Source organism: Pseudomonas sp. RL_105y_Pfl2_101 (assembly GCF_963970585.1).
GTDB lineage: Bacteria > Pseudomonadota > Gammaproteobacteria > Pseudomonadales > Pseudomonadaceae > Aquipseudomonas.
The window spans coordinates 1-56858 of sequence record NZ_CAXAPG010000036.1; the positions used below are offsets into that span (position 1 = coordinate 1).

Sequence of the window (56858 nt, forward strand, 5' to 3'; positions counted from 1 at the left end):
CCTTGCTGCGCCCGGAAGGGCTGAAAAATGAAGAAAATGGATCAAATTTCGACGCGGGTCGTTTTTTGAAAAGTACTGACGGCTCGATAGCCGGAAAACATCCGGCTATTTCAGACCATCCCTAGGGAAGACTTGGGTCAGCCCGTTGCCCGATGCCTGAATCGTCCATAGTTTCCCAGATACCAGCGACTGGCACCTATTGGCCGAACGCGTGCGCTTGTGAGGGGCCTCTTCGGGAATGGGGCCGCTTCCCGGCTGGTCGTCCGCTTTTGGCCGAGGCCGCGTAAAGACGTTTTTGAGCACGTCTGATGCTCAAAACCGGACTGAGAATCGCGTTTCTACGCGAAATCCACATCTGCTGACGTGCCGATAAATTTAAGATTTAACGCGGATGCCCACACTGCAATTTTGGCGAAGCGTTTTACACACTCTGGGCCGATTGCTGCCTTCCACAGCAATAATCACGGTCAGCAATCAATAAACCAGTTGTAAAATTGGTATCCCGCGCTAACCGACACCGCACATGTGCCCAGCGTCAATAGAGGCCACTGTCCTTCGACACCAAGCCACCACTGCACCTTGAACAGAAGAGCTCCCACCAACACGCAAGCCAGAACACCAAGAGCCAGGCCAACCAAAGCGAACAGCCGAGCCCCTAACCCTGGGTTTCCGCCGTGCCAGTTCTCACTCAGGCAAAAGGGGCAATGATTGGACGAAGGCGAATACCCCCAGAAACCACGGCTATATGACGCCCTCGGAACCATCGCGTTGCCACAGTTGTGGCAGGTAACCTTCGAGTGTCTCATATCGCACCTCAGCTCAAATCGTCCTAGATGAGCCCATGGTGCGCTACCGCGGAAAAAACCCAACCGCGTGACCTGACATGTACCCAGCACCCGGTCTGAGCTGGACATCAAAACCTCCTGGCCAGGCAACCGAGGTTATGCTGCACACGAACGAGTCTATTGAATGCTCGCCGGTGGCTGACTGGCCTCGCCCGGTCGCATAACGATAACTCAGGACGCCAGTTCAACTCCTCAAATAGCCGCTCATCGGAAATACGTGCACGGGGGCATTTATGGGGGCACTTACTAATAAACCTATAAAAAAATCTAATTAAAACAATAGTTTATTTAAATATTTTAAATCCCCCCGGCTCCACCACTTCATCATCTAAAGACGTCCACGGACGTCTTTTTTTGTGCCTGAAATCCAGTGAAATCAAGGATTTAAGCGCTACTGGGCGCTGGAGAGGTTTTTTGAGTTCCAGCCGTTTGGGTATTCCAAATGGTATTCCAAGCCATCCGGTGCTATTTTTTGGAATACCAAAACGGTGTCAGAGGTAGCTCTCATGCCTGCTCCAGCCCTTCGCCTTTCCGACCGCCAGCTCAAGGCAGTCAAGGCAAAAGACAAGGATTACGTCCTCAGCGATGGTGACGGCCTTCAGCTCCGAGTCAGGAGCAATGGCTCGATGCTGTGGAACTTCAACTACCGCGAGCCGGTAACCAAAAATCGTATCAATATGGGGCTGGGCACATACCCAGAGCTCTCGCTAGCGAGCGCCAGGAAAAAAGTGGTGGAAGCACGCGAGCTGCTTGCACAAGGCATTGATCCCAAGGTGCAACGCAATGCACAGGACGAAGCCAAACGAGCGGAGACGGAACATACGTTCGAGAACGTGGCCACCGCCTGGTTCGAGCTGAAGAAGGACTCCGTCACGCCGGCGTACGCCGAAGACATTTGGCGATCGCTCACGCTGCATGTATTTCCAGACCTGAAAACAACGCCGCTCTCGAAAATTACCGCACCGATTGTCATCGAACTGCTTCGCCCAATCGAGGCCAAAGGCAGCCTCGAGACAGTTAAGCGATTGAGCCAACGGCTCAACGAGATCATGACCTACGGGGTGAACTCCGGGTTGATTTTCGCTAACCCCCTCAGTGGCATTCGGGCGGTATTCAAGAAACCCAAGAAACAGAACATGGCCGCGCTACGACCCGATGAGCTTTCCGAGCTCATGATCGAAATCGCAAACGCCAGCATCAAGCGGATCACCCGCTGCCTGATCGAATGGCAACTGCACACCATGACCCGCCCTGCCGAAGCGGCTACCACCCGATGGGCAGACATCGACTTCGACAAACGCATCTGGACCATCCCGCCGGAGCGCATGAAAAAGCGTCGTCCGCACACCATCCCGCTGACCGAACAGGCACTCGCGTTACTGGAGACGCTCAAGCCCCACAGCGGCCACAGGGAATACGTGTTCCCGGCAGATAGAAATCCGCGCACCCACGCCAACAGCCAGACCGCCAACATGGCGTTGAAACGCATGGGCTTCCAGGACCGCTTGGTCAGCCACGGCATGCGCTCCATGGCCAGCACCATCCTGAACGAGCATGGATGGGATCCGGAGCTGATCGAAGTCGCGCTGGCGCATGTCGACAAGGACGAAGTCCGAAGTGCCTACAACCGAGCGGACTACATCGAACGCCGGAGACCGATGATGGCTTGGTGGAGTGACCACATCCAGAAAGCAGCCACTGGCAACCTGTCGGCATCTGCGATCAATCAAACCAGGGACCACAACGTCGTGCCCATACGGTGAGCGCTCACCGGACGCCACAGGTAACCGGAAATGACTCCCCAGATAGAGTGATAGTTGATTTGGCGACAGCGGCGACACCAGCGACAACCCGCGTCGTACTCGGCCTGCAGCATGGCGACAAAAGTGGCGACTGTCGCCGTTGCAAGTTTCGCTCTTGGGGCTTTCTCGGCTAAGCCCACGCGAGCGGGAAGGCTCCGCATTCCCACTCGCATGGGCTCTACGTAATTGCGTCTCACTGGACCACCTAATTGCATTGCCACTGACCAGTCGTTTGCGTTCGCGCTGACCAGCCGCTTGCTGTTGATGGGTGTCAGCGGGTGCCACTCAGCGCAAGTACGTCAGCCAAGCACTGAAGGCCTGCAACAGACCATAGCAGCCGGGCCGTCCGCAGGTAGGAGACATAAGAGTGAAGGCTGAAGGAAGTTTGCTGGCATAAAGATATCAGCTACAGTTTCAAGCGTGTTCGTGATTAGGGTGCTGGGCGGCCATCTACATGTCGATGTTTTGCCAAGAGATGTACATACCAATTGAAGGAGATAGCCATATGGGCCTCAAACCTGGACCAAAACCAATAGCTCAATCGACCGGAAAAGAAGACCAGCGTCGTCGTGTTACCCCCGAGAACAAGCCTAAACATCCTGATTTAGATGTGCATAAGCACAAAAAAGGTGAGTGACCAATCAAAGCCCCGTCTTCCATGACGGGGCTTTTTCATAAACATGAGAGCCGTGAATCAACGCTTAAGTACTTGCTTTTGACATTTGGGAAGCGTCACAACCAGTCGTGTATAAATATAATATCTGGTCCAGATGGGGTCTGTAGGTTGGGCGGTTCTGATGGCGCTTGGGGTTCATGATGGGTGGGGCAAGCAACCTGCCCATGGAACAGGACACTGTTGGGGAACAGGTATGTTTAGACTGATTACGGGCGCAACTTGCTCGGCCAGCGGCGACGCCACCAATTGGGGCGCCTATCGATATATACCTGATTCCACTTGCCGCGTATCAGTAGCATAGCCGAGTAATAGGAACTTCGAGATGAGCAAACAGGAAAAGGACATCCAATGGCTAGGCGAAGAGGACGCACACCTCGGCCCGGCAGCCCGTGCGGCATTGGGAATTCTTCTGGAGACAAGGGATTGGTCATGGTGGCATGACCAATCCAAGACATTCGACTGTCTTGATGACGCAGTGCCTCAGTACAGGCCTGCTGCGTGGGGCGGCGATGCCAGTCTGTTGGATGCCGATCAGTGGGTTGATCCGCTGAGGGCTCTGGCGCTGGCCCAAGCTTTTGAGAAACTGAAAAGCGGGCGCCGTGTAACCATCAAAGTGTCCAGATCCGTGTGGAGTTGGCCAGGGGGAAGCGGCACTGTTCACGCCTCCGTTCTGGAACTGTCCGACTTGCTTGGCCCATTGCGGGTGATTCCAGAATGGGAGGTTAACGCGAGACCGCGTTTTCCTATGCGTCCGGCATTGTCGAGCGGTCACTGCGTGATAACCAGCCCTACTCTTGGCCGTGATGCCCTCGGTATCAAAGCGCTTGAGGATGTTGAGTGGCGCGACGACGGCGAGGTAGTAGACATTGCCATCGCCGGTTCCGTCGAGGCAGTTCAGCAGATCAGGGCGGCGAAGTTGATCGTTATCTACGGTCAGCTCGCCAAGGATGCGTTCGCCAATGTAAGTGTGCTGCGCCGGGATCTATACGCGCAAAGTGTCGTTCACGTGCAGGCGGATGGGGAACGTGCAGCGGCTTGGTTGCAAGAAGTCGTCGGACTGTGGGTCTCGAACGGATGGCCTTTGTTGGACGCTATGCAGTTCGCTAACAAAGGTTTGGGCCTGGAGACGCTGATTCTGTCCTCTACCCAGTCATTCATTGTAGGCGCCAACGCATCCTACACTCGCTTCAAAACCGAGACCGAATCCATCACCTATTCAGGCGATCGTATTTATCTCAGGGACTATGAAGTAACTACTCCGCCTGAAGTGATTTCGCGGTCTGCGCCACCTACCGAGCGGGTCTTGACCGCCACCGTTGTCCAAGGCGCCAAGCAGTTACAGGCATGGCCGACAAGCGGCCAAGTAGATATCAACGTGGGCATTGAGCCGAAAACTCCTTTGCATGCAGCCATCCCGGCATTTCCCGAAGACAGAATTGAGTGGCAGGGAGACAGTAAGCTTCTTCAAGTCCACATGTTCGAACTGGGGCAGAAGCCGGTGAGTCAAACGCTGCTGCTGTCCAGAACAGGGAATTCTTCAGTTGTAACCTTCAACCATAACGCCGACGTTAATGAGATAGATCTGCGCTTTATCATCAGCGACGGCGCACAGCTTCTTCAAACCGCCCGCCTTCAGGCGGAGCGGGGCGGGGCAATCCGCTTCTTTATTGAAACTATTGTTACCCCGCTGGACCGGGCAAAAGCAGGGTTCGATGTCGCACTGCTGGTGAATGACAGCCTCGGGAAGCAGCCAAGCGTGACCGCCATTACCGCGGATGGAAGCGCTATGCATGTCGCGCTCAAAGAATACGATCTGACAACAGCGAGGCAGCAGTTGCTGAACGTGCTCGATGAAGCCGTCGCCAACCCGAACGCGCCGTTGGCACCTTTGATGGTCCGGTTGGCCAACCGCGGCAAGATCATAATGGATGGGTTGCGGGAAGTGATTCCCCAATGGCCGAGCAAGCTTGACAGAGTGCAGTTGGTCACTCAGAGCGATGCTTTCTTTCCCATTGAATACCTATTCGAGGGCACGTTGCCGGATTCTTCCCAGGCCCCGCTATGTGCAGAACGCGCAGGGTGCTTGAAAGCGGGCCGAGCAATTGCCGACTGTAGCATCCGCGCATCTGGCGACGCGTTATGCCCCATGGGTTTTTTGGGCGTGTCGGCGGTAATCGAGCGCCATACCTGGCAGACAGGACGGGCTGCGCAAGTGTGGGGGGCATCAGGCGAACAGCAACTCGAGCGGCACCGGATCAAGGATTTGTCGAGCATTGCATTCGCTGCCAGCAATAGGGCGGACGATTTCGAAGACGAAGACGTGTTGCCCCACGAGGTAGTAAGAATCGCAGGCATCGAGGCGGCTTTGGGGGTCAACAGCATTACGGACTGGAAGGCCTGGAAAGCCAGCCTCGAGGATTCCACGCCCTCACCTGCGCTGTTGCTGCTACTGATCCACTTAGAAGATAACGTCCTGTATGTGGGGGCGAACTCCGACCTCAATCAGGGCGCTATCGATCAGAAGCATATCCGCGATGCCCAGGTGGTCATTGCCATTGGTTGTTCAACCGGCTTAGGAGACGCGCGTGGCGGAAGCTTGCCGGCGATCCTTCAAAGAAACGGTGCTCGTGTGGTGATAGCGGCAATGACCACCGTGCTTGGCCGCCACGCCAACCGCGTCGCACGAGACTTGGCGACCACCTTGCGCGATGCGGCCCAGGCACCTAATTCGGCTTATGTAGGCACGATCATGAGCAATATCCGCAGAAAACTCCTAGCCGACGGGCTAGCCCTTGGCTTGGCGGTAGTGGCGTTCGGTGACGCAGATGTGGTGCTCGGCAACGCATGATCAATAGAGGCTGATATGTTTCGAGTACGGGCAGTTCAAGTTCAACAGGGTGACGCGCTGTTAGTGAGCTATGGCATGGCTGAGCGTCCACGCCACCTGCTCGTCGATGGCGGTCCATCCCAATCGATCGCCACGCTGTTGTCCGTGCTTGAGCGCGCACGGGTGGACGAAGTGCTGAAGCTCGAGGCATTGGTGGTCACTCATTATGATCTTGACCATATTCAGGGCGTAATTGAATTGCTCGAAGCGCTACCACCGTGGCTGGAAATCGAAGACGTCTGGTTCAACGGTTACCACCATCTGGGCGCCGCCGACGCCTTGGGTGCGAAGGAGGCTGACGCGCTGTCCGCCCTTATCCGCAAGCTTGGGTTGCCTTGGAACAAGTATTTTCAAAAAAACGGGGACGACAACGTGGGTCGAGCCGTCTTGCAGGCTTCGAAGCCAGTCTTTCTGCCAGACGGGCTCGAAATCCGAGTGCTTTCGCCTGATCAGCGCGGGCTGTCTGCACTGGCCAGGGTTTGGAAAAATCCGGCCGTACCGCCCGCCGAGCCACACCAGGTACCAGGGGATGCCCTCGGCCGTGCCGACACATGGCCACCGAAGGAGTTTTCTGCCACGCGCGTCCACTCGTATACGCCGGATCGCTCAATACCAAACCAAAGCAGCATTGCCTTGCTTCTAACCTTTGATAACAAGCGTGCGTTACTCGCCGGGGACGCATTTGCAGAGGTGGTGAAGGCAGGGCTTGAGCTGAATGGCCCGGGCGTAGATACCGTCGACCTTTTGAAAGTGTCTCATCACGGCAGTAAAGGAAACACTCACATGCCCCTGTTGAAGCTGATGGGGTGCAAACGTTTTCTGATCAGCACCAGCGGCAAAACGCACAGCCACCCCGACCATGGGTTGATAGAACGTCTGGTTGCAGATGGCCGGAGCCCAGAAATTATATTCAACTACAACACGGGGTGGTCTGGAAAATGGAAGCAACGCCCTCAAGGTTGGCCTTTCTATAGCGCTCGTTATCCCGAATACGGCGACCGATTTGTGGATGTTCTGCTTTAGGTTGGGCCCACTGTTAGAGCGTTGACTCTTCAAGCCCACTAGGGCGGGGCTTGGTCATACACCGCCGGATGGCCGACTCCCTGTCAGTTCTGGCATGGCCGACTGAACGGTTTGTGAGAGAGAAACCGCAGACACTCCGAACCACAGGAATCGCCCCAATACCGATCTGCTCAGCCTGGTGGAACTTCTCGGCAATAGATTCGGCTGCGGGATCCTGCCCTATTAGATCTACTGGGTCCATGGTTCAACTTTTCGGTTGAGAATGATGATATCCGTGAGCCTTTTGATCGGGTTTAAAGCAACATCACCCGCAGCCTGAGCACGCCCGAGCAGACAGCGCGTCTGCGGTTTTCCCAACTGATCCAGTGCTGGCGCGGCTGATCGTGACATTGCATTCTTCAGTACTGTGGAAGTGTCGTGCGCCAGCCGCTGAACTGGCCGCTTCTGGCCGCTGTCCGCTGGTCGTCACCACAGCGTGTGCTGATCAAGTCGAATGAAAACGGCTGATCCGCACGACTGCAATTGACTAGTCAGTAACAATGCAAACGGTCAAGTCCATGCAATTACGCAGGTTCACATTAAAAACCGACAAACGACCACCCGGCCATGGAAAGCCACCGGCCTCCAAGGTCTTCCAGCGCTATCGATTGGCGCAACAGCCGCCCCCAAAATACGGTTGACCTCGAGCAGAACGAGCGCTAAACCAGAACTGTACAAGCGCTGTCCTCGATAGCACCCAGGTAGCTAGAACCTTTGAGGCTACGCCACATCGTGGTGGTTCACCCCAAGTGCGATTAGTGTCCGGCGGCTCGCACGGTCACAGCGATGTGATGGATGCCTACTTCTCAGCTTTGCCCATTGCGGCAACTCAGGCCTTCTCCTGGCTGCTCCGCAGCAATTTATTCGCTTGGCCATTTCTTGCGCCAACCTGTTGCCCGTCTCTTTGCCCCCTAAAGAGACGGGCGCATATCACACTGCTGCAGCCCTGCTCGCACGGGCCTTTGCGGCTTCCCTCCTCGTGACAATCGGCGTGACAAACACCGAAGTCACCATCAACAGCGATGCCGATGATGGTGCCGCAGCCCAAGGAATGGACTGCACCTGACTGACAGTCAGGCACGCCCCGGTCATCGCCTCATTGCCTTCACCCGACTCAGGATCTCGCGGCACCGGTCTCGTCAGCCAGTGCAGCCTCCACCCGCCCACTTCTTCGGAAGTGCTCAGGAGGCCAGATCATGAGATGCCCAAGCTCCCGGTCGTAAGGAGCCGTCAGTCCCGCGTAAGTGGACAAACCTCACAGGTCGCAGGGGCCTTGAACCCTGATAACACTCAACAACCGTGGCGGGATGAGTGAGGACGAAGTCGATAATCTCAGGAGAATAGCGATGCAACTGTGCGAAGCGTTCGAGCCACCACAACCATTGCTGGAATACCAACAGGCGCCCTATCCGGTCGAAGCACTCGGGGGTCTGTTGGGCCCCGCGGTCGAGCGACTGGCCGAGGTGATCGGCGTGCCCTGCGCCATGGCTGCACAATCGGTGCTGGCCAGCGCTGCTCTGGTGAGTCAGGGCCATGCCAATGTCCAACTCGACGGTCGAACCTATCCGCTGTCCCTCTACCTACTGACGGTGGCGTCCTCGGGTGATCGTAAAAGCGCGGTGGATCAGCTGGCACTGAAGGCGGCGCGCGACTGGGAACGACAGCAGTGGACCCTCTATGCGGAAAAGCTAAAAACCTATCGCGCCGCTACCAACATCATGGCCAAACCCAAAACCTCAAATAAACACGCGGAGGCGGAAGGCGGTGAGCTATCCGAGCCGGTACCGCCGAGACTGATCATTGCCGAACCCACCATTGAGGCCCTGGTCAAAAGCCTGTGCCATGGCTTGCCCAGCATGGGCTTGTTTAATGATGAAGGTGGTCAGTTCTTGGGCAGCAGCACCATGAGTAAAGAGAACCTACTCAAGGCGATCACCACCTTGTCGACACTGTGGGATGGCAGCCCGATCGATCGGGCGCGCTCCATGGCGGGGGAAAGTCTGCGGGCCTATGACCGTCGCCTCAGTCTGCATCTGATGCTACAGCCCTACCTGGCCAACCAACTGTTCAAAGACCCGGTGATCACTGGCCAAGGCGTCCTCGGCCGTTGCCTGATCAGTTGGCCCGAGCGCCTGGCCGGCCAACGACTCTACAAGGCGATCGACCTGACCCGAGATGCCAAGGTTCAGCGCTACCAACAGCGGATCACCGCCCTGCTGCAAAAGCCCTGGTCACTTCACCAGGATGGATCACTCAATCCCGCCACACTGGAGCTGACGGCCCGTGCCCGCCGGGTCTGGATCGATATTCACGACACCATCGAATGTCAGTCTGGCGAGTTCGGCGAGCTAGCCGGCGTCCAGCCTGTCGCGGGCAAGGCCGCGGCGAATGTACTGCGCATCGCAGGTGTGCTGGCCATGGTTGAAGAGGCCGGTGCGTTGGACGAAGCACACATCCAGCGCGCCTCCACCCTGATGGATTACTACCTGGCCGAGATCCAGCGCCTGACCGAACAGGAGCCGGTCAATAGCCGATGCGAAGAGGCGGATCGACTACTGCGCTGGTTGGTGCAGAAAGGCTGGACTCACTTCACCATTCGCGACGTCAATCGCAACGGCCCTCGCTTTGCCCGCAAGAGCGCTGACCATACCGCCTCTCTATTGGTCGTGCTGATCACTCATCGCTGGCTGAGCAGCCGCGACGGAAAAACGTTCGAGGTCCGCCATGTTTCGCCTCAATGACGCGGTGCGCCGCTACCAGGCGCAACTTCAACCGCAACCAGAATCGCGGCGTGTCGCCGCCGCTGTCGCCACCCTGTCGCCACGCGCCAGGCCAGAAACGACGCGGGTTGTCGCCACTGTCGCCGCTGTCGCCACACCCCCCTTTGAGCCTGCCAACCTCGCCCGGCTGATCAAGCAACTGCGCGAGGAAGGGGCACTGCTGCAACACCAGGAGAACGCCCTCCTGATCCGCCCGACACACTGGCAGCAGCTGGAGAGGCTCAGCCCCTACTGGAAAGCCTTGCTGCTCTTTCTGCAAACAAACGAAAACGGTGAAGATGATGACTCTGGTCGGTCGGCGTGAGGGTCGCAACTTTGGCTACGGACGCCAGCTAAGCTACGCCGGCCCACAAGCGCTCAAGGATCTGTTTGCCGGCGGCCACTTTGCCACGGTCAAAGCGCATAGCGATCGCTGGCAAGCGTTCGTACGTTGGTGTCGGTCAGAGGACGGCCCCGGTTACAACGATGCGCGTCAGATCGATCGACAGACGCTGCAAGATTACGCCGCGTACCTGCGCCAGCAGATTCAGCAAGGTGAACTCTGCATCGCAACCGCGCAGAACCGCCTGAGCAGCGTCAACCGTACCCTCGCGGCGCTGCGCGCTGATCAGGACGTGAGGATCGCCAGTCCGAGCCAGGCGTTGGGACAGCAGCGCTCGAGCGTACGCACCCGCGCGCCCGATGGCCAAGACCACCAACAGGTGCGGCGAGTACTCGAGGCGCTGGGCGAACTGCAACACGTGCGGGTGGCCGCGATTGTCCTGTTGGCCCGAACAACCGGTATGCGCCTGCGCGAAGCGATCCTGGCTGACCTGCCACGCTTGCACCGCGAAGCCAAACACTTAGGCCGCATCAACATTCAGGACGGCACCAAAGGTGGCCGCTCGGGGGCTTCAGCGCCGCGATGGGTCGTGGCAAATGAAGAGGTGAGAGCGGCCCTGCAGTTGGCTCGTCATGCATCGCCGCCCCGCAGCCGCAACTTGTTGGCCCGAGACGAAAGCTACTCCGTGTTCCTACAAAAGACCGTGCTCCCTGCCCGCGAAACGCTACATGACCAAGGGTTGAAAGGTTTTCATGAACTGCGCGCGGCCTACGCCTGCGAGCGTTACGAACAGCTCACTGGCCACGCCGCACCAGTCAATGGTGGCCACTGCTATCGCATTGACCGCGAACTGGATCGACAGACGCGGCAACAGATCAGCGCTGAGCTCGGGCATAACCGGATCGATGTGGTTTCGGCCTACATTGGAGGTCGAGCGTGACCAAGCCGTTCAATATGGCGCTGTTCCTGAGCGGCGTACTGACCGGCTCGAAGGTCACGCAGCAACGACACCTACGCCAAGCCCGAGTCATGCAAGCGGCCATTCAACAACGATGGCAGCGAGACAATCCCTGGACCTGGCAGCTCAAGCATGTGCGCTGGTTTTTCACTCAGCACCTGAAAGACCATTCCGACGCTACCCGGTATTACTATCGACTCACCGCTCTATTGATCTGGAAGCGATTAGGGAACAACCGAGAATTGCTGATCTGACGCTCGAATCGTGAGTAGGCAGCCTTCCAAGATCGCTTGTCCGCCTTTATCTATCTCAGCGTGGATATTCTCTTGCTGATGAACCTGCTCGAAGAACACTGCCGCAATTGCAAAAAACGCCTGTGATTTCAACCGGTCGATGCAACAGATTGGCTAAATCGTTCAGCGGGCGTTTCGTGTTTTCGTGTTTTTGAGGGCGACTATTTAGCTGCCTTACAAAGTCCTCGCCTGTAGCAGGCTTACCGTTATTGGCTTTTCGCAAGCCACCAAGGCGTTTTGTCGTTGCGGCCTCCGACAAAATGGTTGCTCTCTATGTGGCGTCACGTCAGACTCCAAAATCGACGAATAGGCGGGGAGAAGTGCTGTTTAACTCCCAAGAATAAAGCAGCGATGCCTCTCTTTTGACCCGTCGGATTCTGAAGCCTCAATAGGTCTGTAGTTATCGACCCCGGGCGGACACGGAATATGGATAATCTGAGCGGGTTGATTGCCTTTGTGCGGGCAGCGGAAAATCAAAGTTTTACCCTGGCGGGCAGAGCGCTGGGCATCTCGTCTTCTGCAGTAGGAAAAAGTGTCAGCCGTCTTGAAGAGCGGATTGGCGTGCGCTTGTTCCACCGTAGTACCCGGCAAATCAGCCTGACCAGCGAAGGCCTGGATTTTTTTGGTCGTTGCCGGACCTTGCTCCAGCAATTGCAGGATGCCGAGGCCGCGCTTTCCCACTCCAAGACCCGCCCCAGAGGGCGTCTGCGAATCAGTTTGCCGGCCGTGGGCTATCGTCTGATCTCAGGAATGTTGCGCGAGTTTTACCAGCGCTATCCGGAAATCGAACTGGACCTGGACTTCAGCGACCGACTGGTCGATGTGGTCGATGAAGCCTTTGATGCCGTGATCCGAAGCGGCGAACTGCCCGATTCCAGCCTTGCAGCGAAAAGAATCTGCACGTTCAGGTTCGTCTTGTGCGCAGCGCCCGACTACCTGCAGCGCTATGGTACGGCAAAGAGCGTCGAGGATCTCCAGCACTATAAAGGCATCGCCTATAAATTCCCCTCGAATGGCAAACTCCAGCCCTGGTGGCTGAAGGTCAATGGCGATACCGTCAAGATCAGCCTGGAAACCACGGTGGTCATGAACAGCGTGGAAGCGGTCCTGGCAGCGTGTCGTAATGGCCTGGGCCTGGCCTACCTGCCTGACTTCGTCATTCAGGAATACCTGGCCAGCCACGAATTGATCAGGGTGTTACCCGAATTGAGCCTAGAGGGGGATTTCTGGATTGTCTGGTCGCCAAGCCGCTTGCTGTCACCCAAGACCCGCGCATTCATTGATTTTCTCGGTGAAGCGCAACTGATGAGCAGCCCTGAAGGCGGCTGATTGCTCCTTCAGGGCACGCCACACACTCAGTCGATCAGCAGTTTTTTGAAACGCGCCGAATACTGGATAGCCTCCACCGACTTCAAGCGCACCGGCACCTTATAGGCGTCCATCAGCCGCCGGGCAAAGTGCCGGATATCGCGTAGCACCGTCGCCGTCGAGTCCCCGTAGTCGCTATCCAGGACGATATGCGCAGCGACGAATTGCCCGGTCAAGCCATTGGCCTCGCCGTACGCCTTGCAATCACGCACCTGCGGATGGCGAAGCAGCACGGATTCAACTTCCGCGGGGTAGACCTTCTCGCCACCGACATTAATGATCTCTTTGCTGCGACCGAGGATTTTCAGGTAACCATCGGCATTGACCTCCACCAGGTCGCCGGTCTTGAACCAGCCATCGTCAGTGAAGCTGTCCATTGAGTGGTTCAGGTAGCCCATGACTTGAGTCGCACTGCGCAGCCAAAGCTCACCATCGACGACTTTGTGTTCACTCGAGCCTTCCTGAAAGCGCATATACAGACTATCGGATGACAACGAACTGGTGTTGATAATGCCCGTCTCGCTGGTGCCGAAGGTCTGCAGAAATTTTACCCGTGGCAGGTGCTCGCGCAGTTTGAGCAACAAACTCTCCGGCATCGGCTCCGTGCCGTAGGTAATCATGCGCAAGCTGCTGAGGTTGCAGGTGTCGAACACCTGGTTGATCAACATCAGGTTCAAGAATGTCGGCGAGGTCGGCAGCACGGTAATGCGGTGTTTCTCAATCAGGCTGGCAACGGTGTCCGGGGTTTTGCTGGCCGCGATCGTTGCCGTTCCGCCAATGGAAAGTATGTTCAATAGCGTATTGATGCCGCCGATATGATCGAACAGCAGAAACAGAAAGATATCGAGGCGTCGAGATCGTTTTTCGGAAAATTCGCCCACCAGTCGGTCAAGGTCATGCAACATCGCCTTGGGTGTGCCGGTGGTGCCACTGCTGAATAGAATGAGGCCGGCATGCCCCTGTTTTCTAAGCTCGCCGATCATCGGGTTTTCCGGAGCTTGAGTAAGGACGCATGGCCGGATCTGTCGGGTATCGATATCGATCACAAACTCAGGGTTTGCCGCCGCCTGCTTATTTTGAATTTCCGCCTGGTTTTCAGCGGTGTTGAGGGCAATGATGTGGCCGTTCTGGTACAGCGCTAGGAATAGCGCGATGCCCGCGAACGAAAAGTCGCCGCTCATGAAAACTACCGCTTGCCTGGCCACGCCATTGGCGGCCAACCATTCCAGTTGAACACCGATCTCGTCGCTCAACTGGGCGTAGGTGTAGGACTGTTCAGGGTCATTCAGAAAGATCTGGTTCGAAAACTGCGCAAAGCCGTTTATCAGCGGTTTAAAGATCATGGCTTATTCCTTTGATTGAAATGGCATCAGAAACGCACGGGCAGTTCGTCGGGGCGGCGCAGTACCGTGCCGTTGATCCAGCGGATCGACGCCGGGTCACATGCCAGTTCGAGGTCGGGCAATGCCTGTACCAGGGTCGACAGCACGGTGGCTATTTCCAGGCGTGCCAGCGCCGGGCCCATGCAGCTGTGGATGCCATGGCCGAATTGCATGTGCGCGGCCTTGTCCTGGCGGTCGGGATTGATCAGCAGCGGTGCGTGGAACACGCTGGGGTCGCGATTGGCGAGGAACACGTTGGCGTACACCGTGGTGTTCGCCGCAATCACGCCGCGGCTGGTTTGCAGGGCCTGGGTGGTCATCCGGGGAAACGCCGATAACTTGCCGATGGGAATCAGCCGAATGAGCTCTTCGATCAATTGCGGCGCTCGATCGGGGTTTTCCCGGACGTGCTGCCAGAGCGATGGCGCGCACAGCAAGGTATAGAGACTTTTAGTCATCACGCTCAGGGCGTTATGGTCGCCCCCCAGCAGAATACCCAGCAGCACGCCGACAAACTCCCGGTCGCTCAGCGGGTCTTCCAGGGTGTGACGCTGGTCGACATATTGGCGAATAAAGCCGTCCGGATGCGCACCCCTGCGGCCCTGCACGAAGTCCATCATGTAATCGAAACTGGCGTTGACCGCCGCTTCGATGCCGACGATATCGTCCGGCGGCGCCGATTGAATGATTTGGCTCCAGGGCCGGAACAGCAGCCGGTCCTCTTCGGGGATGCCGAGGATGTGACACACCGTCGATGAAGTCAGGCGCTCCAGCACCGAGGCAAATAGGTCCGGCGGCGTCACACCTTTGCGCATCTGCTCGATGCTGTCGACGGTCACAGTGGTCACGTGTTGGCGCACGCTTTCCAGGCCACGCTTGCTGAAAGCACGCGCGACGGTCGCGCGGGAACGCATGTGAGCCGGGTTGTCCAGATTGAGCAACAGTTCCGGTTGAGTCGGGCCGGGGAGAAAGGTCGGGCCGTTTTCGATGTTACACAGGGTTCGACTGATGCTCGGGTCGGCCAGAAACGCCTTGCAGTCGGCGTATCCGGTCAGGTGAGTGGCGACGTGGCCGCTGGGCAACCTGATTTGCGGCAGTTGACCTTGCCAGCCCACGGTTTGGTAATAGGGCGCTGCGTCGAGGTTGGGGATATCCAGCACGCTGGGATGGACGCGCATGTTCATCGGGCACCTGCCTGTGCGCGGGGTTGTGCCGCGCCAATGAGTGCACGCACGGCATGCTGAGTCTCGAGGCTGTCGACAAATAAAATGGCGTGCCAACCGGCGGCTCGCGCGGCTTCGCAGTTTTCTTCGACATCGTCGATCAGCACGCAGGCGGCGGCAGGTACGCCGATCTGGTCGGCCGCCAGCGCAAAGATTTTCGGGTCCGGTTTGCGCAGCTTTACCTTGCAGGAATCGACGATGCTGTCAGCGACATCATCCAGGCCCACCATACGCCGCCACGGCGCTTCCCACTCCACTACGTTGTTGGTAAGGATGCACGCCTTCAGGCCGGCCGCTTTCACTTCATGGAAAAGCTCGAACATGTGTTCGTTGACGTTGTGCGGGGAAAACCACTGCTCGCCATGATTATCGAAATCGCAACGGCTCAAATCAATGCCCGGATACAGCTCGGACAATGCCTTGCTCATGCCCTGCCCCCATTCGACCTGAGTCATCATTGCCAGCTCGATGGGCGCCTGGAATTGCACATTCAGCGGCTTGGCCACGGCATGCATGGCGGCTTCCATCTGGCTGCGGCTGATGCCGGTATTTTCCTGGTAGACGCGGTACAGCTCGTCGATGGAAGGCGACAGCACGCCGCCGAAGTCGAACCAAATTGCTTGGATAGTCATGGTCATCTTTCCTTGATTGTCAGGTCAGTTAGGGAGGGCAGGTACTTCTACGGGAGCAATGATGTGAGCATCGCGCAGCGATAAATGGGCAATGCCGATCGACAGCCCGACGCCAAAACCACAGGCAATCAGGTTGTCCTGCCGCAAGTCTTCGCGGCCGTGCCGCTTGCAGATCATCAGCGGGATCGACGAGGGGCCGGTGTTGCCCACGTCAGCCACTTCGATGGGGACCTTGGCCGGCGCAACACCGAGCTTTTTGGCCAGGTAATCGAGCATGAATTTGTTGGCCTGGTGCAGCAGGAAGAACGGCACACGCTCAGGGTCGATGCCTTGGTCGCGAATGAAGGCGTTGATCGCCGACGGCACTTTCTCCAGGGCAAAGTTCATCACTTGGCCGCCGTCCATATGCAGCCCGGCGGCCTGTACCCGGCTGGTGGCGCTGGGCGTGTAATCCAGCGCAGTGTTGAGGTATTGCGCGCCGGCGCCATCGGTATTGAACGCAAACCCGAGTGCCTGATCGCCGCCTTCCAGCAGTGTGCAGGTCGCGGCATCGCCGAAGACCAGCCGCACGTGCCGGTCTTCAGGATTGAGCAATTTGCTGATCACATCGCCGGTACACACTAGTACTCTGCGGCAGCCGCCGGCCTTGATCAGCATGGCCGCCTGAAACAGGCCATAGATGTAGCCGGAACAGCCAAAATTGAGGTCGAAGGCTGCAAGCGCTTTCTTCAACCCCAGGCGATCAGCCAGCATTGCACTGCTGGCAGGCATCAGGCTGTCGGGCGTTTGCGTGACGACCACCAGGCCATCGATGCTGGCGGGATCGATGTCCGCCGCATCGAACAACGCCAGGGCAGCAGCGGCGCATAGATCCACCGTCGACAGCCGATTGGCCACCCGCACTTGATGGATGCCGGTGCTCTTGGCGATCCGCTGCACTTCTTTTTCACCAAACAACGTGGCGAAATCGGCCAGGGTCATTACGTCTTTGGGGATGGCGGCCGACAGCGCGCGGATCGACACCCCATCGATAAACGCGTTCATGAGGGTTCACTGACACGAGCGTCAGCCGCATCGGCCTGGATGGCATCGAACAGCTCACCCATGGTTTCAACTTCATCGAGCACGGCAGGGCTCAAGGCAAAACCGAACTGGTCATTCAACACACCCAGCAGCGTGACCTTGGTCAATGAATCCCAATTGCTCAGGGGGTGCAGCAATACATCAACTTGAAGTTCCGATTCGCGCAGTTCCAGAAGTTCTGCCAGTTCTTTCTTGATGGCGTCCAGGTTCATGGTGAAGTCCTTTTGCAAGAGAACGTGAGTTAGAGGCCGCCGAGATACACGACTTGGCCGGTAATGAAATTGCTGCGCGGTGAAAGGAAAAAATCCGTCACATTGGTCACATCGTCGAAGGTGCCAAAGCGCTTCAGCGATTGTTGCGCCAGCAGGTCTTTCATTTTTTGTGCAGGGATGACCCGCGTCAGATCGGTATCGATCGGTGTAGGGCCCACGGCATTGACGGTGATGCCAAAGCTGGCCAGCTCCTTGGCCATCACACAGGTCAGGGTTTCCACGGCGGCTTTGGACGCGGCATACAGTGCTTCGCCTTCCAGCTTCAACGGTTTGGCCACTGTGGAAAAATTCACAATGCGTCCCTGGCGCCCGACTCGCATGAGCTTTGCCGCCTCCCGGCTGAGCAGGAAAGTGCCCAGCACATTGGTTTGCATGATGTTTTTCGCGGTCTTGTAGGGCGTCAGCAGCGAGTGGTTCATGCTGGCGATCCCGGCATTGTTGATCAGGTAATCAAGCCGATCGCAGGTGCCGCGCACGTGCCTCATCAGTTCGCTGATGGCCTGTTCATCGGCCACATCGGCGATAAAGTGGTCATAGCCCGGATGGCTCAGATCACTGGACGAACGGCTACAGCCGATCACACGATGACCCTGGGCAAGGTAGTACTCGGCAAGATGCCTGCCGATGCCCTTGCGCGTCCCTGTAATAAGCGTGACAGGCGTGTTATCGGCCATGAGACACCTGTGCATTCAGCTCGAGAATGTAGTTGGCGAAGGTCTTTACCGACTGGAACGGGCTGCGCTTGGGGGACATGGCGCTGTCGTTGACCAGCGTCATCTTGACCCCCAGTTGCTCCTCGATCATCTGCTCGACGTCAATCACGATGGACACCAGGCTCATTGAATCGAGGACGCCGCCGACACCATAGAGGGCGGTGTTTTCGCCTTTTTCCAGGCTGATGGGCTGGGCGAGACTGTGGTTTTCATTTTCAATCGCGTTATAAATGATGCCGAGAATTTGCTCTTTCATAGGGATTCCTCTCAAAGTGGATCAGGCGAGACGTTTGACGAATTGGTGAAGAAGTTGCGCTTCCTTGAGTTGAAAGTAGCGCGAGTCGATCACCGATAGTTCAAAGCCGAGTACCACCAGGCACTGGCCTTGTTGCTTAAACTCAAGGCGGCAGCTAAAACGAAAATTCGAGGCACCAGAGCGGCGTAATTCAATGGGAACACACAGAATTTCCGTGTGTATCGGCAACAGGAAGTCCATATAAGTAACGTCCATCTTGTTTGTGACAAAGTTGACTTTTCCTTTGGCTGCCGGTGTCACGTAATAGGCTTCTGCAACGGCGATGGTCATTTGGCGGGCGGCCTCGATGACCATCATTCCGGAAACGTGCTGGCCGGTCAGATGATCGCTTAGTTCGGCATTGGCATCATCTATCATCAGCAAGGCAGAGTAAGTACCGTTGCCGTTTTCGCAGGGCGCGGAGATGGCAATGTTATGGTTCTTCAACTTGTGAGTGGCTGTTGAAGAAGCACGAGGGTGGCGATCCACTGGAAGGATACTCAATGTCGGCGACAGGGCCGCCTTGAATCCATACAGGGTATTGAGTTGCTCGTCGGTAATGCCTTGGCCGACATGCAAGGTCAACTTTTCGCCCCTATCAAGTTGGGTCACCATTTCTTCTGCGGCAGTCACCGAAATAAACATATTGTCACTGCACTGACTTTTGATTCGATCCCCCACCACTATGTAATGCCTGGGCGATTCCTGCTGTTCTGCATTGAGCGAGGAAAATCCAGAAAACGGGCACAAAGAAACGCCATTTGAAACACTGAGCTCTTCCATTTTTTTCACCTTTATATGCGTGCTGATGTATCCAGGTATCGGGATGAAACAGGCAGGAGTACTGCCGGGTTGACAGGCTCGGTAATAATTTTTGTGATGGCAGGAATATGCTGGGTGAGGAAAAAATGGTTTCCCTCAAAAAACTCCAGACGGACAAAATTGTGGCTATGCTCCTTCCAGGCAATAACATCCTGGACCGGTGCAAATGGGTCTTCACAGCCGCCCAGAACCATCATGGGAACGTCCAGCGGGTCACCGGGAACGTGGCGATACAAGGCGGCGGCCTGGAAATCTTTGATAAGGGAAGGCAACATGCGGTTCTTCGCCGCCGAGTGCTTGAACATGAAATCCGGAATGGCACCAAACTTGGAAACCGTTTGAATAAACACTTCTTCAGAATCGTCGAGTGTTACCTGCGCGCAATTAAAAATGTGCGGAGCACGACAGGCTGCAACCACCAGATTGATCAGTCGCGGGCCAAACTCATGTTGGCGACGAGCAACTTCGTAGGCAACGATGGCACCAAGGCTATAGCCAAAAATAATGACCTCGCGCGCCGCCAGGTTGTCGATAAGTGCAATGACTTCGTTCGCCATTGCGTCGACAGTACCTGGTGCCTGCGTCACATTTTTTTGATAGCGGCCTTTGTAAGTGACGCCCATCACGGGCATGTAAGTGCCTACGGCACGCCGCAGTGTTTCAAAGGACAAACCGCTGCCCCCGGCGAAGGGTATGAAAATACACACTTTTTCAGAGTCGATGACAGTCATCGAAGACTCCTTGTTTGAGAGATTAAAAGAAGCCCAGGGAACTAACGAACGCCCTGACTTTTCTGCCAAGTTAGAGTCTGCCTGATTTTTCCGAAAAATCTGTTTGCTGCGGGCAATTGTATTTCAGAGTATTTCAAAGCAGTTGAGCGTTTTAGGCTAAACTGTCTGAACTATAAGTCCAAGGTCCGGTCATGCTAAATACGCCATTGCGCAAAAGGCCAATGAGTTGATAGAGACACGAGTGGGTGACTTGAACGAAGGGAGGAATCAGGAAGGGCGAGGATAGTTGTATTGGTGTGGCTAACCAATACAACTAGTCAGTGCAGGAAGGGAATAACAAGTTACGAATGTGGACGCTCAGTCATTCAATGGTTAAATGGCGGGAAGTTGTTTGGGCCGCGGTCTAAGAATCGCCAACAAGGCAACCATCGCCAATACGGCGCACAGCAATCCCAATAAGGCGCATCCGGTCCATCCGAAACGCTGCCAGAGATACCCTCCCATGGCACTACCGAACGCTCCACCACAAAAATTGCAGACCATATACACCGTGTTCAAACGGCTGCGACTTTCCGGCCTCAGGGAAAAAATACGCGTCTGGTTGGCCACCTGACCCAGTTGCAAGGCGAAGCTGAGCAGGTTGGCGCACGCCAGCAACACCATAAAGGTGTTGGCCCACGCAATCGACAAGGCGAAGCTCAGGCCACAGAGCAAGATAGAGGCGAGGCTGATAGCGACTGTGCCGAAACGTTCACACAGTTTACCGGCCGCAGGAGTCAGCAGGGTGGCGAGGGCGCCCCACAAGCTGAACAACCCTACATCTGCGGCGTTCATGCTGTAGGGCGGCGCCATCAGTTTAAAAGCGATTACCGACCAGAACGCACTGAACGCGGCAAAGATTGCTGCGCCCAGGGCGCAGGACAGGCGCAGCAGCGGCTCATGCCAGAACAGATGCAACATCGAGCTCAATAATCTGCCGTAGGCAACGGACACCCCAGGCGTATGGCGCCGGGGCAGAATGCTCGGCAGCGCCAGTGCACACAGGACCATGGCAGAAGCCGCCACCCAATAGACCGACTGCCAGCCGAGGTGATCGGCCAACCATCCGGCAATGGCCCGGGACAGCAGGATTCCGGTGACCAACCCCGTTTGTACCCAGGCAATGACTCGACTGCGTTCGCCGGCAGTGGCCAGCCCGGCCAGGTAGGGGAGTAGCACCTGCGGGATACATGTGCCCATGCAGAGCAGGAAGCTGGCGCCTGCCAGGAATGAGAGCTGGGTGGCCTGGCTTGCCAGCAATAACAGGATGGAGGTCCACACCAGCAGTACGCGACAGAGTCGCAAGGGTGCCACTCTGTCGCCCAACGGGACGATCAGCAACATCCCCAAGGCATAGCCCATCTGCGATGCAGTGGCGATCCAGCTGGTTTGCCCGGCATCGGCGTGCAGGGCATCGGCGTGCAGGGCATCGGCGAAGACCGGCAGCAGTGCCTGGTTGAAGTAGACATTGGCCACCGACAAGCCGCACAGTAAGGCAATGCCCGCCAGAATCAGCGGCGTAAAGTGTGTGTTGGGCGACATCAGGCATGGCTCCAAAGCGGCTTTCAGGTATCCGATGAGAGACGGGCGACATCGGGCGTGGATTCGGCACCGACGCAGACTTCGCTTTGGCGTCCCAGGAATAGAAAGACCACGGCGGCAGTGAACAGCGTGAACATCGCTAGCAGTTGCAACAAGGTGTTGAACCCGGCGGTATAGGCCGAGCGCAGTATCGTCAGTGGGATTTGGCTGGCGTCGGTGCTCGCGTGCTGGATATCGCCCATCACCAGACGTTGCGCGATAGTTGAATAGTCAACGGCGGACAGTTTGACCAAGGTACTGATGCTCAGATGGTGTGCGACCAGAGCCGTCAGCACCGCAACAGTGATCGCCAGGGCGACACCCTCGCTGGCCACCCGCGTCGTGTTGAAAATACCGGCGGCCATCCCCGCCCGTTCCTTGGGGATCACACTGATCGACAAACCATCCATCAAGCCCCAGGGCAGGCCTGTACCGATACCGGTCAGCAGCATGGCCGCGAGGATCTGCCCGTGCGCGCCGACCGGGATCACACTCAGCCAGTAGAGCCCGGCCGCTGCGATCACGAAGCCGATTGCGCAGAGTACGCCCGCCGACAACCAGCGAGTTAGCGACGCGGCAATGATAGGGACAATCAGCATCGGGGCAGAGAGTGCCAACATCATCAGCCCCGCTTCAAAGGCACTGGCCCCTTCTACGCCGATAAACCTAAACGGCAGCAATACGATCAAGACGATGTAGCAATAGCAGGTGCCGATCGGCAGGATCTGTACACCGACAAAGCGCGGAAACAAAAATAGCCCCAGTTCCAGCATCGGATGTTTTGCCCGATTCTCAACAATGATAAACAGCAGCAAAAAGACCGCCGACGTTCCAAGCAGTACATGAATGACCGGCGAGCCCCAGCCTTGCTCAGGTGCCAGGATCACCGCCGTGGTGAACGTAACCAACAGACCGGAAAACGTCAGCACACCAGACGTATCCAGCCGCTGTGCTTGCGGGTCGCGGCTTTCGCGCATTTTCGGCAGGGCAAATATCAAGGAAAGGATGGCGAGCAGGGCCGTGAAAAGGAAAATTGCGCGCCAGCCCAAGTACTCGATGAGCAACCCCGATAACAACGGACCGAAGGCCAGGCCAACCCCGAAAGTGGTGCCCAGAAGGCTGAAAGCACGAGTTCTGGCATGCCCATCAAATTCCTGCGCCAGTGCCGCCGAACCGCTGGCTAGGGCTGCCGCCGCGGCAATGCCTTGCACGCCACGCAACAGGTCCAGCCAGAAAATATCGGGGACCGCCGCCAACAGGATCGACACCAGTGCAAACAACGCCATGCCGCACATGAACAGTCGCTTGCGTCCGTAGAGGTCAGCGAGGGTGCCGGCGGCCATCAGCAGGCTGCCGAAGCTAAGCATGAAGGCATTGGTGATCCAGGCCAGTTCCGTGGGATGGGCATCAAAGGTTTGCCCAATGAACGGCGTGGCTACTGCCCCGCCGGTAAAGCTCATGGGCAATACCAAGGCAGCGAGGCAAATTGCAGCCAATATGGAATGTCGGCCAGGGGCCGGCAGCGGTTCGGTAGCTGAGTTCATCAGATGATTCCCTGCATATCTATGAAGTGTCCGTACTGTCCAGGTCGAGGCGCGCGAGCGTTCTTACACTCTAGGTAGGATACAATCGAAGATAAATAGGCTTTTATTCCACTTATAATGAACCAAAAGGATGCAATCGAGTTTTGGACAGTCTCAGTGGTGTGATCTCATTCGTAAAAACCGCCGAAGCGCTCAGCTTCATCAGCGCCGCCAGGACGTTGGGGATTTCCGCCTCGGCCGTGGGCAAAAACGTCGCCAAACTTGAGGCTTCGCTGAATGTGCGGTTATTACATCGCAGCACCCGCAAAGTCAGCCTGACTGCGGAGGGACAGTTGTTCTATGAACGCTGCCGCAAGATCCTCGACGATCTTCAAGATGCCCGGTCGATGCTTTCCCATGCCACACAGGAACCCCGTGGGAAGTTACGCGTCAGCTTGCCCACCATCGGTTATCGCTTTCTCTTGCCCCATATGGCGCGGTTCCGCAAAACCTATCCGGAGATTGAGCTGGAACTGGACTTCAACGACCAGTTGGTGGATGTGATCGATGAAGGCTTTGACGTAGTGATTCGCAGCGGCGGCCAGGCCGACTCCAAGCTGATGGCCCGAAAATTGGGGCCTTTTAAGTTTGTCCTGTGCGCATCGCCTGACTATCTGCGGCGTAAGGGACGGCCCGTCACTATCAGTGACCTCGAGCATCACGAGTGCTTGCGTTACCGATTTGTCACGACGGGTAAAATAATGGACTGGAGTATGTCTTCGGCCCCCCAGTTCACGCAGTTGCGCCTGCCAACCGCTCTGACATTGAACAATATGGAAGCCATGCTGATGGCCGTGGTGGATGGGCACGGTATCGCATTTGTCCCGGACTTCCTGGCGCGCGAAGCTATCGCCCAGGGGCGCCTGGAAACGGTGCTCGACGGTCACAGCGAAGATCAAGGGCAGTTCTGGGCATTGTGGCCGTCCAGTCGCCATCTTTCACCGAAAATCCGCGTATTCGTGGACTTTGCCGCCGAGCATCTATTTGCCATTCCTTCCGTAGACAGCCCAGATGCAACGCGCTCATGAAGCACTGTCGCGACCGCGCCGTCCTTATAGGTTGCGGCGGCTGTGCCGGTAATCGCTGACCGTCCGCTGTGTCCAGTTCACTGCCAATCATAGTTACGAAGCGTGCTGGTCAGATCGAATGCAAACGGGTGGTCAAGTGGAGTGCAGTATTCCAATTGGTATTCCAACGAAAAATTAAAATCATCACTAATGTTATAAATCAATAACTTACCTAGCCAATTCAAATTACCCCGGCCCAAACAAGCTAAACAAATCAGGCACTTAGCGATTATCGCAAGTGCCTTTTTTGTACCCGAAAAAATGAGTCGCCCCGCCCCTCTCAAACACCAGAAGCAGGTTTCACCGCTACAACCATGATCTCCACCAGCACCTCAGGCCGCGCCAGACGTGCCTGAACAGTGGCCCGTGCCGGAGCACTGTCCGCTGGCAGCCAGGCGTCCCACACCGAATTCATCAGCGCGAAATCACGATCAATATCCTTGAGCCAGATCTGTGCGCTCAAAAGCTGGCCCTTGTCGCTGCCCGCCAGCGACAACAAGGCTTCGATCTTGGCCAGCACCTGCTGCGTCTGTTCTTCAATGCCAACCTGCAGATCAGTGGGCACTTGGCCGGAGAGGTAAAGCAGGTCGCCGTGACTGACCACACCGGACATCCGCGCGCTGCTCTGAAAACGTTGAATCGTTGCCATCGGGTTTACTCCCTGAATTAAGAACGTTAAGACGCTGCGCTGCCGATCAGTCGGACCAAACGCTGGGCACTACCGAATGCCAAGGTCATGCCCAGCGCACCCTGGCCGCAATTGACGTACAGGTTGTCACAACCACTGACCGCCAGAATCGGCCGCCCGGTGGGGGTCGCCGGACGCCAACCGGTCCAGGGCTGACAATCATCGGCGTTCCATCCCAAACCGAACAATGCCTGCGTCGAGGTTTTCAGTTGTTCGATACGCTTAACGGGAATCGACGTGTCCAGCCCACACAACTCGACCATCCCCGCGACGCGTAAGCGATCGCCGATCCGGGCGAACACCGTTTTACGCCGCATGTCAGTGACGCTGACCGTCGGCGCATTCATCGAATCAGTGATCGGCAACGTAATGCTGTATCCCTTGAGCGGGTAGACCGGCATGCGCACACCGAACGCTGATAATAGCCCCGCACTGTAAGCACCAGCCGCCAGCACGACCGCCTGCGTTCCTAAAAGCGCTGGGCCTTCGATGGCGTGGTGGATCTCCAACGCGGTGATACGCCCGCGTTCACGTCGGAAAGCGGCAACCTCACTGTCGAACAGAAAACGCACACCCTGCTTGCTCAATAATCTCGCAAGCTCCTGACAAAGCTTGCGCCCATCGACCGCGCATTCGCTGTCGGTATGGATCGCGCCGTGAAACGCCTTCTTATAGCCCTCAAGTGCAGGCTCGATCGACAAGGCTTCGGCGGGGCTGAGGATTTTTTGTTGTTTGGCGCCTTGGGCGGCCTGGAACTTCACCTGATCGCCGGCCTTGCGCAGGCTTTCAGCATCGGGGTAGAGAACCAGTTTTCCGGTACGGGCGAAATCGCATTGCACCTTTTCCTGACTGATGAAGGCGTCCAGCGCCAGCCGACTTTCCTGCGCCAGTTCCAGTAACTCGACAGTGGTCTGGCGCGAAATGGACGTACGGCAGGCCGCGAGAAATGCCAAACACCAGCGCCATTGTTCCAGGCTCCATTGCGGCGAAAACTTCAGCGGTCCGTTGCGCTCCAACAGCATTTTTGCAATGCCCGGCAACAGAGAGGGATCAGCCAGCGGTTGCACATAGCTGTAACTCAATTGCGCTCCATTGGCAGCGCTGGCGCCCATGCCTGCCTCCCCCGCACGATCGATAACGGTAACGTTATGACCGGCCTTGTGTAAAAACCAGGCACTGCTCAAGCCAACGATTCCAGCGCCGACGACACAGATTTCCATTACGCCACCACCCTGTCCGAGAGGTCCCAACCCACAGGCCTCCGTTGGTGCCAATCACTGACTTGCTGGTAAGCGTGGGCGATCCGCAGGGCCAATGGTTCGGCGAAAGCACGCCCGACGATCTGCATCGAGACCGGCATACGGTGTTCGTCGAAGCCCACCGGCAGCGCCACTGAACAGAGATTGAGCAGGTTGGCGAAACGGCCGAGCAAGGCCAGCGGCGTACCGTACTCATCGACCTGACTCAACGGCACACTGCCAATGGCGTTGGTCGGGAATGCACAAGCATCGACATTGGACATGGCCTCGTCCATGGCTTGACGGGCAACACGTCGCTGGTTGTGCAAATCGATATAAGCCGCCGCGTCGATGGCGCGCCCGCTCAGTACCCGACGCTGCACATGAGGATCGAAGCGCAGATCATCGCGTTCGAACAGGCTACCAAGGCTGGCGTAGCCTTCGGCACTCATGAGGCCACCGGCGACGCGCATGCACTGCTCCAGCGAAGTCGGCAGCGGTTGTTCGACCAGATGCATGCCCAGCGCGGCCAATTGGTCAAGCCCCCGGTCATAGGCTGCCAATACGCCAGGGGCAATGTGCACGCGTTCGGTCTGTGGCAGCACCCAGATGCGCAGACCGGCCACCGGAAGGTTCAAACCTGCCGCGGCGCTGAACACTGGTGACTTGGCCGAGACCGGATCCAGCGGGTCCGGCCCCAGCAGCGCGTCAAGCATCCACGCGGCGTCTTCGACGGTGTGGGTAATCGGCCCCACCGAATCCAGCGATGGGCACAACTCAATCAAACCGTGACGGCTAACCAACCCACGTGTGGTTTTCAGGCCAACCAGACCACACATACCCGCAGGAATCCGCACCGAGCCGCCGGTGTCGGTGCCCAATGCCGCGCTTGCCAACCCGCCGGCCACAGCCACCGCTGAACCACTGCTGGAACCGCCTGGAGCACGATGCACATCGGCGTCCCATGGATTCCACGGCGTGCCCATCACGGCATTTGTGCCCCACCCTCCGAAAGCAAATTCAACGGTGTGGGTCTTGCCCATGATGATCGCCCCGGCACGCTCCAGTCGCTGGACTGCCGTGGCGGTGAGCCGCGAGATACGCGGCTCCTGCGCCAGCGAACCACCGGTTATGGCCTTGCCATCGATCTCGAACAAATCCTTGATCGCAACTGGAATGCCATGCAGTGGCCCCAGGTTGACACCGGCAGCCCGCTGCTGGTCGGCCGCGATGGCGGCACCGAGCGCGCGCTGGGGATAGGCCTCGACATAAGCATTGAGTTGACCGTTGAAGCGTTCGATCCGCTCCAGTTGCGCGCAAACCAGGGACTCGCTCGTGAGCGTTCCGGACTCCAGCGCTTGCCGCAACTGGCCAATGCTGTGGGAAGCGGTTCGATCCTTGATGTTCATGTGTTCAACCTCGAATGGTTTTGCGTCCGCGAGAAAATCGTACTTCCAGCACTCGCGATAACAGAGAAAGAGGGAAAGCGATGACGAAATAGAACAACCCCACCAGCAGGAAAATATGCATCGGCAAAAAGGATTCGGACGCGATGGCCCGGGCCGCCAGCATCAACTCATCGGTGGCGATCAAGGCGCACAGGGAGCTGTCCTTCAGAATCGACACGTAGGCATTGAGCAACGGCGGCAACATGCCGCGAATGGCTTGCGGAAAGATCACAGCGGTGAAGGCTTGCAATGGCGTCAGGCCGGTGGCGATGGCCGCCTCACGTTGGCCTCGATGCACGGAGTCCAGCCCACCGCGCAGGATTTCCGCGACGTAGGCCGAGCCCTGCAAGCCCAAACCGATGGCCCCGGCCCAATAACCAGACAACGTCAGCCCGAGGCTGGGCAAGGAGAAATACAGCGCCAGCAGCAACGCCAGAAGCGGCACCGCACGCATCCCCTGGATGAATGACACGGCCAGACGCTTGAGCAATACACTGGGACTCTTCATCGCCCAGGCCAGTAACGCGCCCAACATCGCCGCCAGGGCGAAGCCTGTCAGGGACAACTCGGCGCTGACCCGTGCGCCGAGTAGCAGGCGCGCGATCCAGTCGCTCCAGTATTCCGGGTATTGCTGGAAAAAACTGATCATCGCGCCGCCCCCAGATGACGTTCAAGTCGGATGAAGCCCACACCAATTGGCAGGATCATCGCCGCATAGATGCACATCACCGCCAGATAAATCAGCGAGGTCTGGAACGTGGATGTCACAAGATTGCGGGCAAGGAACATGATTTCCGGCACGGCAATGGCCGAGGCGATGGACGTGTCCTTGATCAATTGCGTGACGTAGTTGGCATAAGCCGGCAACGCAACGCGCAGGGCCTGGGGCAAGAGGATGTAGCGCAAAATTTGCACGCGGTGCAGGCCGATGGCCTGCCCGGCTTCATGCTGGCCGACGTGCAGCGATTGCAAGCCGGCTCGGAAAGTATCGGCCAACACGGCGCTGCCTACCAGGCTCAAACCGACGATGGCCGCCAGCCACGCGGGTAGATTGATTCCCAGATAGGACAGCCCAAAGTAGATCAGAAACAGATGCGCCAGCGCAGGCACATTGCGCATCCACTCGACGAAACAGGCGATGGCGCCATGTACCAGTCGCGATCGGCTGAACGTCAGTAAAACCGCCAGTACCAAACCGCCCACGCTGGCCAGCACTAAGGTGCAGAGGGCGATTTCCAATGCGCTCATTGCGCCTTTCATTAGCAAGGGCAACAGCCCAAGGAAAGCTTGCAGATTCACCATCACGCGCTCTCCACAGCCATACGCCCAAGAAAGCTGCGGGTACGTTCGTGACAAGGGTTGTCGATCACTTGCGCCGACGGTCCCTGTTCGACAATGCGCCCGCCGTCCATGAAGATCACCCGGTCCGCCACATCGCGGGCAAACCTCACTTCGTGGGTGACCATGATCATGCTGCGGCCCTCTTGCGCCAGCTCGCGAATCACGGCCAACACTTCGCCGACCAACTCGGGATCCAACGCCGAGGTCGGTTCGTCGAACAAAATCACTTTCGGTTGCTGGGCCAAAGCCCGGGCGATGGCGACCCGCTGTTGCTGACCACCCGACAATTGCTCGGGATAAGACTCGGCCTTGTGCCGCAGATGGACTTTTTCCAACATCGCGTCGGCCAACTCATACGCCTGCTTGCGCGGCATGCCTTGGACCTTGATGGGGCCGAGCGCGACGTTGTCGCGCACGTTCAAGTGCGGCCAGAGATAGAACAACTGGAACACCATGGCGATCTCGCGGCGCTGCGCAGCCATCTCCCGGTCACTCATCAGGCGCGAACGCTGACCGTCCTTGACCTGCCCGATCAGCTCGTTCCCCAGCCAGATTTCGCCACTAGTCGGCCTTTCCAGGTAATTGATGCAACGCAGGCAGGTGGACTTTCCAGATCCGCTTGGGCCAATCAGCGACAGGGTCTCACCGGGCTTCAACTCCAGGCTGATGCCCTTGAGCACTTCCAGATCGCCATAGTTCTTGTGTAATGCGTGCACGCGCAGCAAGGCGGCGTCAGACGGGCTCGACATTTGGACTAACCTCTTTTTGTTATAGGCATGGCGATGAGTCGGTGCATCGGCATGAATCCGCCCCATCGCCGCACACACTTATTTGCAGCCGGGCAGCGTCCAGTCCGCTGGGCGGTCGACGCCCAGGCGCAGGTCCTTGCCTTCGGGCATGAACCAGACATCCTGGGTCAGGCCGTAGCGAGCACCGATCTTGCGCATCTCACAGCTTTTCCAGAGTGTCTGAATCTGCGCGTTGACCGCCGCGACCAGTTCCGGACTGGCCTTGTTGAAGCCGAACACCACCTGACCCAAGCCAGTCAGCAATGGGAAATTCGGATCGTTGTCGACGAAGGCGTTGAAATGCAGGTGCCATTGCTCATTGCGGGAAATGGCGTATTGCATGACCGGTGGGTCGCCGATCACCGCATCGATGCGTCCGGCGAGCAGATCGCGAACGGCCGCGTCGGACGTGTCGTACAGGGCGACTTGCAGGCCATCGATCTTGCGCATCTCAGGGATGAACGAAAAACCGGTGATGGTGCCGACTTTCTTACCTTGCAAATCCTTGAGGCTGTTCCAGTTGGTCTTGTCTGTCTGGGTGATCCCGTTCTTGAAGTAGTGGATCGGGTCGCTCAAGGCCATGATTTTCGAGCGTTGCTCGGTCCAGCCCATCGTGCCGGCCATGACATCCACGCGCTGGGACTGCACCGATGCAATCGTCCCTGACCACTCCATCAATGCCGGCTTGACCTTAAGGCCCATTTTTTCGGCAATTTGTTGAATGATTTCACCGTCATAGCCGATCATCCGACTATCTTGATACCCTGTTCCTGGCATATCACCACTGAAGGCGATGGTCAGGCTTCCCGGCGCTACTGTCTCCAATGCGAACACCGGTGCCGTAGCCAACACGGACACCAGTAAACCGGCACAAATACCGGAAAAGCGCTGAATTTTGGACGTCGTCATCGGTTGCTCCTCGATCGTTTTTATTGTGGTAGCAGAACGTTTCGCATAGGCCCATCGTAGTGGGACCGGCGGTCTAACTTGTTGGATGCTTTGCACGAATGATTGAATATTTGCGACATTCTGGCGGCACAGAGAATGTGACACCCCCGGAAAGCCTCGTGGACGGGCTCGATCATGGGCAGGCGCGTCATCCACCCATGCGCCGCGGCACCGCCGAGTTGTCCATTGGCATCATGTTGTGGCCACGCTTCCCCTTGCTGTCGCTGTCAGGGCTGACCGATGCGTTGCGGCATGCCGCCGATACGGGTGATCAAAGCCGCCCCATCCGCTGCCAATGGAAAGTACTCGGCACACCCGGGCAAAGAGTCATTTCCAGTAGCGGACTGGACGTACCGATCGACAGCGAACTCGCTGACCCGGAGCGTTTCGACTACATCGTGGTGATTGGTGGATTGCTCGATTCCATCGAGGCGGTGCCGAAAACCTATCCCGCGTTCCTCCACCAGGCCGCGGCCGCACAGGTGCCATTGATCGGCCTGTGCACCGGCAGCTTCGTGCTCGCGCGACATGGCCTGATGGAGGGGCGAACGGCGTGCGTCCACGCCTACCATGGCGACGACTGGAAGCAGCGGTTTCCCACGTTGCGCTTTGTCATCAACAGAGACTTTCTGATCGACCGGGACCGGATTACCTGCGCGGGCGGGGTTTCAGTTATCGATCTGGCGCTTCATCTGATCGGCCTGCATTGCGGGCCGGATCGTGCGGGCAAAGTTGTGCATCAGATGACGGTGGCAAAGAACACGTCCAACAGTTTCGTCGACCGACGCAAGGCGCTCGGGTACGCCAGCTCATCCAATCGCCGGCTGCACGAAGCCGTGATGTTGATGGAAAAACACATGGCCCACCCCTTGGATATCGAGGCCATTGCGCATCTGGTCGGCACCAGTAAACGGCAATTGGAACGCCTGTTTGTCGCTGAAACCAACAACAGCCCAGCCCAGTTCTACCGCCAGGTCCGACTCCGGTTTGGCAGATGGCTGCTGGTGAGTTCCGATCGCCAGATCGGCGAGATCGCCTTTGAATGTGGCTTCGCGGATGCGCCGCATTTTATTCGGCACTTTCAGAGCATGTTTGGCATGTCGCCAGGGAAGTTACGCAAGGCCCTGATGCAACAAGATGGGAAATAACGCGGCAAGTAGTCGGTGTAGGTGTATTTGAAAGAAGATCCGAGCAGTGAATTTTTCCAGGTATCCGATGAGAGACGGGCGATATCGGGGCGTGGATTCGACACCGACGTCGACCTCGCCTTGGCGACCCGGGAACAAAAAGACCGCGGCGGCAGTGAACAGCGTGAACATCGCCAGCAATTGCGACAAGGTGTTGAACCCGGCGGTATAGGCCCAATTCATTAAGAATGTACCGAACCAGTCGCCGTTCATTTGCTTCGGAGGAGCCCCGGTAAGCGGTTTGTTTACTCGTTGGTGTGATTGATGAGTGGATCCGGCGGCGGCTCTGCCCGGCAATGAGATCCCCCCCTTACCTGTTGGGTGTCAGCGGCCGGCGGCCGACCCACCTTGAACCCTGCAGCGTACAGCGGAGCATTCCCCAAGCGGTATAAATCAGCGTGTTGAAATTAGGCCGCCTCGCGATCGCCAATAAAATGGCGAAATCCTCAGCTCAACCGTTTTTGCACAATATTTGAGCAAATTAGTTACAATTTATTGACACTACCAGTCCAACGTCATCACAATTGCGCGCCATCACCGAGGCATAAGAGAGTCTGCCAATGGTGATCGGCGGAGAATGCGGTATTTCGTCTTCTTCCAGCCGCTCGATACTGCTTTGAAAGCTCGCTTGCTGAACATCATGGGGGCTACTTGGCAGTGCAACACCCTACTCATGCTGACTAAGTCTGACACTGAGCCCGGCTCGGAGCGCTTGTGCTAGTCGTCAGAAACGTGACGCATTTGAAAAACTGTAACGCCAGGGAAGGTGCTGATCGCGCCGCATCCGATTTAAAGGAAAAGGGAGTTTCATTTGAGTCAGGTCACCTTAGACATCCGCCATCTGCGCGATGAGCAGATATTGTTACGTGACGGCGGGCTCTATTGGGTGGCAGTGGATCAGGCGAGCGACTCTGCCGCGCTGGCGGTCCAGTGCCTGGCAGCGATGCCGGCCCATGCGCAAGGGATGTTAGTGTGCTGCGGACATTCAAGTCAGGACCTGGCCCAGGGACTGGCGGCAGATACCGGTCCTGGTCAGCTGAAGCTGTTTGACATCAACAAAGACGACATTGGTCTGACCCTCAAATCGCTGGTCGGCGAGCTGACCCGGGCTGCTCCGGTTGCCGGCACTACCATTGTGTTGATGCTGCCGGGGAGCGCATGGCAGGGCGACGTCGCGCCGCAGCTGCGGCATTGCTGTCTGTCCCTGAGGCAATGGCTGGGCGCACGCCAATGCTCTCTGTTGGTGATCAGCCATGGCCAGACACCTCAACTGCATGACCGTTTGTTGCGGCTCAACGATACGATCTCCGGGCTCGCTCAGCTCTATCGCCGTGATGGTGGTATTCGCTATCAATTGCACTACTGGCACAGCGAACTGGGCGTGTGCAGCGGGCAGGAGTTCGAGCTCGAGTTGCTGGTGGACGGGTTTGCGCTGTCGGTCAATGAACAGGCCAATGTGCAAGTGCCCCATACCGACGACCAGCGGATCTACCTGACCCAGCGTTCTGTGCTTGAAGGCTCGCCGCCGTTGTCGGATCAGTGGAGGCTGTTCGAGAGCCGCGAGGACTTGCTTCAGCAAGCCAGTCACGCTCGTGCTGCCAGTATCATCGTGGCCATCGACAGCAACCTGCACGTCGAAGCGTTGGCTCGTCAGATTCACGCCCTGCGCGAGCGCTGCGGTATCGCACTGAAGATCATCATACGCGAGATGGAACCCTGCCTGCGTTATCGGGACGAGCGTTTGCTGGTGTCCTGCGGTGCCAACATCACCGTGCCCTATGGGACGACGCTGGCGCACTTCTTCAGCATCATCGACAGAGCCCAGGGCCAGACCTGGCGTCGGAGCCGCACCACCAACTTCCAGTCCCTATTCGAACGTCTGCGGCCGCCCCCCGAGCGCGGTCTGTTAACGCCCCAGGAATTCATCGCCATGGTGGAGCGTGTCTATAACGGCGCCTCTGGAGAAATCAGCCACCAACTGCTCAAGCTGATGCCGCGCGGTGGCCTGGAAATCGAGCAGTACTCGAGTCAAATCGGCTTGCGTCGTTTTGGTGACGTCGCCTGCGTGGTCAACGGTGCCTTTTATCTGTTCCTGTTTGGCTGTCGCGCGGACGGACTGGAACCCGCATTGGGGAATATCTGTCGGCTCGCCTGGCGCGATCTTTTCAGCAGTTTCCAGATTCTCCAAGGTGTTGAAGCGTTGCCGCGCGAGGACTTCCTCGCGGCGCCCTTGCTGCCTCTCACGTTCGCTCTGGCAGAAGAACACACGGTCGGTAGCTCCACCGAAGCGGCCGGCCGTGTTGCCTATTCGCCTCAACGCACCACACTGCCCATTACGGACCCTTGTTCATGAGTTATTCCGAGCTGATCCAGGTAATTGGCCTCAGTAGCCTGCTGACCCTGGCACTGATCGTGGTACTGATTAGATTCGGTCGCCATTTTCTATCTGTCGTGCAGGGTTTCTTGCCCCCGCGTTACCTGAAATCCCGTGGTGTGCGTCGTCGTGCCCCAGCCCAGAGCGAGCCCAATGAGCCAGTTTGAAGTCATTAACCCGGCGTCAGTGCGCGTCTGGCCGGGCCTGGGCCCCTGGAATCTGTATTTCATCCTCAAGTTCGTATTGCTGTGGGCGGGTTACCTGAACTTGCAGGTATTGCCCAACCTGGTGTTCGCGGCGGCGTTGCTGCTGCCGTTGCCGCATCGTTATCTGCGTATCCTGCGCACAGCCATCGCGATCCCCGTGGGTGTTGCGCTGTTTTACCAGGACACCTGGCTGCCGCCCTTCAGCCGCCTGCTGAACCAGCCAGGCGTGCTGGATTTCAGCGGTGCATACATGGTCGAACTGATGGGTCGTTTCATTGACTGGAACCTGTGTGCGCTGCTGGCTGTGTTGGTGGTGGTCTACGCCTTCGTCCGGCACTGGCTGCGCCTGACCACTCTGAGTGTGCTGGGTTTAGCCTGGCTGGCCAGCGCGAATGTGCTAGCCCTGCGCCCCAGCGACGAGCCGGTCGCGGCGGCGGCCAGTGGCGCTCCCATTGCAGCGGTGAGCACGGCCCCCCCAGACAGCGCGACACTGGAAGCCTACCTGCAGAAGTTCTATAGCACCGAGGCTGGACGGCAGGTGGAGTTCAAGCCTTCGACCTCTGCAGCGCAGCCTTTCGACCTGTTGCTGATCAATATCTGCTCCATGGCCTGGGATGATCTGGAAACCGTGGGCCTGCGCGACAACACGCTGTTCCAGCAGATGGACGTTATTTTCGACAACTTCAACTCGGCCACTTCCTACAGCGGCCCGGCGGCGATCCGCCTGTTGCGCGCCAGTTGTGGACAGGTTCCGCACAAGCAGCTCTATGGCACCGCGCCGCAACAGTGCATGTTGATGGACGACCTGAGCAAGCTGGGCTTTTCCAGCGAAGTGATGCTCAACCACACTGGGCAGTTCGAAGGCTTCCTTGATGAAGTCCGCGCCCAAGGGTCATTGCCGGGGCCCGCGATCAGTACCAGCAAATTACCGCGTGCCTTGGTGGGTTTCGACGGTTCACCGATCCTGCGCGATGCTCAGGTACTGGACGCCTGGTGGAAGCACCGCGAAGTAGAAAAGAACGATCGCGTGGCGCTGTTCTACAACACCACCACACTGCATGACGGCAACCGTGTGCTGACCGCTGATGGCGGCACCAGGAGCAGCGATTACAAACCGCTTGCCCAAGGGCTGATCGATGACCTCAGTGGCTTTCTCAAACAACTGGAACTCAGTGGCCGTCGGGTAGTGGTGGTGATCGTGCCGGAGCATGGTGCGGCGCTGCATGGCGACCGTATGCAGATCGCCGGCATGCGCGAGATTCCGAGCCAGTCCATTACCCACGTGCCGGTCGGCATCAAGTTGGTGGGCATGGGGCATAACCCCGGTTCTGCCCCCCGGCACATCACCGATCCGAGCAGTTTCCTGGCCCTGTCGGAGATCATCAGCCGCTTGTATAGCGCCCAACCCCAGGCGGATGGCCAGGGTCCGAACTGGTCGGCTCTGCTGAGCAATCTGCCGCAGACAGCGGCAGTCTCCGAAAACGCTGGCACGGTGGTCGTTGACTACGCCGGGAAACCTTACATACGAATCAAGGAGAAAGCAGCATGGCTGCCTTACCCACAGCGCTTCAAGTGAAGGCCAGGGTGCAGTCGCGTGCGGATCGTGCCGATGACATCGCCCGCCTGAAACTGGCACTTGAGCTGCCCGAACTGGACTACGTGGACACCTCCGCACAGATCGAATTGCAAAAGGCCCTGCATCGCTGGCCGCTGCTGGCAGAGATGGACCGCCTGCAGCCGGCGGTCCTGCCGATGATACGTGAGCCCGAACTGGAGATGCTGTCGTGACCGCACTTAGCCTGCGTGGTCTACGCGGCGGTGTCGGCACCAGCTCGCTGCTGGCGGCCACAGGCTATGCACTGCATAGCCTGGGCGAGCGCGTGCTGCTGGTCGACATGTGCCCGGAAAACCTGCTTCGCCTGCACTTCAGTGTCAGCTTCGGCGAGCGCGGTGGCTGGGCGCGCGCCATGATCGAAGGTAAGGGTTGGAACACCGAGGCCTGGACCGTGGAACCGGGATTGAGTGTGTTGCCTTACGGCCGCCTGAAACGGGACGAGCAGGACCACATCGAGCAGCGCCTGCTAAACGAGCCGAATCTATGGCGCCGCCGACAGGCCGCCCTTGCCGAACACTTTGACTGGATCCTGTTCGATGTGCCCTTGCGACTGTCCGGTCATGCTTGTGTCGGACCCTGTGCGTTGCGCCTGCAGATTGTCGAGGCGGATGCTGCCTGTCACGTGCTGTTGCAGCAGGAGGAAGCCCCTCGCGAGCATCTGCTGATCAACCGCTTCGACCCGGTCAGCCAATTGCAGCGCGACCTGCTGCTGATCTGGCGCAAACAATATGGTGCCCGCCTGCTGCCTCTCAACGTGCATCAGGATGAAGCGATGCGCGAAGCCCAGGCGTTCAAGATGCCGGTGGGGGCATATGCCGAGGCCAGTCTGGTTGCCCAGGATGTGCTGAGCCTGGCCACCTGGTGCCTGACCCAACGCATGGGGACGGCATGATCGCTCGCATTTTCCCTTACGCTCACCTGCGTCGGCGCTATGACTGTGCTCCGCCAATTGCGTTGCTGCTGACGACAATGAACGCCCTGGCATGGCTGTTGTTGCGTCTGGAGTCACCGAACTGGCGCGCAGTGCTCGATCAGCCAAAGCGCTGGTATCCACAACTGAACGACAAGGCTCCGAGCCTGGGCGATCCGTTGCGCTATGCGGTACAAAGCCTCTGGCTACTGCTGGTTCGCCCGGCCAGGCCGCGGGGGTGGACGCTGTCGACCCCAGCCTGGCTCAAACGTGTCGGCGCGCTGTACCTGCGGCAGTGGACGCGCATTGGCAAGGTGCTGGAAGCGTTGCCCCAGCGCACCGAGTCCAGCCAGCCAATTCGTCAGAGCAGCCATTGGTGGAAAGGCCTGGACCGTCACAGCCAACGATTGGCCAATGCGGCCATCGGTGTCGTCGCCTTCATTTTTATGTTGCTGTGCATCACCGAGCCCTTCGGCTACGTCTCCCAGTTGGTATTCGTCTTGCTGCTGTGGAGCTTGGCCATGCTGGTGCGGCGGGTTCCGGGCCGCTTTGCGACGTTGTTGATGGTGGTCCTGTCGACCATCGTCTCGTGCCGTTACCTGTGGTGGCGCTACACCTCGACCCTGAACTGGAACCAGCCCCTGGACCTGATGTGCGGGATGATCCTGCTGGTGGCCGAAACTTATTCCTGGGTAGTGCTGATCCTGGGGTACATCCAGACGTGCTGGCCCTTGGGCCGAAAACCGGCGCCGCTGCCGCGCGACACGCGCCTGTGGCCGAGCGTCGACCTGTTGATCCCGACCTACAACGAAGACCTGTCGATCGTGCGAGGTACGGTGTACGCGGCCATGGGCATCGACTGGCCGGCCGACAAGCTGAACATCTACATTCTCGATGACGGCAGACGCGAGAGTTTCCGCCAGTTCGCCGCCGAAGTAGGGGTGGGCTACATCACTCGCAGCGACAATCGTCATGCCAAGGCCGGTAATCTCAACCACGCGCTGAAGCAACTGAACGGCGAACTGGTCGCCATTTTCGACTGTGACCACGTACCTGTGCGCTCTTTCCTGCAGATGACCACCGGGGGCTTTTTGCGTGATCCGAAACTCGCGCTGGTGCAGACCCCGCACCATTTCCTGTCACCGGACCCCTTCGAGCGAAACCTCAATGTATTCCGCGAGCACCCCAACGAGGGCGAGTTGTTCTACGGGTTGATTCAGGACGGCAACGACATGTGGAACGCGGCGTTTTTCTGCGGCTCATGCGCGGTGCTGCGGCGCACCGCGCTGGATGCGATTGGCGGCTTTGCCGTCGAGACGGTTACCGAAGACGCCCACACGGCGCTACGCCTACACCGCAACGGCTGGAACTCGGCCTATATCAAATTGCCGCAAGCGGCTGGCCTGGCGACCGAAAGCCTGTCAGCGCATATCGGCCAGCGCATTCGCTGGGCCCGTGGCATGGCGCAGATCTTCCGCACCGACAACCCCTTGCTCGGAAAAGGCCTGACCCTCTTCCAGCGCATCTGTTACGCCAACGCGATGATGCACTTTTTGGCCGGCCTGCCGCGCTTGGTGTTTCTGATGGCGCCGCTGGCGTTTTTGTTCCTGCATGCCTACATCATCTACGCCCCGGCGCTGATGATCCTGCTGTACGTGCTACCACACATGATCCACGCAAGCATCACCAACTCGCGGCTGCAGGGCGCCTATCGTCGGACTTTCTGGGGGGAGGTGTACGAGACCGTCCTGGCTTGGTACATCGCGCGCCCTACCACCGTGGCACTGTTTAACCCCAGCAAAGGCAAGTTCAATGTCACCGCCAAGGGCGGCCTGATGGAGCAGAACCAGTTTGACTGGAAAATCGCCCAGCCGTACCTGCTACTGGCGTTGCTGAACATTACCGGCCTGGGTTTTGCCGTCTGGCGTCTGATCTGCGGCCCCCGCGAGGAGATTGTCACCGTTGTGGTGAGTATTCTCTGGGTGATCTACAACCTGCTGATCATCGGGGGCGCCATGGCGGTCGCCGCTGAAGTTCGCCAGGTTCGCCACACCCACCGGGTATACGTCAAGTTGCCCGCGGCAGTGCGCCTTGAGAATGGTCACTGTTATCCAGGCATGTTGCAGGACTATTCCGACGGTGGCGCAGGCATCCAGCTCGACACCCCACAGTCGCTGGCGGTGGGTGGGAGCATCTCGCTGATGATGCAGCGCGGCACCCGTGAATTCCTGTTCCCGGGCTATATCAGCCGCAGCCACAAGCACTTCATCGGTATCAGCTTCACCGGCCTCAATGCACAACAGAAAGTCGACTTTGTGCAGTGCACGTTTGCCCGCGCCGACGCGTGGCTCAACTGGGGCGAGAAATTCACCCCGGATCGCCCGCTGCACAGTTTTGTGGACATTCTCAAACTTGGCGGTACCGGTTACTACCGCCTCTACGAATACCTGCCTGCCTGGATCCGCCGCATCGCCGGCCCGCCGTTGCGAATATTGCGCTGGCTGGCCAGTTTTCTGCCGCGCATGCCGGCCGTTGCCCCATCTCTCAACTCTCGATCAGTGAGCGCACCATGAGCCGCTACTTCAGCAAAACCCTTTTTGCCAGTCTGGCGCTCCTGACCACCGTTTGTGCCCAGGCCGCCACCGCACTAGCGCCAGCCGCGCCAGCCGCGCCAGCCGCGGTCAGCAACGTACCGAGCTGGAACACCGCGTACAGCTTCGAACAGCTGGGCCGTCCCGCCGACAGCCTATTGCTGGGCATCCACAATAGCGACCAGATCGAGTTCAGCCTGCGTCGTGATCGTATTGCCAGTGACGCGAAACTGCAGCTGGAGTACACGCCGTCGCCTTCGCTGCAGCCACAGATCTCGCATTTACGTGTGTATCTCAACGACGTGCTAATGAGCGTTGTACCGATCGAAAAGGAGCAATTGGGTAAGAGGGTCACCCAATCGGTAGCCCTGGACCCGCGACTGATTTCGGACTTCAACCGCGTACGCCTGGAGTTCGTCGGCCACTACACCGATATCTGCGAAGATCCGGCCAACAGCACGCTATGGCTGAACGTTGGGCGCAGCAGCCAGATCCAATTGCAGGAGCAGGCACTCGCACTCAAGAACGACCTGGCCTATTTCCCGATGCCTTTCTTCGACACTCGGGGCCAGGACAAGCCGGTCCTGAACATGGTCTTGGCCGATGCGCCGACCTTGGGCGAGCAGCGTGCAGCCGGTATCCTGGTGTCCTATTTCGGCAGTCTGGCCGCCTGGCGTGGTGCGCAGTTCCCCGTTCTGTTCGACCAGCTGCCGCCCGCTGATGAACACCATCGCGCCAAGTCGGCCATTGTCTTTGCCACCAACGATCATCGTCCGTCCTTCCTCGCTGACACAGACAAGTTCCCGGCCGTGGATGCACCCGTTGTACAGATGATCGACAACCCGCAGGATCCCTACAGTAAAGTCTTGCTGGTATTGGGTCGCAATGACGATGACCTGGCTGTAGCTGCCCGCGCCCTGGCCTTGGGCGCAGGCGCGTTCCGGGGCTCGAGCGTGACTGTCAACAAGGTCGAGCAGCTCAAGCCTCGGGTGCCTTATGACGCGCCGAACTGGATGCGCACGGACCGCTCGGTACGTTTCGCCGAGTTGATCAAGTACCCCGAGCAGCTTCAGGCCAACGGGCTGCAGCCACGTCCCATCACGGTGGACGTGAATCTGCCGCCTGACCTGTTCCTCTGGCGTAACCAAGGGATTGCGCTGCAAACCAAGTTCCGTTACACGCCACCGTCGGTCAACGACGAATCGCGCTTGACCATCAGCCTGAACAACCAGTTCATCACCAGCCTGGCGCTGCAAAGCAAGACCGACAGCCGTCTGGAGGCGCTGCGCCTGGCGGTGCTGTCCAACGAGTCGGCTAACCACAGCGACAAGTTGCTGGTGCCAGCGCTGAAGATTGGCGACCGTAACACCCTGCGTTTCGACTTCAACTTCGCCAGCACCTTTGGCAGTGCCCAGCGCGACCGTTGCCAGTCTTCACTGCCGGTGAACAACCAGGCCGTGATTGATGAAGAGTCGACCATCGACCTGTCCGGTTACTATCACTACATCGCCATGCCCGACCTGCGCGCCCTTGCCCGAAGCGGTTTTCCATACAGCCGTATGGCTGACCTGTCGCAAACCCTGGTGATGGTGCCGCCCCACATCAGTGCCGTGCAACTGAGTACGGTGTTCGAGACCATCGCCGCAATCTCTGCGCGCTCAGGCCTGCCCGCGTTTGGCCTGCGGCTGTCGGACAACTGGGACGACGCCAAGGCGGATGTCGATCTGCTGGTGTTCGGCGCCATGGCGCCGGGCGTGGGCGATGGCGCCGATGCCAATCTGGTGCTGAACAAGACGCGTGCCTGGCTACTCAAACCGTCCCACGAGCAGAGCGGCAAGTCGACCCGCGCCGGTCAGTTCAGCGATGAACGCGACCTGGCTGCCAACCGCGTCGAAGTCAGCGCCCAGGCACCGATCGCCGCCATCGTTGGCTTGCAGTCGCCGTATCACCCACAGCGCAGCATCGTGGCCTTGCTGGCGAGCGATGACGCCGATTACCAACTGCTGCGCGACACCCTGGGCGACGTGGGAAAAATGGACGCTGTTACCGGTTCTGTGGCGCTGATCCGCAGCAGTGGCGTAGAGAGCAGTTGGGTGGGCCAGCAGTACTTCGTCGGCCACCTTCCGTGGTGGCTGCTGCTCTGGTACCAATTGTCCGAGCACCCGATCCTGCTGGCGGTCATGGCCACCATCAGTGCGCTGCTGACGGCATTCCTACTGTGGCGCGCACTCCGTTGGGCTGCCCGTCGTCGCCTGGCCGGTCAGGAGTAGTCGGGTGAAAGCTTTTTTCGCGTCAGCCTTGGCCGCGTTGATCGTAGCGCCTAGCTTTGCCGGTGCTGCCGAATGCGCTTGGCCGGCCTGGCAGAATTTTCGTCAGGCGATGCTCAGCTCGGACGGACGGGTCATTGACCACTCCTCGGAGCAGTTGATCTCCACGTCTGAAGGACAGAGCTACGGGCTGTTTTTCGCCCTGCTGGGCAACGACCGTGATAGCTTCGCCAAAGTGCTGCGCTGGACTCAGGACAATTTGGCCGGCGGAGACCTTAACCGGCAGCTTCCGGCATGGCAGTGGGGCCGCGACAACGCTGGCCGCTGGCAGGTACTCGATAGCAATAACGCCACCGATGCCGACTTGTGGATCGCCTATAGCCTGCTGGAAGCCGGGCGTCTGTGGCATCAACCGGATTACCTGGCCTTGGGCCGCAGCTTGCTCTGGCGCAGTGCGGCACAAAGCCTGCGCAAGCTACCAGGCCTGGGCCTGATGCTGTTGCCCGGCGACTCCGGATTCGAAAACGCCGAGGGTTGGCGTCTGAATGCCAGCTATCTGCCGCCGCAATTGCTGGCACGCTTCGCCCTGGAAGCACCGATCTGGGCGGAGCTGGCCAGCAACACCGAGCGTCTGCTGATCGAAAGCTCACCCAAGGGCCTGGCACCCGACTGGCAACGGTGGAAACCCGGGCAGGGTTGGGCCGTGGACACTCAGAAAGGCAGCGTTGGTAGCTATGACGCCATTCGTGTCTACCTCTGGCTGGGCATGCTGGACAAGGATACCCCCGGGCGCACCAGGTTGATCGAACACTTCAAACCCATGCTGGACCTGACTGTGCGGCGGGGCCACGTTCCGGAAAAAGTCGACACACTCACCGGTCTTGACAATGGCGCCGGCCCGGTTGGTTTCAGTGCCGCATTGCTGCCCTTGCTGGCTGCCAGCCCGGACAGCGTGGCTGCCCTCAAGACCCAACGCCAACGCCTGCAACAACAGCCGCCCTTGGCAGATGCCTATTACAACCAATCACTGACGCTGTTCGGGCAGGGCTGGGACCAACAACGTTATCGCTTCGATAAGAACGGACGCCTCGTGCCAAACTGGATTGCCCCATGCAAAAAATGACCGGTTTCGGGCTGCTGCTGAGCAGCGTTTATGGGGTCGCCCTGGGCCAGCCTCTCAGCCCGCCCGACCAGCAGCAATGGCTGCTGGAGCAGGTCCGCATTGGTGAGGCTCTGTACCGCGAAGACCTGGTGCATGACTCGCTGGCTCGTCTGGAGCTGATCGCCCCGAACAATCCGCAGGTGAAAGTTCTCGAAGTCCGCCAGGCACTGCTGCAAAAAAATCAACCGGAAGCCGAACGCCTGGTCGCTCAACTGCGCCAACAGGCACCAGGCACGGCGGCCCTGCGTCAGGCCGAGAGCTTGTTGAAAATGCACGGTGCCGACGGTCAAAAGGCTCTGCAGGAGGCGCGCCTGCTGGCCGTCGCCGGCCGCTCTGAAGACGCAATCAAGGCATATCGACAGTTGTTCGGCGATGATATGCCGGACTTTGCCACGGCGCTGGAATATCTGAATGTGCGTAGCGGCATCAAGGCCGAGCGCCCTGTCGTGATAGAGCAACTGCGCGAACTGGACCGGCAGTACCCCGGCAATGCCTCGCTGCGCCAGACCTTGGTCGGCCTGCTGTTTGCCGAAAAGCGTGATCCTGAGGCGCTGGACGTCCTGCATCAATTGGCTGGCGATCCGAACGCCAGCAACAACGCTGCCGAGCGCGAATACAACTATTGGCTCGAACAACCGGTAGGGCCCGAAACCGCGCAGGGCTGGCGAGTGTTTCTGAAGCACTATCCCAATACCAGCTTGCGCCCCGACGCGACTAAACAGCTGCAAAAGCAGGAGCAATACCTGACTGATCCGGCCTGGCAGGCCGGAGTCAAAGGCAAGGCATTGCTTGAGGCCGGCAACAACGTCGGCGCTGAAGCCCGTTTGCGGCGGGCGATCAAGCGTTACCCGCAAGACTCCAGCCTGCTGGGTTCACTGGGTGTTTCGCTGATGCGCCAGAACAGGCACGAAGCGGCATACCACGCTTTCGTCAAAGCCTCGTCCATCGAGCAAGACACCTTCTGGATGACCAAATGGCAGGATCTCAAGGCTGCCAACTATCAGTGGATGCTGCTGCAAAAGGGTGATGAAGCCCTTGAGCGAAAGGATTATCGCGTTGCAAAAAAATGGTACCGGCAGGCGAACCGAGCCAAGCCAAACGACCCTGCGCCGCTGATCGGCTTGTCCTACGTTGCCCAGGGCGAAGCCGATGACATCACCGCAGAAGCCTTGCTGGTGCGTGCGCGCAAGCTCGATCCGAGCAATGCAAGCACGGTGCGTGCGATGGTCCGCCTGTACCAGTCGCAATCACCGGAAAAGGCCGAGCACTACCTCGACAGCCTGACGCCCAAAGAACAGCAAGAGTTCCAAAGCGTGCGTCGGGAGCTGACGCTGGATCGCCTCAATGCGCAGGCCGATGGCGCTACCCGGCGCAGCGATTGGGCGCAGGTGACGGTAGCCTTGAGCAAGGCTCGCGTGCTGGACCCGGACAATCCCTGGTTGGTGTACCGCTTGGCCAATGCCCAACGCGAACTTGGTCTCCATGCCGAGGCCGATCAAAGCTTCCACGGGCTGTTACAACGTCGGGGCCAGAACGCCGACGCGCGCTATGCCCACGGCCTGTTTCTGGCCAATGCCGAGCGTGACGGCGATGCCATGGGCACTCTGCAACAGATCCCCCGTGCCGCCTGGAACGACAACATGAACGCGCTGTGGGCTCGTCTGCAGCGTCGCCAGTTGCTCGCGAAGGCCCGAGCGCTACGCGACGGCGGCCATGAGGCCCAGGCCGAAGCGCTGCTGATGCGCGCGCCGACCACTGACGACCAACTGACCCTGGCCGACTGGGCTCAGCAGCGTGGCGACCTGGTACAGGCCGAAAGCCGCTATCGCAAGGTGCTGACCAGCGTGCCGAACAATGCCGAGGCCCAACTCGGCCTGAGCGAAGTGCTGATCGCCAGCGGTCAACCGAACGCCGCCAAGGTCAGTCTTATGGCCGTGTCGGCGCCGGTACCGGCGGATGTGTCGTTTCAGCGCCGGCTGGCCAATGCCTGGGCGTCGCTGGGCGACAAGACGCGTGCGAACGCGCTGTTCGCGCAGTTGCTCAAGACCCCGCAAAGTGATCCGTTGGTCTATCGGGATGCGGCGCGTCTGCTGTCCCGAGAAGAGCCGCAGCGGGCTCTGGATGACTATGCGCGCAGCATGGGCGCGGCAAGGATGATCGAACCGCCACAGGCCCAACCGCGCGACAACCGCGCCATGACCTTGGCCAGCCGTGCCAGCGACAGCGATGACTGGTTGAAGCGCAGCATCCGCAGCGACGTCGACGAGCTGTACCAAAAACAGAATCCGACGGTGAACCTATACCACGACCTCGCCTGGCGCACCGACAACAGTTCCTCGGGGGTCTCGGACCTGACCACCCAAACCACCATCCTGCGCATCGACGCGCCGGTGGCGCAAGGGCAGGGTTTTGTCCAGGCTGAAGACATAAATCTGGATGTCAGCAATTTTTCCAGCAGCGACCGGTTCGGCTTGTGCGCGGTGGTGGCGAATGGCTGTACCAGCGCTTCGCAGAGCGTGCGCGGCACCCAGCTGGGCATGGGCTGGCACGATGATCGATGGGCCTTCGACCTTGGTCATACGCCACAAGAGTTCACCGTGTCGAACTGGGTGGGCGGTGTCACCTACAGCGGCGACTGGAGCAGCCTGGACTACCGCCTCACGGCATCGCGGCGCCCCCTGACCAATTCACTGGTGTCGTATGCCGGTGCGGTCGATCCGGTCACCGGAACCCAGTGGGGCGGCGTTACCGCCAACGGCTTCACCTTGGGCCTGAGCCATGACCGAGGCGCCAAGGATGGCGTGTGGGCAAGCCTGAGCAGTCATTGGTTAGTGGGGCAGAACGTTGAGAACAACCAACGGCGCACAGCCATGGGCGGTTACTACTATCGCCTGATGGAACGTGCCGACGAACGTCTGCGCACTGGCCTGACCCTGATGTACATGGGTTTCGACAAGGACTTGAGCGAAGATACACTCGGCCAGGGCGGCTACTACAGCCCACAGCAGTACTACTCGGTCAGCGTGCCGGTGAACTACGCCTGGCGTAACGCCGACTGGTCGGCCCTGCTCGAAAGCTCAGTGGGTTGGTCGTTCGCGCAAATCGACGGCTCTGATTTCTACCCCAAAGACAATCGCGAAGCTGATCTGCAGAGCCTGCTGGCGCAATCGAACAAGACGCTGGTGGACAACCCGTCCCTGACCAAGAGTGGCAGTAGCAGCAACGGCTACAATTTACGTGTCCAGGGCCTCGTGGAACGTCGCCTTTCCGATAACCTGGTCCTGGGCGCCGGCATCACCTGGCAGCACAGCGAAGGCTACGCCCCGAGCCGGGCCTTGCTTTACTTGCGCTACACATTTGACCCTTGGCAAGGCAACCTGCCGCTACCGGTGGAGCCGATCTCGCCTTATGCGGATATGCGCTAGAGCGCCACAGCAGCGGCGCCGGGCTGTACACGCAACCCTGTCAGCAAGGCACCGCAGCGCGCATCATGCTGAGCAGCCCCTGGCGTGATGCGTGATTGACGGCGCTTGTCACCGCCTTGAGCGACGCCAGCAAACTACTGCCGTCGCGCGCGGCGCCGAATAGCAGCCGGTTATTCACGCGAATCTCGACATAGGCCAGTGCTTCGGCCTGAGCCCCATCGCGAGCAGCGTGCTCATGATAATCGGCGATATCGAAGTGAACGCCTCGCTGGGCAAATGCATCGACCAGCGCCGCCAGCGGCCCGTTGCCCTCACCGCTGAGATCGAACTGGGTGCCACCCATGTCGAGCACGCCCTCCAGGTAAGTCACAGCGCCTTCGCTGACCAATTTAGGCTGCAACAACGTGTAGGGCTTGCCCTCCTCCAGATAATGCCGGGTAAAGCACGCAAGGATCATCTCGCTACTGATCTCCTGGCCCGATCCATCCGCCTCTTGCTGGACCAGGGTGCTGAACTCCATCTGCAACCGGCGCGGCATCACGACCCCATGCTGTTCAAGCAGATAGGCCACACCGCCTTTGCCGGATTGGCTATTGACGCGAATGACCGCCTCATAACTGCGCCCCATGTCCGCCGGATCAATAGGCAGATAAGGCACTTCCCAGAAGCCATCGGGGTTGGCCTGGCGCACTGCAAAGCCTTTCTTGATCGCGTCTTGATGCGACCCTGAAAAAGCCGTGAACACCAGCTCGCCCGCGTAAGGATGGCGAGGATGCGTGGGCAGCTGATTACAGTGCTCCACCTCGCGCTGGACGTGGAGGATGTCCGAGAAATCCAGCTGTGGATCGATACCGCTGGTGTAGAGATTCATGGCCAGGGTGAGGACATCGACATTGCCGGTTCGCTCGCCGTTACCAAACAGCGTGCCCTCGACCCGTTCGGCACCGGCCAGGCAGGCCTGCTCGGCGGTGGCAACCCCGGTGCCCCGGTCATTGTGCGGATGGACGCTGATGATCACGCTGTCACGACGGCTGAAATGCCGGCAAAACCATTCGATCTGATCGGCGAAAACATTGGCCGTGGAGACTTCGACGGTCGTCGGCAGGTTCAGGATCATCTTGTTGCAAGGCGTTGGGGCGAAGACGTCCGTCACCGCCTCGCAGACTTGCAATGCAAAATCCAACTCGGTGAAACAAAAGGTTTCGGGGGAATACTGGAAGGTCCACTGCGTCTCGGGATTGTCGTCCATGTGCTGTTTGATTTCGCGAGTGGCCTGGGTGGCAATCTCGATGCACCCGGCGCGGTCAACACCGAATACCACGTCTCGAAACACCGGGGCGGTCGCGTTGTACACATGCACGATAGCGCGAGGAGCGCCCTTCAATGCCTCAAACGTGCGCTCGATGAGATGGCTGCGGGCTTGCGTCATGACCTGAATCGTCACGTCATCGGGAATCGCACCGGTTTCGATAAGTTCGCGCACGTAGTCGAAGTCAGTCTGCGAAGCGGCGGGAAAGCCTACTTCGATTTCCTTGAAACCGACCTTGACCAACAGGTCGAAGAAACGGCGCTTGCGTTCGGCATTCATCGGCTCAATCAAGGCCTGATTGCCATCGCGCATATCGACGCTGCACCAGCTAGGCGCAACGGACTGGACCCGGCTGGGCCAGGCGCGGTCCGGCAGATCCACGGTGGTGAAATGTCGATATTTGCTGGAAGGATCCTTCAGCATCATGGCGTTTATCCTTTTTGATACGTCCGTAGGTGGGCAGGCTCGGCATCTGACGTCACCGAACATTGGATCCAATCATAAATGAACATAACTTGAGGCAAATTGCTTTTTCACATCAAAAGAAGGATAAAACAACAAAAAATAACCAATAAAATTTAACGTCTTGGTTATTTATGCTCAATATCTAAATATTTGAACAATTTCAGCTCCAGCAGGATCCAGCCCAGCGCTAATGCGACGAAACATAAACAGACGGCGCAACAGGTGCCGGCAACGCATAAGTCGCCTTCATCCATTCAATCTCCGCCTGAGGCGTTCGCCCGAACATCCGCTTGAATTCGCGACTGAATTGCGAGGCGCTTTCGTAGCCGACGTTGAACGCGGCCGTCGAAGCGCTCATGGGGTTGTGCAGCATCAATAGTCGCGCCTGGTGCAGGCGTGTCGATTTCAAGTACTGCATGGGCGTGGAGTCCGTCACGCTGCGAAAGTGCAGATGAAAGTTGGGGATGCTCATGTTGGCTTCATGGGCGAGCGCTTCGACGTCCAGATGCTCGTGGTAGCAGCTATGGATCTTGCGGATTGCCCGGGTGATCTTGCCGAAGTGCCCCTGGCGACTGAGCGCGGCGCGCATCGAGCCGCCCTGCTCGCCGGTCAGGATCCGGTAGTAGATTTCCCGTACCAGTGACGGCCCGAGTATTTGCGCTTCGCCCGGGCGGCTCATGGCTTCCAGCAAACGCAGCGTCGAGCTGCGCAGCAAATCGTCCATGGGCGAGGCGTACATGCCTTTGGGTTGGGCATCGCTGGGGCCGAGGGTCTCTTGCAACATCAACTCGCTGGCCAGCTGTAAGTCGAGGCGCATGTAGACCGCCAGCATGGGCTCAGCTTCGGTGGCGTCGGTCTCCATGGTGAACGGAACCGGGACAGACACCACCAGATAGTGCTGGGCGTCATACACATAGACGTCCTCACCCAGATAACCGCGCTTGCGCCCCTGGCACAGGATCACGATACCGGGCTCATACAACACCGGCGTGCGCGTCAGCGGCCGGTTCGAACGCAGAAAACGGATGTCCTCCAACGCGCTGAGGTTGTAGCCCTCGACCGGCGCAAGATGTTCCATCAACTGCACCATGCGCGAGGTGTTTGAGGCCTGAGTCATTGATGCCCCTTTGCTGGTCGCTCAACCGTCGGTCGAACGGGTCAGCGCTTCCCATTGATCGATCTCACTGGCCGCACGACTGAGTTTGTCGCGCACCAGGTTCAGTGCATCGCTGCCCAACAACACATGCGCAGGAGGCGTCGGGCTGGCAATGATCTGCAACATCGCTTGCGCCGCTTTCCGAGGATCGCCCAGTTGCTTGCCGCTTTTTTCCACGCGCGCTTTACGTATCGGATCGAAACTGGCGTCGTAGTCGGCAATGCTCCGCGCCGTACGCTGCATCGAACGCCCCGCCCAGTCGGTGCGAAACGAGCCTGGCGCGACCGCGGTCACGAAGATGTTGAACGGTAGCAGCTCCTTGCTCAGCGTATCGGAGAGGCCTTCGAGGGCAAACTTGCTCGCGCAGTAATAGGAAATGCCCGGCATGGTAATGGTGCCGCCCATGGAAGTGATATTGAGGATATGACCGGCACGGCGCTGACGAAAGTACGGCACGAAGGCCTTGGTCACCGCTACCGCGCCAAACACGTTGACGTCGAACTGGCGACGCATCTCCTCCAGCGGCGATTCTTCGAAGATGCCTTCATGGCCGTAGCCGGCATTGTTGACCAGGACATCGACCGGGCCGTAAGTGGTTTCTATCTGCGCCACTGCGCTATCGATTCGGTCGAACTCGGTGACGTCCAGGATCACGCCATGGGCACGTTCCGTGGAGAGCGCTTCGAAGGCCTGCAACGCCGCCTCACTGCGCACAGTGCCGATGACACGGTGGCCCGCTGCGAGCGCCTCTTGCGCCAGGGCGTTGCCCAAGCCGCTGCTCACGCCGGTGATGAAGAGGGTTTTTCTGTCGTGCATGGTGAACTCCAATGGATAAACAGGAGGCCATGGTAACGATCGAAAAATGGCCCACCTATGCCGGTTTGCCTTGGGGCATTGCCTATTCCTATCAGCGCGTCAGATTCCGGGACCTGTCACGTGGGCTGGCAACCTGGCCAAGCGATCCCAACCGTCTGCATCGATCCCGGCGCAGTTGGGCAACCACAGTGTTTGCAGCGGTAGTTGCTCCAACACCGGCACCACGGCCGACGTGATCCGCGATTCCCCTGGATCAGCGCCGAGTGTCAGGTCCCGCAGCGGCAATCGCTTTCACCCTATGGCGAGGGAGTTTGCTCCCGCTGGACTGCGTAGCGGCCCCACGATTTTACGGTCGCTGCGCAACCGAGCGGGAGCAAGCTCCCTCGCCACGATCACCTCTCTAGCCATGATGATGTGCCGAATGGACGGCTGGTTTCGAGCTTGTTGATAGCCACAAAGCGATGTAGGGAAATACCGCCACTGAAAGGCCAAAGCTCCTACATGAAGCTCGGAAAGCGGTGTCTTGTAGCGCTTGATCGGGGCGGCCTATAGTTCCTCGTCGCCCCAATGGCGACTCGGGTTTGGCGACCCGGCAACGAGGTAGCTCCTTTCAACTGAATGAGGTCCTACCGATGAACCGATACATGCCCATCACCGGCGTCGACTGCATCCCCGCTACCCTGCTGATCGACACCCAAGCCCCGCTTGATGTCCTCTTCGAAACCGCTGACTACCGCATCCGCACCGTGACCCAACTGCTGGAAAACATCGCGTTCCGCTCGGAGATCAGTTCCGACACGCTGGTGCTTTCCGACTTTTGCAAAATGCTGACGATCGCGTTGCGCGACGGGTGTGATGTGATGGATGTGATTGGCAGGCGATTGCGGGCGCAGGCGGCGGAGTAAGTGAAGACGGGCGACTATGGCCATAACGTAGCCCCCACCGTCGGGAGCAACTACATCCATCTGCTGCGATGAGCTGTGGCGCAGTTCGTCAAGAACTGCGCCACATTTTCAATCCAAAATGGCGCGATTCTGAGAACTGCGCCATAATCGCGCCAAATCTTCTCTAACAGCGCCAACATAACCATGCCTTCGACCACCGACATACTGAACAGTATCCTGGCATCCAGGAGCGGGGCGAGCCTCTCAGAGCTTTTGACCAAGCACCCGGAAATCGCCCGGCGAACGGCGCAGCGCATCCTTGCAAACCTGGTCGAAAGCAGCCAAATCACTGCACAGGGAGAAGGCAGGGCACGACGTTATTTCGCAATAGAACACCAGGCCGAAACCCACGCCCTGAATACTGACACCGATGCCTTCCCTGCCTTCATTCCATTATCTGCAGACAGCCGGGACATACTCGCCTATATCAACCAGCCCACAGAAGCGCGCAAGCCGGTGGGCTACCAACGTGACTTTCTGGACGCCTATCGTCCTAACGAGACAGGGTACTTACCTGAGTCGTTGCGGCGCCAATTGCACAGGATGGGCAAAACCGCTGATGCGACGGAGCCAGCAGGCACTTACAGCCGGGCGGTCCTGAATCGCTTGTTGATTGATCTGTCGTGGGCATCAAGCCATCTGGAAGGGAACACCTACTCACGGCTCGACACACGACAACTCATCGAGCAAGGTAAGGCAGCACAGGGCAAGGCCGCTATAGAAACGCAGATGATCTTGAACCATAAGACAGCTATCGAGCTTTTGGTCGAGAACATCGAGAGTGCCGAGTTCAACCGTTACACATTAATGAACCTGCATAGCGCCTTGGCCGAAAACCTACTGCCCAACCCAGCAGACGAGGGCCGAATTCGCCAGCACGCCGTCGACATCGGGAAAAGCACCTATCGCCCGCTCTCAACGCCACAGCAAATTGAAGATGCACTGGACGTCCTGCTTGGCAAAGCCAATCAGATCGCTGATCCGTTCGAGCAGTCTTTCTTCATGATGGTGCACCTGCCCTACTTGCAGCCCTTTGCCGACATCAATAAACGCACATCCCGACTGGCAGCGAATCTCCCCTTGTTCCGTGCCAATCTTTGTCCGCTGACCTTTCTGGATGTACCGGAGCAGGCCTACAGCCGAGCCACATTGGGTGTGTACGAAATGACCCGTGTAGAGCTGCTTCGCGACCTGTATATCTGGGCCTACGAACGCTCGACACAGGAATATCTGGCAATCAAGCAAGACCTTGCGGAGCCGGACCCTTTACGCCTGGCATGGCGAGACCTCATCAAGAAGACCATTCGGGAAATCATCACTCACCCAGAACTTGACCCGTTGTCATGTATTCAACGCTCGGTAGCGGAATATGTTTCAGAAAGAGAGCAGCCGCAAGTGCAAGCACTGATCATCGAAGAACTCCGTCGCCTGCACGAAGGGGTGCTCGCGCGCTACGGGTTACGACCATCGGAGTTCATGTCCTGGAAGTCGCTCCATGGCCACTGATGGATGATCACTGAGGTGATGTTTGCCCTCTGCATCGCCGCGCTGAACGCCACCATCGGTGTACTCATCAAAGTGTTGATGAGCACCTTCACGATAGACAAGCTGACGGCCCTTGGGCCAGTCACCTATCCAGCCACACGGCCATCCACCTCTTAAATAGATGGAAAATATTGCCTTTTTCAGATGGAGCATGAGTTTTGTACAAGAAATTTACAGGGATCGTTTTTCTGCTATTGAGCGGCTGCTCACTGCATCCGTATACCAAGGACGAGCTGCTGAACACTGGCGTAACCAGCCCCGAGTACTGCCTGACGCAAGAGCGGGCGGTGGTCGAAGAGCGGGTGCAAGGCTACCTGAACCACTGCTTTCACCCACAAGTGACCGAGCTCACGACGGGTGGGAGACTCGTCAATACCATCCAATTGAAAGTCGACAGCAATGCCGACAGAAGCGACATGGTGCTATGGGCACCAACGATCTACGGCAGCCAGTTCTATATGAACGTGATCGTCTCGGAAAAGAACCCCGCCTGCAAAACCACCATGACCGCCGTGGCCTCAGGCTGGGGATTTGGACGAAATTTTCCGAAGATCCTGGAAAGCGCGAATGGGGGAGACCCGTGGTGTCCGCTGTAACCACAAAAGAAGGGGATAGCAAAATAAAACTGCGCCATGGGCGAGCGATCAACAATCCGGCTTCTGTGGCGAGGGAGCTTGCTCCCGCTGGGCTGCGAAGCAACCCTCGCTATTCATCGCCAACCGACAGAGAGCAAACGCCCTTTCCACGATAAAACTATTGGACCGCCTGCCCGGCTGATCCAGAAGGCGTCGTTGTGACGGCCGGCTCTATAACTTTCGCCGAAAGACCTGTCTCGACATCACGAACTTCGTAATACCACCATTTCATCGAAGAAATGCCATAAAGCCCATAGGTACGGCCACCGACCAAATCCACGGTCATTTCAATTGGACGTGAGTATCCAGTTCCAATAGCGTACTTAACGGAAAGTTTATGCTTTCCTGCGTCGAGTCGATACTCGGTTTGGCGGGCTAGCCAATATAGCGACGTATCGTCATCGATCTTGTCTATCGACAAATGCTTGTCGAACTGCCGAATTGTCGCGACCTCGGCCCAGGGTTTTCCTTCTGGCATATTCATCTAAATCCGGAACGACTTCCAGCATCATGTTCAACACGATACCGGGCGACTTTCCATCCAATATTTGCGCTAATAAATTTCTATTCCCCAAAGATGACATAGGTAATTCCGTCAATGGGTTCAATTTTTTCGACCTTCGTGCATCCATATTTCTGGGAATAACTGGTCGACGCAAAAAAAATGCAAGATTTATTTATATACTTAAAAACAGAACACCAGTCCCGCTTACACCTCAAAAACAGATCCCACCTTTAATTTTTTCGACATTCTACCCTTCTATACTCTCCACATAAATTCCGTATGCGCTTTTCATATAATGACAGTATTCACCCCCAGCACGAATTAAAACACCTTGTTCCCACCAGTGCCCCCCTTCAAGCACAGAGACGCCTGACTGCAATAAACACTTAAATTTTTCGTCAAGGCGGAACACCTCCGAAAAAAGATGTCCCAACGCATCGGCATTGGAGATCCTTGGATCGTTCAGCAACTCCTCTATTAAGCCCCTCACCCGAAGCTCATTTCTATACTCAGAATAGTCCCAATCATATCCCTCCTGACATTCCTCAATAAAAAACCTCCATTTCTGAATCAAAGACATCAAAGTTTCATTACCAAAACCAAGCTTGGTCAAAACTGCTGAGCAAAGCTCAAAAACATTCTCATCTTTCACAACTGATCCTTGAAATATTTTAGCCGTGCGGCGGCGTCGCCATCAGGCCTAAAGAAAGTATTTATCTTTCCATTTCGCATGACACCAAAATATCCAGTTGACGGCTCAAACCTAAGAACAGAGCCATCTGCTCGAATGCCCTGATGAATACCCGCCCGAGTAGATGGAGCCCAAAAAGACCGCGCAGCACTGACATACGAATCATACGAAATGAACTCAGGCACATCGGCACCATCTGGCTTCGCCACAGCTTTTCCTTTTTTGCCCAATATTACACCTTGGGAATGTTTGGCATAATGTTCAAATGCTTTTCGACTATTTGCGAAATCAGGCAATAGCTGAAGAGCATTAGCCCCCTCGTTTTGGATTGCTCCTCCACCTACTACCGCAGGAGGTACAACTCGTTCTGTTTCCTTTACGCCGATGCTAGCATTGCCTCTTCCCGGGGAGCCGATGATAGGAATCGATGACACGTTCGGCGTTGGCGTCGGCAGCGATGTCCAGATGCAGCGGTGGAGCGGGTGGGTCGGGGATGAGTTTGTCCATATGGACCTCCTAACGTCAGTCGGATCCGCCACTATTCGCGACTAAACGAAGTGGGGTGGCGGCTGTGCGCAGGTTAGTCGACCGGGACGTTAGGAAACCGGCGCACCCGAAAGTGCCCTGCGCACAGCCACCATAAAATCGGCGAGAAAACGCAGCCTGACTTCAAGGAGACCTTGCGCCTAACGAAATACCGAGCGACTAAACCCGACCGCTGAATTGGCAGCGGAGGACAAAGACTAGGCACCGAAATCAGCAGGCGCAAGGGACTGGAATTTTCTAGGAAATGTCCTGCAAGTCAATGGGGAATATTCGTTCAGTCAATTCCTACGACAAGCCTGTTTAACAATTCCATAACGGAACAAATTGCGTATAGTCCCGCCCGCCGCCCTTGCGGCAATCAGTTTTGGCAGCCCACAACCTCTGATGGAGCATGAGTTTTGTACAAGAAATTTACAGGGATCGTTTTCCTGCTATTGAGCGGCTGCTCACTGCATCCGTATACCAAGGACGAGCTGCTGAACACTGGCGTAACCAGCCCCGAGTACTGCCTGACGCAAGAGCGGGCAGTGGTCGAAGAGCGGGTGCAAGGCTACCTGAACCACTGCTTTCACCCGCAAGTGACCGAGCTCACAACGGGGGGGAGACTCGTCAATACCATCCAATTGAAAGTCGACAGCAATGCCGAGAGAAGCGACATGGTGCTATGGGCGCCGACAATCTACGGCAGCCAGTTCTATATGAACGTGATCGTCTCGAAAAAGAACCCCGCCTGCAAAACCACCATGACTGCCGTGGCTTCAGGCTGGGCCTTTGAGCGAAACTTTCCGAAGATCCTGGAAAGCGCGAAGGGGGGAGACCCGTGGTGTCCGCTGTAACCACAAAAGAAGGGGATAGCAAAATAAAACTGCGCCATGGGCGAGCGATCAACAATCCGGCTTCTGTGACGAGGGAGCTTGCTCCCGCTGGGCTGCGAAGCAGCCCTCGCTATTCATCGCCAACGGCTACGCCAACCGACAGAGAGCAAACGCCCTTTACACGATAATATTATTGGACCGCCTGCCCGGCTGATTCAGAAGGCGTCGTTGTGACCGCCGGCTCTATAACTTTCGCGGAACGCCCTGTCTCGACATCACGAACTTCGTAATACCACCATTTCATCGAAGAAACGCCATAAAGCCCATAGGTACGGCCACCGACCAAATCCACGGTCATTTCAATTGGACGTGAGTATCCGGTTCCAATAGCGTACAGCACGGAAAGTTTATGCCGTCCCGCTCCGACTCGATACTCGGTTTGGCGGGCTAGCCAATATAGCGACGTATCGTCATCGATCTCGTCTATCGACAGATGCTTGTCGAACTGCCGAATTGTCGCGACCTCGTCCCAGGGTTTTCCTTCTGCGCTTTTATGTTCGTAATTAATGCACCCGGTCAGCGTGAAGCAGAATAAAGTCATCACTACAAAGCGTAAAACAACATCGTGTCGCATCAATGGCCCTCCAAGGCATGCTTTTATCTCGACTCAGAGAAAAGAAGGAGAGAAAAGGGACAGATCTGAATGGCACTTACTTAACCTTCTTCGGGTGACCATTCTTCCTGACCTCGGCCCTGGCTGATCGACGTGTTTTCATCAGCATGGGATAAGGCTTGGGTCTTCGTTTTATCGCGCGCGGCTCAATCCT

General features: G+C 57.9%; 49 protein-coding genes and 2 pseudogenes. 25 read left to right on the forward strand and 26 right to left on the reverse strand.

Annotated features, from left to right (window positions below; all coding sequences use genetic code 11):
- Positions 1-1351 precede the first annotated feature (1351 nt).
- The 9 genes from AACY31_RS25010 to AACY31_RS25050 all read left to right on the forward strand — a co-directional run bounded on the left by AACY31_RS25010 (position 1352) and on the right by AACY31_RS25050 (position 12954).
- On the forward strand, positions 1352-2608 hold the full coding sequence (locus AACY31_RS25010) for an integrase domain-containing protein (RefSeq protein ID WP_339505228.1): 1257 nt from the start codon (positions 1352-1354) through the stop codon (positions 2606-2608).
- Positions 2609-3152: 544 nt separating this feature from the next.
- A complete protein-coding gene (locus AACY31_RS25015; RefSeq protein ID WP_256573472.1) occupies positions 3153-3284 on the forward strand; it encodes a hypothetical protein in 132 nt (43 codons plus the stop codon).
- 361 nt (positions 3285-3645) lie between these two features.
- Complete coding sequence (locus AACY31_RS25020) at positions 3646-6171, forward strand: hypothetical protein (RefSeq protein ID WP_339479184.1); 2526 nt, start codon at positions 3646-3648, stop codon at positions 6169-6171.
- Between the two features lie 75 nt (positions 6172-6246).
- The gene (locus tag AACY31_RS25025; protein ID WP_339479186.1) at positions 6247-7233 is read left to right on the forward strand and encodes a ComEC/Rec2 family competence protein; all 987 of its coding nucleotides are present in this window, start codon (positions 6247-6249) and stop codon (positions 7231-7233) included.
- Between the two features lie 1385 nt (positions 7234-8618).
- The gene (locus AACY31_RS25030) at positions 8619-10013 is read left to right on the forward strand and encodes a YfjI family protein (RefSeq protein ID WP_339505231.1); all 1395 of its coding nucleotides are present in this window, start codon (positions 8619-8621) and stop codon (positions 10011-10013) included.
- Positions 9997-10356 (forward strand): hypothetical protein, encoded by a 360-nt coding sequence (locus AACY31_RS25035; protein ID WP_339505233.1) that lies wholly within the window; start codon positions 9997-9999, stop codon positions 10354-10356. Before AACY31_RS25030 ends, AACY31_RS25035 begins: the two co-directional genes overlap by 17 nt.
- Positions 10334-11314, forward strand: a complete 981-nt coding sequence (locus AACY31_RS25040) for an integrase domain-containing protein (protein ID WP_339505235.1) — start codon at positions 10334-10336, stop codon at positions 11312-11314. Before AACY31_RS25035 ends, AACY31_RS25040 begins: the two co-directional genes overlap by 23 nt.
- Positions 11311-11586, forward strand: a complete 276-nt coding sequence (locus AACY31_RS25045) for a hypothetical protein (RefSeq protein ID WP_339505237.1) — start codon at positions 11311-11313, stop codon at positions 11584-11586. The genes AACY31_RS25040 and AACY31_RS25045 overlap by 4 nt, the downstream gene beginning before the upstream one ends.
- A gap of 465 nt (positions 11587-12051) precedes the next feature.
- The gene (locus AACY31_RS25050; protein ID WP_122843097.1) at positions 12052-12954 is read left to right on the forward strand and encodes a LysR family transcriptional regulator; all 903 of its coding nucleotides are present in this window, start codon (positions 12052-12054) and stop codon (positions 12952-12954) included.
- 26 nt (positions 12955-12980) lie between these two features.
- On the opposite strand, the gene AACY31_RS25055 is transcribed toward AACY31_RS25050, so the two are convergent.
- The 11 genes from AACY31_RS25055 to AACY31_RS25105 form a co-directional block, all read right to left on the reverse strand.
- On the reverse strand, positions 12981-14336 hold the full coding sequence (locus AACY31_RS25055) for an ANL family adenylate-forming protein (protein ID WP_339505238.1): 1356 nt from the start codon (positions 14334-14336) through the stop codon (positions 12981-12983).
- A 26-nt stretch (positions 14337-14362) separates the two neighbouring features.
- Positions 14363-15559, reverse strand: a complete 1197-nt coding sequence (locus AACY31_RS25060) for a cytochrome P450 (RefSeq protein WP_339505240.1) — start codon at positions 15557-15559, stop codon at positions 14363-14365.
- Positions 15556-16230: an HAD family hydrolase gene (locus AACY31_RS25065; protein ID WP_339505242.1), complete on the reverse strand. Its 675-nt coding sequence runs from the start codon at positions 16228-16230 to the stop codon at positions 15556-15558. Before AACY31_RS25065 ends, AACY31_RS25060 begins: the two co-directional genes overlap by 4 nt.
- A 24-nt stretch (positions 16231-16254) precedes the next feature.
- Positions 16255-17274 carry a ketoacyl-ACP synthase III gene (locus tag AACY31_RS25070; RefSeq protein ID WP_339505243.1) on the reverse strand — a complete coding sequence of 340 codons (1020 nt, stop codon included), beginning with the start codon at positions 17272-17274 and terminating at the stop codon, positions 16255-16257.
- Positions 17271-17525 (reverse strand): phosphopantetheine-binding protein, encoded by a 255-nt coding sequence (locus AACY31_RS25075; protein ID WP_149630750.1) that lies wholly within the window; start codon positions 17523-17525, stop codon positions 17271-17273. Before AACY31_RS25075 ends, AACY31_RS25070 begins: the two co-directional genes overlap by 4 nt.
- Before the next feature lie 29 nt (positions 17526-17554).
- Positions 17555-18259: an SDR family NAD(P)-dependent oxidoreductase gene (locus tag AACY31_RS25080; protein ID WP_339505245.1), complete on the reverse strand. Its 705-nt coding sequence runs from the start codon at positions 18257-18259 to the stop codon at positions 17555-17557.
- Entirely contained in the window at positions 18249-18554 is a 306-nt protein-coding gene (locus AACY31_RS25085; protein WP_339505246.1) for a hypothetical protein, read from the reverse strand. Before AACY31_RS25085 ends, AACY31_RS25080 begins: the two co-directional genes overlap by 11 nt.
- 21 nt (positions 18555-18575) lie before the next feature.
- Entirely contained in the window at positions 18576-19376 is an 801-nt protein-coding gene (locus AACY31_RS25090; RefSeq protein ID WP_339505247.1) for an AfsA-related hotdog domain-containing protein, read from the reverse strand.
- Between the two features lie 11 nt (positions 19377-19387).
- Positions 19388-20146, reverse strand: coding sequence for a thioesterase II family protein (locus AACY31_RS25095; protein ID WP_339505248.1), 759 nt, complete (start codon positions 20144-20146; stop codon positions 19388-19390).
- Positions 20147-20518: 372 nt separating this feature from the next.
- Positions 20519-21727 (reverse strand): MFS transporter, encoded by a 1209-nt coding sequence (locus tag AACY31_RS25100; RefSeq protein WP_339505250.1) that lies wholly within the window; start codon positions 21725-21727, stop codon positions 20519-20521.
- A 23-nt stretch (positions 21728-21750) separates the two neighbouring features.
- Positions 21751-23310 (reverse strand): MFS transporter, encoded by a 1560-nt coding sequence (locus AACY31_RS25105; protein ID WP_339505251.1) that lies wholly within the window; start codon positions 23308-23310, stop codon positions 21751-21753.
- A gap of 143 nt (positions 23311-23453) precedes the next feature.
- Between AACY31_RS25105 and AACY31_RS25110 the strand changes: the two genes are divergently transcribed.
- Positions 23454-24377 (forward strand): LysR family transcriptional regulator, encoded by a 924-nt coding sequence (locus tag AACY31_RS25110; RefSeq protein WP_339505252.1) that lies wholly within the window; start codon positions 23454-23456, stop codon positions 24375-24377.
- A gap of 319 nt (positions 24378-24696) precedes the next feature.
- Here AACY31_RS25110 and AACY31_RS25115 read toward each other — a convergent pair whose 3' ends face one another.
- The 7 genes from AACY31_RS25115 to AACY31_RS25145 form a co-directional block, all read right to left on the reverse strand.
- A complete protein-coding gene (locus tag AACY31_RS25115) occupies positions 24697-25065 on the reverse strand; it encodes a RidA family protein (protein ID WP_339482316.1) in 369 nt (122 codons plus the stop codon).
- A 26-nt stretch (positions 25066-25091) separates the two neighbouring features.
- The gene (locus AACY31_RS25120; RefSeq protein WP_339505253.1) at positions 25092-26324 is read right to left on the reverse strand and encodes a D-amino acid dehydrogenase; all 1233 of its coding nucleotides are present in this window, start codon (positions 26322-26324) and stop codon (positions 25092-25094) included.
- On the reverse strand, positions 26324-27751 hold the full coding sequence (locus AACY31_RS25125; RefSeq protein ID WP_339505254.1) for an amidase: 1428 nt from the start codon (positions 27749-27751) through the stop codon (positions 26324-26326). Before AACY31_RS25125 ends, AACY31_RS25120 begins: the two co-directional genes overlap by 1 nt.
- A gap of 4 nt (positions 27752-27755) precedes the next feature.
- Positions 27756-28439 (reverse strand): amino acid ABC transporter permease, encoded by a 684-nt coding sequence (locus tag AACY31_RS25130; protein ID WP_339482319.1) that lies wholly within the window; start codon positions 28437-28439, stop codon positions 27756-27758.
- A complete protein-coding gene (locus AACY31_RS25135; RefSeq protein WP_339491800.1) occupies positions 28436-29092 on the reverse strand; it encodes an amino acid ABC transporter permease in 657 nt (218 codons plus the stop codon). Before AACY31_RS25135 ends, AACY31_RS25130 begins: the two co-directional genes overlap by 4 nt.
- Complete coding sequence (locus AACY31_RS25140; protein WP_339505256.1) at positions 29092-29880, reverse strand: amino acid ABC transporter ATP-binding protein; 789 nt, start codon at positions 29878-29880, stop codon at positions 29092-29094. Before AACY31_RS25140 ends, AACY31_RS25135 begins: the two co-directional genes overlap by 1 nt.
- Before the next feature lie 78 nt (positions 29881-29958).
- Positions 29959-30828, reverse strand: a complete 870-nt coding sequence (locus AACY31_RS25145) for a substrate-binding periplasmic protein (protein WP_339491802.1) — start codon at positions 30826-30828, stop codon at positions 29959-29961.
- A 98-nt stretch (positions 30829-30926) separates the two neighbouring features.
- Here AACY31_RS25145 and AACY31_RS25150 point away from each other — a divergent pair, with 98 nt between their 5' ends.
- The 10 genes from AACY31_RS25150 to bcsC all read left to right on the forward strand — a co-directional run bounded on the left by AACY31_RS25150 (position 30927) and on the right by bcsC (position 46604).
- The gene (locus AACY31_RS25150; RefSeq protein ID WP_339491803.1) at positions 30927-32015 is read left to right on the forward strand and encodes a GlxA family transcriptional regulator; all 1089 of its coding nucleotides are present in this window, start codon (positions 30927-30929) and stop codon (positions 32013-32015) included.
- An 850-nt stretch (positions 32016-32865) separates the two neighbouring features.
- On the forward strand, positions 32866-34407 hold the full coding sequence (locus AACY31_RS25155; RefSeq protein ID WP_339505257.1) for a BcsE family c-di-GMP-binding protein: 1542 nt from the start codon (positions 32866-32868) through the stop codon (positions 34405-34407).
- Positions 34404-34595 carry a cellulose biosynthesis protein BcsF gene (gene bcsF / locus AACY31_RS25160; protein ID WP_339482326.1) on the forward strand — a complete coding sequence of 64 codons (192 nt, stop codon included), beginning with the start codon at positions 34404-34406 and terminating at the stop codon, positions 34593-34595. The genes AACY31_RS25155 and bcsF overlap by 4 nt, the downstream gene beginning before the upstream one ends.
- Positions 34582-36210: a cellulose biosynthesis protein BcsG gene (gene bcsG / locus AACY31_RS25165; RefSeq protein ID WP_339505259.1), complete on the forward strand. Its 1629-nt coding sequence runs from the start codon at positions 34582-34584 to the stop codon at positions 36208-36210. The genes bcsF and bcsG overlap by 14 nt, the downstream gene beginning before the upstream one ends.
- Positions 36180-36422 (forward strand): cellulose biosynthesis protein BcsR, encoded by a 243-nt coding sequence (gene bcsR, locus AACY31_RS25170; protein ID WP_339482328.1) that lies wholly within the window; start codon positions 36180-36182, stop codon positions 36420-36422. Before bcsG ends, bcsR begins: the two co-directional genes overlap by 31 nt.
- Positions 36419-37141 (forward strand): cellulose biosynthesis protein BcsQ, encoded by a 723-nt coding sequence (gene bcsQ, locus AACY31_RS25175; RefSeq protein ID WP_339482330.1) that lies wholly within the window; start codon positions 36419-36421, stop codon positions 37139-37141. Before bcsR ends, bcsQ begins: the two co-directional genes overlap by 4 nt.
- Entirely contained in the window at positions 37138-39732 is a 2595-nt protein-coding gene (bcsA, locus tag AACY31_RS25180; RefSeq protein ID WP_339505260.1) for a UDP-forming cellulose synthase catalytic subunit, read from the forward strand. The genes bcsQ and bcsA overlap by 4 nt, the downstream gene beginning before the upstream one ends.
- Entirely contained in the window at positions 39729-42020 is a 2292-nt protein-coding gene (bcsB, locus tag AACY31_RS25185; protein ID WP_339505261.1) for a cellulose biosynthesis cyclic di-GMP-binding regulatory protein BcsB, read from the forward strand. Before bcsA ends, bcsB begins: the two co-directional genes overlap by 4 nt.
- A 4-nt stretch (positions 42021-42024) precedes the next feature.
- Positions 42025-43140: a cellulose synthase complex periplasmic endoglucanase BcsZ gene (gene bcsZ / locus AACY31_RS25190; RefSeq protein ID WP_339482334.1), complete on the forward strand. Its 1116-nt coding sequence runs from the start codon at positions 42025-42027 to the stop codon at positions 43138-43140.
- Entirely contained in the window at positions 43128-46604 is a 3477-nt protein-coding gene (gene bcsC, locus AACY31_RS25195; protein WP_339482335.1) for a cellulose synthase complex outer membrane protein BcsC, read from the forward strand. Before bcsZ ends, bcsC begins: the two co-directional genes overlap by 13 nt.
- A gap of 40 nt (positions 46605-46644) precedes the next feature.
- On the opposite strand, the gene leuA is transcribed toward bcsC, so the two are convergent.
- The 4 genes and pseudogenes from leuA to AACY31_RS25215 form a co-directional block, all read right to left on the reverse strand.
- Complete coding sequence (gene leuA / locus AACY31_RS25200; RefSeq protein WP_339482336.1) at positions 46645-48339, reverse strand: 2-isopropylmalate synthase; 1695 nt, start codon at positions 48337-48339, stop codon at positions 46645-46647.
- Between the two features lie 226 nt (positions 48340-48565).
- Positions 48566-49495 (reverse strand): AraC family transcriptional regulator, encoded by a 930-nt coding sequence (locus tag AACY31_RS25205; RefSeq protein WP_339505262.1) that lies wholly within the window; start codon positions 49493-49495, stop codon positions 48566-48568.
- A 21-nt stretch (positions 49496-49516) separates the two neighbouring features.
- Positions 49517-50350 (reverse strand): oxidoreductase, encoded by an 834-nt coding sequence (locus AACY31_RS25210; protein ID WP_339482339.1) that lies wholly within the window; start codon positions 50348-50350, stop codon positions 49517-49519.
- 99 nt (positions 50351-50449) lie between these two features.
- Positions 50450-50635 (reverse strand): annotated as a pseudogene (locus AACY31_RS25215) (leucine-rich repeat domain-containing protein); the annotation flags it as partial.
- A 347-nt stretch (positions 50636-50982) separates the two neighbouring features.
- Between AACY31_RS25215 and AACY31_RS25220 the strand changes: the two are divergent.
- The 4 genes and pseudogenes from AACY31_RS25220 (at position 50983) to AACY31_RS25235 (ending at position 53435) form a co-directional block, all read left to right on the forward strand.
- Positions 50983-51255, forward strand: coding sequence for a hypothetical protein (locus AACY31_RS25220; protein ID WP_339505263.1), 273 nt, complete (start codon positions 50983-50985; stop codon positions 51253-51255).
- Positions 51256-51438: 183 nt separating this feature from the next.
- On the forward strand, positions 51439-52800 hold the full coding sequence (locus AACY31_RS25225) for a Fic family protein (protein ID WP_339482342.1): 1362 nt from the start codon (positions 51439-51441) through the stop codon (positions 52798-52800).
- A 3-nt stretch (positions 52801-52803) separates the two neighbouring features.
- Positions 52804-52923, forward strand: a pseudogene (locus AACY31_RS25230) (DMT family transporter); the annotation flags it as partial.
- Between the two features lie 74 nt (positions 52924-52997).
- Positions 52998-53435, forward strand: a complete 438-nt coding sequence (locus AACY31_RS25235; protein WP_250965876.1) for a hypothetical protein — start codon at positions 52998-53000, stop codon at positions 53433-53435.
- 157 nt (positions 53436-53592) lie between these two features.
- On the opposite strand, the gene AACY31_RS25240 is transcribed toward AACY31_RS25235, so the two are convergent.
- From AACY31_RS25240 to AACY31_RS25250, 3 genes are all read right to left on the reverse strand, one after another.
- Positions 53593-53958 carry a hypothetical protein gene (locus AACY31_RS25240; protein WP_339505264.1) on the reverse strand — a complete coding sequence of 122 codons (366 nt, stop codon included), beginning with the start codon at positions 53956-53958 and terminating at the stop codon, positions 53593-53595.
- A 268-nt stretch (positions 53959-54226) separates the two neighbouring features.
- Positions 54227-54631 carry a hypothetical protein gene (locus AACY31_RS25245; RefSeq protein ID WP_339505265.1) on the reverse strand — a complete coding sequence of 135 codons (405 nt, stop codon included), beginning with the start codon at positions 54629-54631 and terminating at the stop codon, positions 54227-54229.
- Complete coding sequence (locus tag AACY31_RS25250) at positions 54628-55104, reverse strand: hypothetical protein (RefSeq protein WP_339505266.1); 477 nt, start codon at positions 55102-55104, stop codon at positions 54628-54630. The genes AACY31_RS25245 and AACY31_RS25250 overlap by 4 nt, the downstream gene beginning before the upstream one ends.
- Before the next feature lie 510 nt (positions 55105-55614).
- On the opposite strand from AACY31_RS25250, the gene AACY31_RS25255 reads away from it, so the two are divergent.
- The gene (locus AACY31_RS25255) at positions 55615-56052 is read left to right on the forward strand and encodes a hypothetical protein (protein WP_339505267.1); all 438 of its coding nucleotides are present in this window, start codon (positions 55615-55617) and stop codon (positions 56050-56052) included.
- 169 nt (positions 56053-56221) lie between these two features.
- Here the strand turns inward: AACY31_RS25255 and AACY31_RS25260 are convergent, their stop codons facing one another.
- Complete coding sequence (locus AACY31_RS25260; RefSeq protein WP_339505268.1) at positions 56222-56665, reverse strand: hypothetical protein; 444 nt, start codon at positions 56663-56665, stop codon at positions 56222-56224.
- Positions 56666-56858 lie beyond the last annotated feature (193 nt).

Excerpts from the sequence above, each read along its gene's own strand:
- AACY31_RS25075 (WP_149630750.1), bottom strand. The coding sequence starts at position 17,525 with ATGAACCTGGACGCCATCAAGAAAGAACTGGCAGAACTTCTGGAACTG.
- AACY31_RS25140 (WP_339505256.1), bottom strand. The coding sequence starts at position 29,880 with ATGTCGAGCCCGTCTGACGCCGCCTTGCTGCGCGTGCACGCATTACAC.
- AACY31_RS25220 (WP_339505263.1), top strand. The coding sequence starts at position 50,983 with ATGAACCGATACATGCCCATCACCGGCGTCGACTGCATCCCCGCTACC.
- bcsB (WP_339505261.1), top strand. The coding sequence starts at position 39,729 with ATGAGCCGCTACTTCAGCAAAACCCTTTTTGCCAGTCTGGCGCTCCTG.
- AACY31_RS25030 (WP_339505231.1), top strand. The coding sequence starts at position 8,619 with ATGCAACTGTGCGAAGCGTTCGAGCCACCACAACCATTGCTGGAATAC.
- AACY31_RS25125 (WP_339505254.1), bottom strand. The coding sequence starts at position 27,751 with ATGAACATCAAGGATCGAACCGCTTCCCACAGCATTGGCCAGTTGCGG.
- AACY31_RS25065 (WP_339505242.1), bottom strand. The coding sequence starts at position 16,230 with ATGACTATCCAAGCAATTTGGTTCGACTTCGGCGGCGTGCTGTCGCCT.
- AACY31_RS25225 (WP_339482342.1), top strand. The coding sequence starts at position 51,439 with ATGCCTTCGACCACCGACATACTGAACAGTATCCTGGCATCCAGGAGC.
- AACY31_RS25095 (WP_339505248.1), bottom strand. The coding sequence starts at position 20,146 with ATGACTGTCATCGACTCTGAAAAAGTGTGTATTTTCATACCCTTCGCC.
- AACY31_RS25090 (WP_339505247.1), bottom strand. The coding sequence starts at position 19,376 with ATGGAAGAGCTCAGTGTTTCAAATGGCGTTTCTTTGTGCCCGTTTTCT.
- leuA (WP_339482336.1), bottom strand. The coding sequence starts at position 48,339 with ATGATGCTGAAGGATCCTTCCAGCAAATATCGACATTTCACCACCGTG.
- AACY31_RS25260 (WP_339505268.1), bottom strand. The coding sequence starts at position 56,665 with ATGCGACACGATGTTGTTTTACGCTTTGTAGTGATGACTTTATTCTGC.
- AACY31_RS25080 (WP_339505245.1), bottom strand. The coding sequence starts at position 18,259 with ATGGCCGATAACACGCCTGTCACGCTTATTACAGGGACGCGCAAGGGC.
- bcsF (WP_339482326.1), top strand. The coding sequence starts at position 34,404 with ATGAGTTATTCCGAGCTGATCCAGGTAATTGGCCTCAGTAGCCTGCTG.
- AACY31_RS25210 (WP_339482339.1), bottom strand. The coding sequence starts at position 50,350 with ATGCACGACAGAAAAACCCTCTTCATCACCGGCGTGAGCAGCGGCTTG.
- bcsG (WP_339505259.1), top strand. The coding sequence starts at position 34,582 with ATGAGCCAGTTTGAAGTCATTAACCCGGCGTCAGTGCGCGTCTGGCCG.
- AACY31_RS25150 (WP_339491803.1), top strand. The coding sequence starts at position 30,927 with ATGATTGAATATTTGCGACATTCTGGCGGCACAGAGAATGTGACACCC.
- AACY31_RS25105 (WP_339505251.1), bottom strand. The coding sequence starts at position 23,310 with ATGAACTCAGCTACCGAACCGCTGCCGGCCCCTGGCCGACATTCCATA.
- AACY31_RS25135 (WP_339491800.1), bottom strand. The coding sequence starts at position 29,092 with ATGGTGAATCTGCAAGCTTTCCTTGGGCTGTTGCCCTTGCTAATGAAA.
- AACY31_RS25040 (WP_339505235.1), top strand. The coding sequence starts at position 10,334 with ATGACTCTGGTCGGTCGGCGTGAGGGTCGCAACTTTGGCTACGGACGC.
- bcsA (WP_339505260.1), top strand. The coding sequence starts at position 37,138 with ATGATCGCTCGCATTTTCCCTTACGCTCACCTGCGTCGGCGCTATGAC.
- AACY31_RS25060 (WP_339505240.1), bottom strand. The coding sequence starts at position 15,559 with ATGAACATGCGCGTCCATCCCAGCGTGCTGGATATCCCCAACCTCGAC.
- AACY31_RS25145 (WP_339491802.1), bottom strand. The coding sequence starts at position 30,828 with ATGACGACGTCCAAAATTCAGCGCTTTTCCGGTATTTGTGCCGGTTTA.
- AACY31_RS25120 (WP_339505253.1), bottom strand. The coding sequence starts at position 26,324 with ATGGAAATCTGTGTCGTCGGCGCTGGAATCGTTGGCTTGAGCAGTGCC.
- AACY31_RS25035 (WP_339505233.1), top strand. The coding sequence starts at position 9,997 with ATGTTTCGCCTCAATGACGCGGTGCGCCGCTACCAGGCGCAACTTCAA.
- AACY31_RS25100 (WP_339505250.1), bottom strand. The coding sequence starts at position 21,727 with ATGTCGCCCAACACACACTTTACGCCGCTGATTCTGGCGGGCATTGCC.
- AACY31_RS25205 (WP_339505262.1), bottom strand. The coding sequence starts at position 49,495 with ATGACTCAGGCCTCAAACACCTCGCGCATGGTGCAGTTGATGGAACAT.
- AACY31_RS25130 (WP_339482319.1), bottom strand. The coding sequence starts at position 28,439 with ATGATCAGTTTTTTCCAGCAATACCCGGAATACTGGAGCGACTGGATC.
- AACY31_RS25050 (WP_122843097.1), top strand. The coding sequence starts at position 12,052 with ATGGATAATCTGAGCGGGTTGATTGCCTTTGTGCGGGCAGCGGAAAAT.
- bcsC (WP_339482335.1), top strand. The coding sequence starts at position 43,128 with ATGCAAAAAATGACCGGTTTCGGGCTGCTGCTGAGCAGCGTTTATGGG.
- AACY31_RS25015 (WP_256573472.1), top strand. The coding sequence starts at position 3,153 with ATGGGCCTCAAACCTGGACCAAAACCAATAGCTCAATCGACCGGAAAA.
- AACY31_RS25055 (WP_339505238.1), bottom strand. The coding sequence starts at position 14,336 with ATGATCTTTAAACCGCTGATAAACGGCTTTGCGCAGTTTTCGAACCAG.
- AACY31_RS25085 (WP_339505246.1), bottom strand. The coding sequence starts at position 18,554 with ATGAAAGAGCAAATTCTCGGCATCATTTATAACGCGATTGAAAATGAA.
- AACY31_RS25025 (WP_339479186.1), top strand. The coding sequence starts at position 6,247 with ATGGCTGAGCGTCCACGCCACCTGCTCGTCGATGGCGGTCCATCCCAA.
- bcsR (WP_339482328.1), top strand. The coding sequence starts at position 36,180 with ATGGCTGCCTTACCCACAGCGCTTCAAGTGAAGGCCAGGGTGCAGTCG.
- AACY31_RS25240 (WP_339505264.1), bottom strand. The coding sequence starts at position 53,958 with ATGAATATGCCAGAAGGAAAACCCTGGGCCGAGGTCGCGACAATTCGG.
- AACY31_RS25010 (WP_339505228.1), top strand. The coding sequence starts at position 1,352 with ATGCCTGCTCCAGCCCTTCGCCTTTCCGACCGCCAGCTCAAGGCAGTC.
- AACY31_RS25115 (WP_339482316.1), bottom strand. The coding sequence starts at position 25,065 with ATGGCAACGATTCAACGTTTTCAGAGCAGCGCGCGGATGTCCGGTGTG.
- AACY31_RS25020 (WP_339479184.1), top strand. The coding sequence starts at position 3,646 with ATGAGCAAACAGGAAAAGGACATCCAATGGCTAGGCGAAGAGGACGCA.
- AACY31_RS25070 (WP_339505243.1), bottom strand. The coding sequence starts at position 17,274 with ATGAACGCGTTTATCGATGGGGTGTCGATCCGCGCGCTGTCGGCCGCC.